At 63.4% G+C, this 56,152-nt stretch carries 54 protein-coding genes (2 of these 54 running past the window's edge); 28 read left to right on the plus strand and 26 right to left on the minus strand.

The annotated features are described in order from the left end of the window. A protein-coding gene (locus tag Amn_RS24565) for an IS3 family transposase (RefSeq protein ID WP_502874739.1) occupies positions 1–1,171 on the minus strand; the annotation gives its coding sequence in 2 pieces (ribosomal slippage) (positions 1–692 and positions 695–1,171; 1,353 coding nt in all) (it extends 184 nt beyond the left edge of the window). Between the two features lie 187 nt (positions 1,172–1,358). On the opposite strand from Amn_RS24565, the gene Amn_RS24570 reads away from it, so the two are divergent. Then, entirely contained in the window at positions 1,359–2,804 is a 1,446-nt protein-coding gene (locus Amn_RS24570) for a serine hydrolase (protein WP_067957082.1), read from the plus strand. 233 nt (positions 2,805–3,037) lie between these two features. Here Amn_RS24570 and Amn_RS24575 read toward each other — a convergent pair whose 3' ends face one another. Next, positions 3,038–3,508: a nucleoside deaminase gene (locus Amn_RS24575; protein WP_182573748.1), complete on the minus strand. Its 471-nt coding sequence runs from the start codon at positions 3,506–3,508 to the stop codon at positions 3,038–3,040. A 312-nt stretch (positions 3,509–3,820) separates the two neighbouring features. Between Amn_RS24575 and Amn_RS24580 the strand changes: the two genes are divergently transcribed. Next, positions 3,821–5,290, plus strand: coding sequence for a serine hydrolase (locus tag Amn_RS24580; RefSeq protein ID WP_286292844.1), 1,470 nt, complete (start codon positions 3,821–3,823; stop codon positions 5,288–5,290). Between the two features lie 81 nt (positions 5,291–5,371). Here Amn_RS24580 and Amn_RS24585 read toward each other — a convergent pair whose 3' ends face one another. Further along, complete coding sequence (locus tag Amn_RS24585) at positions 5,372–6,073, minus strand: DUF1013 domain-containing protein (protein ID WP_067957072.1); 702 nt, start codon at positions 6,071–6,073, stop codon at positions 5,372–5,374. 445 nt (positions 6,074–6,518) lie between these two features. Here Amn_RS24585 and Amn_RS24590 point away from each other — a divergent pair, with 445 nt between their 5' ends. Then, positions 6,519–9,389, plus strand: coding sequence for an autotransporter outer membrane beta-barrel domain-containing protein (locus tag Amn_RS24590; protein ID WP_182573747.1), 2,871 nt, complete (start codon positions 6,519–6,521; stop codon positions 9,387–9,389). Positions 9,390–9,470: 81 nt separating this feature from the next. Here Amn_RS24590 and Amn_RS24595 read toward each other — a convergent pair whose 3' ends face one another. The 7 genes from Amn_RS24595 to Amn_RS24625 form a co-directional block, all read right to left on the minus strand. Further along, positions 9,471–9,959 carry a GlcG/HbpS family heme-binding protein gene (locus tag Amn_RS24595; protein WP_067957066.1) on the minus strand — a complete coding sequence of 163 codons (489 nt, stop codon included), beginning with the start codon at positions 9,957–9,959 and terminating at the stop codon, positions 9,471–9,473. Between the two features lie 250 nt (positions 9,960–10,209). Then, positions 10,210–10,794, minus strand: a complete 585-nt coding sequence (locus Amn_RS24600) for a response regulator transcription factor (RefSeq protein WP_067957063.1) — start codon at positions 10,792–10,794, stop codon at positions 10,210–10,212. Next, complete coding sequence (locus tag Amn_RS24605; RefSeq protein WP_169808311.1) at positions 10,784–12,424, minus strand: sensor histidine kinase; 1,641 nt, start codon at positions 12,422–12,424, stop codon at positions 10,784–10,786. The genes Amn_RS24600 and Amn_RS24605 overlap by 11 nt, the downstream gene beginning before the upstream one ends. A gap of 222 nt (positions 12,425–12,646) precedes the next feature. Next, the gene (locus Amn_RS24610; protein ID WP_067957058.1) at positions 12,647–14,233 is read right to left on the minus strand and encodes a FadD3 family acyl-CoA ligase; all 1,587 of its coding nucleotides are present in this window, start codon (positions 14,231–14,233) and stop codon (positions 12,647–12,649) included. A gap of 90 nt (positions 14,234–14,323) precedes the next feature. Further along, positions 14,324–14,923 (minus strand): LysE family translocator, encoded by a 600-nt coding sequence (locus Amn_RS24615; protein WP_067957055.1) that lies wholly within the window; start codon positions 14,921–14,923, stop codon positions 14,324–14,326. A gap of 93 nt (positions 14,924–15,016) precedes the next feature. Then, positions 15,017–16,453 carry an NAD(P)/FAD-dependent oxidoreductase gene (locus tag Amn_RS24620; RefSeq protein WP_067957052.1) on the minus strand — a complete coding sequence of 479 codons (1,437 nt, stop codon included), beginning with the start codon at positions 16,451–16,453 and terminating at the stop codon, positions 15,017–15,019. A gap of 251 nt (positions 16,454–16,704) precedes the next feature. Next, a complete protein-coding gene (locus Amn_RS24625) occupies positions 16,705–17,859 on the minus strand; it encodes an acetyl-CoA C-acetyltransferase (protein ID WP_067957049.1) in 1,155 nt (384 codons plus the stop codon). A gap of 111 nt (positions 17,860–17,970) precedes the next feature. Between Amn_RS24625 and Amn_RS24630 the strand changes: the two genes are divergently transcribed. Next, the gene (locus Amn_RS24630; RefSeq protein WP_067957047.1) at positions 17,971–18,882 is read left to right on the plus strand and encodes a LysR family transcriptional regulator; all 912 of its coding nucleotides are present in this window, start codon (positions 17,971–17,973) and stop codon (positions 18,880–18,882) included. Between the two features lie 236 nt (positions 18,883–19,118). Beyond that, positions 19,119–20,069: an SMP-30/gluconolactonase/LRE family protein gene (locus tag Amn_RS24635; protein ID WP_286292859.1), complete on the plus strand. Its 951-nt coding sequence runs from the start codon at positions 19,119–19,121 to the stop codon at positions 20,067–20,069. A 375-nt stretch (positions 20,070–20,444) separates the two neighbouring features. Here the strand turns inward: Amn_RS24635 and Amn_RS24640 are convergent, their stop codons facing one another. Beyond that, positions 20,445–21,308 carry a DMT family transporter gene (locus Amn_RS24640; RefSeq protein WP_067966072.1) on the minus strand — a complete coding sequence of 288 codons (864 nt, stop codon included), beginning with the start codon at positions 21,306–21,308 and terminating at the stop codon, positions 20,445–20,447. Between the two features lie 82 nt (positions 21,309–21,390). Between Amn_RS24640 and Amn_RS24645 the strand changes: the two genes are divergently transcribed. Both Amn_RS24645 and Amn_RS24650 read left to right on the plus strand, forming a co-directional pair. Next, the gene (locus Amn_RS24645; RefSeq protein ID WP_286292861.1) at positions 21,391–22,806 is read left to right on the plus strand and encodes an aminotransferase-like domain-containing protein; all 1,416 of its coding nucleotides are present in this window, start codon (positions 21,391–21,393) and stop codon (positions 22,804–22,806) included. A 209-nt stretch (positions 22,807–23,015) separates the two neighbouring features. Continuing rightward, the gene (locus Amn_RS24650) at positions 23,016–23,195 is read left to right on the plus strand and encodes a hypothetical protein (RefSeq protein WP_067957040.1); all 180 of its coding nucleotides are present in this window, start codon (positions 23,016–23,018) and stop codon (positions 23,193–23,195) included. A gap of 635 nt (positions 23,196–23,830) precedes the next feature. On the opposite strand, the gene Amn_RS24655 is transcribed toward Amn_RS24650, so the two are convergent. Next, positions 23,831–25,963 carry an acetate--CoA ligase family protein gene (locus tag Amn_RS24655; RefSeq protein WP_286292864.1) on the minus strand — a complete coding sequence of 711 codons (2,133 nt, stop codon included), beginning with the start codon at positions 25,961–25,963 and terminating at the stop codon, positions 23,831–23,833. Between the two features lie 138 nt (positions 25,964–26,101). Here Amn_RS24655 and Amn_RS24660 point away from each other — a divergent pair, with 138 nt between their 5' ends. After that, positions 26,102–26,998, plus strand: coding sequence for an IclR family transcriptional regulator (locus tag Amn_RS24660; protein ID WP_169808310.1), 897 nt, complete (start codon positions 26,102–26,104; stop codon positions 26,996–26,998). On the opposite strand, the gene Amn_RS24665 is transcribed toward Amn_RS24660, so the two are convergent. From Amn_RS24665 to Amn_RS24690, 6 genes are all read right to left on the minus strand, one after another. Next, positions 26,961–27,986 (minus strand): ABC transporter substrate-binding protein, encoded by a 1,026-nt coding sequence (locus tag Amn_RS24665; RefSeq protein WP_157096999.1) that lies wholly within the window; start codon positions 27,984–27,986, stop codon positions 26,961–26,963. The genes Amn_RS24660 and Amn_RS24665 overlap by 38 nt on opposite strands. Before the next feature lie 159 nt (positions 27,987–28,145). Then, positions 28,146–28,943, minus strand: coding sequence for an SDR family NAD(P)-dependent oxidoreductase (locus Amn_RS24670; RefSeq protein ID WP_286292868.1), 798 nt, complete (start codon positions 28,941–28,943; stop codon positions 28,146–28,148). Between the two features lie 13 nt (positions 28,944–28,956). After that, positions 28,957–30,120, minus strand: a complete 1,164-nt coding sequence (locus Amn_RS24675) for a thiolase C-terminal domain-containing protein (protein WP_286292870.1) — start codon at positions 30,118–30,120, stop codon at positions 28,957–28,959. After that, positions 30,117–30,572: a Zn-ribbon domain-containing OB-fold protein gene (locus Amn_RS24680; protein ID WP_067957029.1), complete on the minus strand. Its 456-nt coding sequence runs from the start codon at positions 30,570–30,572 to the stop codon at positions 30,117–30,119. The genes Amn_RS24675 and Amn_RS24680 overlap by 4 nt, the downstream gene beginning before the upstream one ends. Continuing rightward, positions 30,569–32,764, minus strand: coding sequence for a hydantoinase B/oxoprolinase family protein (locus Amn_RS24685; protein WP_286292872.1), 2,196 nt, complete (start codon positions 32,762–32,764; stop codon positions 30,569–30,571). Before Amn_RS24685 ends, Amn_RS24680 begins: the two co-directional genes overlap by 4 nt. After that, the gene (locus tag Amn_RS24690) at positions 32,761–34,875 is read right to left on the minus strand and encodes a hydantoinase/oxoprolinase family protein (RefSeq protein ID WP_067957023.1); all 2,115 of its coding nucleotides are present in this window, start codon (positions 34,873–34,875) and stop codon (positions 32,761–32,763) included. The genes Amn_RS24685 and Amn_RS24690 overlap by 4 nt, the downstream gene beginning before the upstream one ends. Positions 34,876–35,218: 343 nt before the next feature. On the opposite strand from Amn_RS24690, the gene Amn_RS24695 reads away from it, so the two are divergent. From Amn_RS24695 to Amn_RS24710, 4 genes are all read left to right on the plus strand, one after another. Then, positions 35,219–36,040 carry an ABC transporter ATP-binding protein gene (locus tag Amn_RS24695; RefSeq protein ID WP_263005872.1) on the plus strand — a complete coding sequence of 274 codons (822 nt, stop codon included), beginning with the start codon at positions 35,219–35,221 and terminating at the stop codon, positions 36,038–36,040. A 31-nt stretch (positions 36,041–36,071) separates the two neighbouring features. Next, positions 36,072–36,908 carry an ABC transporter permease gene (locus Amn_RS24700; protein WP_067957017.1) on the plus strand — a complete coding sequence of 279 codons (837 nt, stop codon included), beginning with the start codon at positions 36,072–36,074 and terminating at the stop codon, positions 36,906–36,908. A gap of 139 nt (positions 36,909–37,047) precedes the next feature. Further along, on the plus strand, positions 37,048–37,752 hold the full coding sequence (locus tag Amn_RS24705) for a hypothetical protein (RefSeq protein ID WP_067957014.1): 705 nt from the start codon (positions 37,048–37,050) through the stop codon (positions 37,750–37,752). Positions 37,753–38,049: 297 nt separating this feature from the next. Further along, a complete protein-coding gene (locus tag Amn_RS24710; RefSeq protein ID WP_286292879.1) occupies positions 38,050–38,850 on the plus strand; it encodes a class I SAM-dependent methyltransferase in 801 nt (266 codons plus the stop codon). A 118-nt stretch (positions 38,851–38,968) separates the two neighbouring features. Here the strand turns inward: Amn_RS24710 and Amn_RS24715 are convergent, their stop codons facing one another. Beyond that, positions 38,969–39,979 (minus strand): NAD(P)H-quinone oxidoreductase, encoded by a 1,011-nt coding sequence (locus tag Amn_RS24715; protein WP_286292881.1) that lies wholly within the window; start codon positions 39,977–39,979, stop codon positions 38,969–38,971. Between the two features lie 130 nt (positions 39,980–40,109). On the opposite strand from Amn_RS24715, the gene Amn_RS24720 reads away from it, so the two are divergent. The 3 genes from Amn_RS24720 to Amn_RS24730 all read left to right on the plus strand — a co-directional run bounded on the left by Amn_RS24720 (position 40,110) and on the right by Amn_RS24730 (position 41,972). After that, entirely contained in the window at positions 40,110–40,304 is a 195-nt protein-coding gene (locus tag Amn_RS24720; RefSeq protein ID WP_067966066.1) for a DUF1192 domain-containing protein, read from the plus strand. A 79-nt stretch (positions 40,305–40,383) separates the two neighbouring features. Beyond that, positions 40,384–41,625: an MFS transporter gene (locus Amn_RS24725; protein WP_286292885.1), complete on the plus strand. Its 1,242-nt coding sequence runs from the start codon at positions 40,384–40,386 to the stop codon at positions 41,623–41,625. A gap of 83 nt (positions 41,626–41,708) precedes the next feature. Beyond that, positions 41,709–41,972 carry an ArsR/SmtB family transcription factor gene (locus tag Amn_RS24730; RefSeq protein ID WP_067957002.1) on the plus strand — a complete coding sequence of 88 codons (264 nt, stop codon included), beginning with the start codon at positions 41,709–41,711 and terminating at the stop codon, positions 41,970–41,972. Positions 41,973–42,265: 293 nt separating this feature from the next. Here the strand turns inward: Amn_RS24730 and Amn_RS24735 are convergent, their stop codons facing one another. Next, entirely contained in the window at positions 42,266–42,445 is a 180-nt protein-coding gene (locus Amn_RS24735) for a YdcH family protein (RefSeq protein ID WP_067956999.1), read from the minus strand. A gap of 238 nt (positions 42,446–42,683) precedes the next feature. Between Amn_RS24735 and Amn_RS24740 the strand changes: the two genes are divergently transcribed. The 3 genes from Amn_RS24740 (at position 42,684) to Amn_RS24750 (ending at position 44,548) form a co-directional block, all read left to right on the plus strand. After that, complete coding sequence (locus Amn_RS24740) at positions 42,684–42,887, plus strand: YdcH family protein (RefSeq protein WP_067956996.1); 204 nt, start codon at positions 42,684–42,686, stop codon at positions 42,885–42,887. 117 nt (positions 42,888–43,004) lie between these two features. Further along, entirely contained in the window at positions 43,005–43,469 is a 465-nt protein-coding gene (purE, locus tag Amn_RS24745) for a 5-(carboxyamino)imidazole ribonucleotide mutase (RefSeq protein ID WP_210283730.1), read from the plus strand. A 59-nt stretch (positions 43,470–43,528) separates the two neighbouring features. Beyond that, entirely contained in the window at positions 43,529–44,548 is a 1,020-nt protein-coding gene (locus tag Amn_RS24750; RefSeq protein WP_286298159.1) for a 5-(carboxyamino)imidazole ribonucleotide synthase, read from the plus strand. A 36-nt stretch (positions 44,549–44,584) separates the two neighbouring features. Here the strand turns inward: Amn_RS24750 and Amn_RS24755 are convergent, their stop codons facing one another. Beyond that, entirely contained in the window at positions 44,585–44,956 is a 372-nt protein-coding gene (locus tag Amn_RS24755; protein ID WP_286292893.1) for a hypothetical protein, read from the minus strand. A 70-nt stretch (positions 44,957–45,026) separates the two neighbouring features. Then, the gene (locus Amn_RS24760) at positions 45,027–46,043 is read right to left on the minus strand and encodes an NAD(P)-dependent oxidoreductase (protein ID WP_286298162.1); all 1,017 of its coding nucleotides are present in this window, start codon (positions 46,041–46,043) and stop codon (positions 45,027–45,029) included. On the opposite strand from Amn_RS24760, the gene Amn_RS24765 reads away from it, so the two are divergent. Beyond that, on the plus strand, positions 46,042–46,383 hold the full coding sequence (locus Amn_RS24765) for a winged helix-turn-helix transcriptional regulator (protein ID WP_067956986.1): 342 nt from the start codon (positions 46,042–46,044) through the stop codon (positions 46,381–46,383). The genes Amn_RS24760 and Amn_RS24765 overlap by 2 nt on opposite strands. A gap of 28 nt (positions 46,384–46,411) precedes the next feature. Here Amn_RS24765 and Amn_RS24770 read toward each other — a convergent pair whose 3' ends face one another. Continuing rightward, complete coding sequence (locus Amn_RS24770) at positions 46,412–46,819, minus strand: lysozyme inhibitor LprI family protein (RefSeq protein WP_286292896.1); 408 nt, start codon at positions 46,817–46,819, stop codon at positions 46,412–46,414. A 243-nt stretch (positions 46,820–47,062) separates the two neighbouring features. On the opposite strand from Amn_RS24770, the gene ykgO reads away from it, so the two are divergent. The 3 genes from ykgO to Amn_RS24785 all read left to right on the plus strand — a co-directional run bounded on the left by ykgO (position 47,063) and on the right by Amn_RS24785 (position 49,028). After that, positions 47,063–47,188, plus strand: a complete 126-nt coding sequence (gene ykgO, locus Amn_RS24775; RefSeq protein WP_018429929.1) for a type B 50S ribosomal protein L36 — start codon at positions 47,063–47,065, stop codon at positions 47,186–47,188. Positions 47,189–47,267: 79 nt separating this feature from the next. Next, positions 47,268–47,849 (plus strand): tetratricopeptide repeat protein, encoded by a 582-nt coding sequence (locus Amn_RS24780; protein WP_286292903.1) that lies wholly within the window; start codon positions 47,268–47,270, stop codon positions 47,847–47,849. 129 nt (positions 47,850–47,978) lie between these two features. Then, positions 47,979–49,028, plus strand: a complete 1,050-nt coding sequence (locus tag Amn_RS24785) for an alpha/beta fold hydrolase (protein ID WP_286292905.1) — start codon at positions 47,979–47,981, stop codon at positions 49,026–49,028. Between the two features lie 97 nt (positions 49,029–49,125). Here Amn_RS24785 and pyk read toward each other — a convergent pair whose 3' ends face one another. Both pyk and Amn_RS24795 read right to left on the minus strand, forming a co-directional pair. Beyond that, a complete protein-coding gene (gene pyk / locus Amn_RS24790; RefSeq protein ID WP_286292908.1) occupies positions 49,126–50,562 on the minus strand; it encodes a pyruvate kinase in 1,437 nt (478 codons plus the stop codon). Next, positions 50,559–51,047, minus strand: a complete 489-nt coding sequence (locus Amn_RS24795) for a DUF1036 domain-containing protein (protein WP_067956963.1) — start codon at positions 51,045–51,047, stop codon at positions 50,559–50,561. Before Amn_RS24795 ends, pyk begins: the two co-directional genes overlap by 4 nt. A 245-nt stretch (positions 51,048–51,292) precedes the next feature. On the opposite strand from Amn_RS24795, the gene Amn_RS24800 reads away from it, so the two are divergent. The 3 genes from Amn_RS24800 (at position 51,293) to Amn_RS24810 (ending at position 52,808) form a co-directional block, all read left to right on the plus strand. After that, the gene (locus Amn_RS24800; RefSeq protein ID WP_067966056.1) at positions 51,293–52,090 is read left to right on the plus strand and encodes an N-formylglutamate amidohydrolase; all 798 of its coding nucleotides are present in this window, start codon (positions 51,293–51,295) and stop codon (positions 52,088–52,090) included. Between the two features lie 11 nt (positions 52,091–52,101). Continuing rightward, the gene (locus tag Amn_RS24805) at positions 52,102–52,410 is read left to right on the plus strand and encodes a DUF1244 domain-containing protein (protein ID WP_067966058.1); all 309 of its coding nucleotides are present in this window, start codon (positions 52,102–52,104) and stop codon (positions 52,408–52,410) included. Positions 52,411–52,547: 137 nt separating this feature from the next. Beyond that, positions 52,548–52,808, plus strand: coding sequence for a DUF2312 domain-containing protein (locus Amn_RS24810; protein ID WP_067956960.1), 261 nt, complete (start codon positions 52,548–52,550; stop codon positions 52,806–52,808). A 58-nt stretch (positions 52,809–52,866) separates the two neighbouring features. On the opposite strand, the gene Amn_RS24815 is transcribed toward Amn_RS24810, so the two are convergent. Next, positions 52,867–53,445, minus strand: a complete 579-nt coding sequence (locus tag Amn_RS24815; RefSeq protein WP_067956958.1) for an NADPH-dependent FMN reductase — start codon at positions 53,443–53,445, stop codon at positions 52,867–52,869. Between the two features lie 141 nt (positions 53,446–53,586). Here Amn_RS24815 and Amn_RS24820 point away from each other — a divergent pair, with 141 nt between their 5' ends. The 3 genes from Amn_RS24820 to Amn_RS24830 form a co-directional block, all read left to right on the plus strand. After that, the gene (locus tag Amn_RS24820) at positions 53,587–54,570 is read left to right on the plus strand and encodes a LysR family transcriptional regulator (RefSeq protein ID WP_286292915.1); all 984 of its coding nucleotides are present in this window, start codon (positions 53,587–53,589) and stop codon (positions 54,568–54,570) included. Positions 54,571–54,661: 91 nt separating this feature from the next. After that, positions 54,662–56,014 carry an LLM class flavin-dependent oxidoreductase gene (locus tag Amn_RS24825; protein ID WP_067956951.1) on the plus strand — a complete coding sequence of 451 codons (1,353 nt, stop codon included), beginning with the start codon at positions 54,662–54,664 and terminating at the stop codon, positions 56,012–56,014. A gap of 10 nt (positions 56,015–56,024) precedes the next feature. Continuing rightward, a protein-coding gene (locus Amn_RS24830; protein ID WP_286292920.1) for a sugar phosphate isomerase/epimerase family protein crosses the window boundary here: on the plus strand, positions 56,025–56,152 show its beginning. It continues 697 nt past the right edge of the window; only the first 128 of its 825 coding nucleotides appear in the window; the start codon lies at positions 56,025–56,027; the stop codon falls past the right edge of the window.

Below are 56,152 nucleotides of genomic sequence, written 5' to 3' on the forward strand. Positions count from 1 at the left end.
TCCATCGGTGCGTTGTCGAGGCAATTGCCTTTGCGTGACATGCTTTGTGCAAGGCCTCTGGTTTCCAGCCTGCGCTGGAATGCCGACATCTGGTACTGCCATCCCTGATCGGAATGCAGGGTCGGCCGTTCGTCCTCATTGAGCCGGGCGAAGGCTTTTGTCAGCATATTGTCCACCAGTTTGAAGCGCGAGCGGCGCGCCGTCTCGAAGGCGACGATCTCGCCATTGTAGAGGTCCATGATGGGAGACAGGTAGAGCTTGTCGCCGGCCACGCTGAACTCCGTCACGTCGGTCACCCATTTGCAGTTGGCGCGGTCGGCGCTGAACTTGCGCTGCAACAGATCGGGAGCGGTCCGCCCAACCTCGCCCCTGTAGGAACGATACTTCTTCGGCCTGACCAGCGACTTCAAACCCATCCCGGCCATCAGGCTCTGGACGGTCTTGTGGTTGACGCCTTGACCCGACTGGCGCAGTTGCGCAGTCACCCGGCGATAGCCGTAGCGGCCCTTGTGGCTGTCGAAGATGGCCTTGATCGCCTCCTTCAGCGCCACATGGCGGTCCGGGCGCGAGGCTGCCTTTTGCCTGTAATAGAACGTGCTGCGCGGCAGCTTCGCCAGATCGAGCAGGCCCTCAAGCGGATGCAACGGCCTTAACGCCTGGACGGCTTGTGCTTTTTGGGCGCGTGTCCCTGCGTTAAGGCCTCCAGTTTTTTTAGGTAGGCGTTCTCCATCCGCAGCTGCTTCAGCTCGGCCAGCAGTTCTTCCCGGCTTTTGGCTTCGTCACTGGGTGCAACAGGCACTGCGGGGGCCGGCGGCTTCGACATGGGGCGTCCTCCGGGACGTGGGCCGAGTGCCTCTATCCCACCCGCATGATAGCGCTTCTCCCAGCCCGCCAGGCAACTGGCATTGCGGATATTGAACAACGCCGCCGTCTGGCGATACGACAGACCTTCTCGCCACATCCGCTCGAGCACTGACAGCTTGAACGTCGCGTCGTAATGATCGTATTTGCCCGACAGTCCCGCCCAGCCATGCGCCTGGTAAAAAGCCACCCACTTGCGGACAGTCGCCGCGTCAACTCCACGCTTCGACGCCGCACTCGCGTAGCTTTCATCCCCGCACAAATAGCTATCGACAACCGAGCGCTTGAAACGCGCACTGTGTTTGGACATGCAAAACCCCCGAAGGTTGTGTCCAACTTTCGGGGGTCAGTTCACTGAGGCGCGGTCTTTTTTGCTCATCGGACAAGGCATGCCCCCGCAATGCTCTTGCAATCTCATCCTGCCAGATGGGCACCAGTTCCCAAGCGACAACGCCAGTTCGAAAAGCAAGCCGATGAAATCCGCAAGAAAATCCTTTATGCGCTCACGCGCCATTGCTGCCGCCACCGCAATCCTGTCCGTCGCCACATTCTTGACCGGCCTGCTTTCCCTTGACCGCCAGATCGAAGGACCATTTGCCGTGACCAAAGCCTCGGCCAGCATGCCGTCCAGTTCCTTCCCCGCCGACAAGGAGATCGCCAAGATCCTTGCCGAGCGTATCGACATAAGGCGCGAAAGCGTCGGCATCGTCGTTGGCACGATCGGGCCGCATGGCCGCAGCATCGTTGCCCATGGCAAGTTTGGCGCCAACGATCCGCGCAAGGTCGACGGCAACACCGTCTACGAGATTGGTTCGATCACCAAGGGCTTCACCGGCCTGCTGCTCGCCGACATGGTGGCCAGTGGCGAAGTCGGGCTCGACGACCCGCTTGCCAAATACATGCCTGAAGGCGTCACCGTGCCCGAGCGCGCCGGCAAGTCGATCACCCTTGCCGACCTGGCCACCCATCACTCCAGCCTGCCGAGCCTGCCCGACGACCTGGAGCCGCCGGACACGCTCAATCCTTATGCCGCCTACACCACCGAACAGCTCTATCGCTTCCTGTCGCGCTATCAGCTGCCGCGCGACATCGGTGCCGATTTCGAATATTCCAACACCGGTTTCGGCCTGCTCGGCCATGCGCTGGCTCGCCGCGCCGGCGTCGACTACGAGACGCTGGTGACCCAGCGCATCACCAACCCGCTCGGCATGTCGAGCACGGCCATCACGCTTTCGCCCGAACTCGCCGGACGCATGGCCACCGGCCATAATGGCGACCTGCAGCCTGTTCCCAATTGGGATCTTCCGGCCATAGCCGGTGCCGGCGCGTTGCGCTCGTCGGCCAACGATCTGCTCAACCTGCTGGCCATGGCGGTGAGCACTGAAAAGTCGCCGCTCAGCGACGCTGTTGCCGCGGCGAGCGTCAAGCGCAAGCCGGTCAACGACGGCACGCAGGTCGGCCTCGCCTGGATGATCACCGAAAGCTCATCGGGCGACATCGTCTGGCATAGCGGCGGCACCGGTGGTTTCGTCAGCTTCTTCGGCTTCCATCCGGCCTCCAGAACGGGTGTCGTCGTGCTGTCCAATTCCGACGCCGACGTCAACGATATCGGCATGCACCTGCTCAACCGGGACATTCCGCTTTCCGAGCCGAAGCCGAAGCCGGTCGAGGCCGTCATCGACCCGAAGCTGCTTGACGGTTATGTCGGCCGCTATCAGCTGGCACCGAAGATGGTGTTCGACATCACCCGCGATGGCGACAAGCTGTTTGCCCAGCTGACCGACCAACCCAGGTTCCGTCTCTTCCCCGAGGGAGGACACCGCTTCTTCTACAAGGACGTCGAGGCCGCGATCACTTTCACACAAGCCGATGCCAGCCCCTCGCCAAGCCTGACCTTGCATCAGTTCGGCGAGCACATTTCAGCCCCGCGCGTGACCGACTGACCTGCCCGTGAGCAAAGAACAGGCCCCGTCGACGCGGGGCCTTTCGCTTTGGGGCGGGGAGCCGGGAACGCCTCCGGCGCGTGGGCGCCGATCCACTTGGCGCAGCGCGCCTGTCGTTTTGGCTACCCGTCACGCCAAACGGGCGGCGCGCAGTTCGTGCTGATTGCCACCAATCGCATTGGCGATGACGTGATCAGGCTGACTATTCCATCAACCCGGCTTGACGTGCTCTGTCACCAGAAATCCTTATGGTCGTTGACGATCTCGTCTTCGAGCTCAGGGAATGGACCACGTACCGCGACATGGCGCCGTCCGGCGGCAAACACCTGATGGCAGCTGAGGTCGAGCGTCAGGTTTTCCGGGTTGTCTCCGGTGAGCTCGGCCAACCGCTTTTCGCTCAGCCCATAAACCACGGTGCCGATGCCAGCCCAGTAACAGGCCCCGGCGCACATGCAGCACGGCTCCATCGAGGTCACCAAGGTGCATCGTTCGAGAAAGGCCGGTTGGTATTGCTGAGCGGCCGCGCGGGCCACATTCGCCTCTGCATGGCCAACGCCGCGATCCTGCGCGTAGGTGTTGCCGGAGGAAAGCAGCACGTCGCCCTCCGGCCCGACAAGGACCGCCCCGAACGGATGGTTGCCGCTGGCCCGGCTCTCCCCGGCGATCTTCACGGCAAGACGTAGATATTCGGTATCGCTGCTCATGGCCGCCTCCCTGGGATTCACAACCACACGCCCAAACGCTTTGCGCCCACATCTTCCCGGAGCGCTTGGCGGCTGTCCAGCCGGCAGTTGAAAGAGGAGTTCATCTGAAGGCGGCGACGTCAACGATTGGCCCGACGAGAACGAGGGAGCGGCAGCGACCGACGCGCCGTCTGCAAACGCAAGCGACGTCTTCAACGAGCCGCCAACCCGCGCCAAGCGCGGCCGCCGCAATGCTCTCGCAATCTGCCGGAACCAGACAGTGCTGTTTGATTTGCCAGTCGCGCCGAACAAGCGCCCAGAGACAGCATCGCCATGAGACGCCTCAGGATATCCTCCGCATTTTCAGGTGCACTGACTGCAGCCACCGTCATTTTCACCGTAGCGGCCGTGACCGGCGGGCTGCTCTATCTCGACCGCAAGCAAGACAGGCCCATTGTCTTGTCCGCAGTTGCCGGCGACTGGTCGGGTCAGATGCCAACCGGTGCGGAGATTCGCCGCATCCTCGCCGACCGGATCGACGTCCAAAGGCGAAGTGTCGGCATCGTCGTCGGCACCATCGGTCCGGACGGGCGCAGCATCATTGCCCATGGCGACCTCGGCGGCTTCGATCCGCGACCAGTCGACGGCGACACCGTCTTCGAGATCGGCTCGGTGACCAAGGTATTTACCGGGCTGTTGCTGGCCGATATGGCAGCGCGCGGCGAAGTCGCCCTGACCGACCCGGTGGCCAAGTACTTGCCTATGAACGTCGCCGTGCCGGAACGGGGCGGCAAGGCGATCACCCTGGTTGACCTCGCGACGCAAACCTCCGGCCTGCCGCGCATGCCCGACAACATCGAGCCGGTCGATGAGACCAATCCTTATGCCGACTACACGGTCGATGAAATGAATGCCTTCGTGTCAGGCTACAAGCTGCCACGCGACATCGGTACAGAATATGAGTACTCAAACCTGGGCTCAGCGCTGCTGGGGCAGGCTCTTGCCCACCGCGCCGGCAAGAGCTTCGAGGCCCTCGTCCACGACCGCATCAGCGGCCCGCTGGCCATGCGCAGCACGGCGATCGAATTGCCACCTCGCCTCGGCAAGCGCCTGGCCACCGGCCACAACGACATGCTGGAGATTGCGCCCAACTGGGAGATGCCCGCTTTTGCCGGCGCCGGCGCATTGCATTCAAGCGCCAACGACCTGCTCGACCTGCTGCAGGTGACGGTCAGCACGAACAAGACTCCGCTGACCATTGCCCTGGCCGGCACGCTGGCGACACGGCGGGCCATCGGCGGACAGGAGACCTCGGCGGCGCTCGGCTGGATCGTCACCAAAAGCAGCAATGGCGAGATTGCCTGGCACGATGGCGGCACCGGCGGCTACAGCGCCTTCATCGGCTTTCATCCCGGCTCGCGCAGAGGTGTCGTCGTCCTGTCCAACGCCAACACAGGCGTCAGCGACATCGGCCTTCATCTGCTCAATCGCGAGATCCCGCTGACAAGGGTCAAGCCACGGCACAGCGAGGCCGCCGTTGATCCCAGCCTGTTCGACACCTATGTCGGCCGTTACCAACTCGCCCCCGACGTGGTTCTCACCGTCCTGCGCGAGGACGACGCACTTTACGCCCAGTTCAGCGGCCAGCCGAAACTGCGGCTGTTCGCCGAAGGCGAGCACCGCTTCTTCTACAAGGAAGTCGAGGCGGCCATCACCTTCGCAGCCCCTGCATCGAACCGATCACCTGGCCTCACCCTGCACCGCTTCGGCCGCGACATGCCGGCATCCCGGCTGTCGGACTGACCTGCTGACCGCAGACATCGGAGCAACCCGGAAACGAAAAAGGCCCCGCAATGCGGGGCCTTAGTTTGTGTGAGGAAAACCTCAGAACTTGTCGTCTTCGTCCTCGTCCGGCGTCTTCGAGCGAAGGGCCGAGAGCTTGGCGAACACGGCGTTGGCGTCGAGTTCCTTGTCCTCGTCCTTGGGTGCGGCCTGCTCCGGCGTCAACCGCTCGGTCAGCGAGGCCGGCAGCAAGGTGTCGCCGACAGGGGCGGCGGCTTCGCGGCCGCGCGAGGCGCGCTGCACTTCGATGTCGAGGTCGATCTGCGAGCACAGGCCGAGCGCCACCGGATCGAGCGGCGTCAGCGTCGCCATGTTCCAGTGCTTGCGCTCGCGGATCTGCTCGATCGTCGCCTTGGTGGTGCCGACGAGGCGCGAGATCTGCGCGTCCTTGAGCTCCGGATGGTTCTTGACCAGCCAGTAGATGGCGTTCGGGCGATCCTGGCGCTTCGACAGCGGCGTGTAGCGCGGGCCCTTGCGCTTGGTCTCGGGCACGCGGACCTTGGGATCCGACAGCTTGAGGCGATGATTGATGTCGCCCTCGCCCTTGGCGATCTCGGCGCGCGTCAGCTGGCCGGTCATGATCGGGTCCATGCCCTTGATGCCCTGGGCCGATTCGCCGTCGGCGATCGCCTTCACCTCGAGCGGGTGCAGCGAGCAGAACTGCGCGATCTGGTCGAACGAAAGCGCTGTGTTGTCGACCAGCCAGACAGCGGTCGCCTTGGGCATAAGCAGCGTATTGGCCATGCGATATATCCTCTTCGCTCGCCCGCGTCCCTCACGCGGGCGGTGGTCAGACCACCAGAAAATGGGAAATTCGGCCCGTATATAGACGCATTCGCCCGCCACCGCAACGATTTTGGAACCATCCCGAAGCGGCCTTCGGAGCCGCATTCCGAATACGGGCCGCCCTCTGGCAAGGCCGCAGATGCCCCGGGCCGAAATGAATAGCCGCCAAGTGTAGAAACCGACCTTGAGCCGATTGATCTATAAGCAAAAGCTTATTACTTAGTGGAAAGGGGCAATGCGAATTTTCTGAAAGCTATTCGTCCGGTATTCAGCTCTTGCGATACGCAGGCGACGTCATCACTTGGACGGAATTGCTGGTGGCATATTTGAACACTCCACTCGAGCGGTAGCCTGCTGCTGTGGAGCACCATTTTTGAGACAGCGATTTTTTTGGGGATCTATCATGACAACTGACCACAGCATGGCCAAGCGCGGATTTTTGCGCGCTATTGCGATTGCCGGCATGGCCAGCACTGTCTTGTGCGGCCTTGCCGCCGCTTCTCATGCCCAGACCTGGGAGGGAGATCAAAGCAGCGACTGGTTCAACGGCGACAACTGGTCGGCCGGCAGCACCCCCGCCGGAACAGCCGTCATAGTCAACCAGCCGGGCGCACCCAATGCCCCAAGCATCGGAACCCCCGGGGCCAGCACGAGCACCATCTTCATCGGCGGCGTCACCGGTGCCTCGCTCGACATCGTCAATGGCGGCAGCCTGACCTCGACATCGGCGATAATCGGCAACTCATCGGTCAACGGCGCGCCGCCTGCCAGCAGCCAGACAGGCGAAGCGACGGTCACGGGCGGCTCCACTTGGACGACCGACACACTCGATGTCGGCTTCTACGGATCAGGGACACTGAACATCGCGGCTGGCGGCAGTGTTGAAGCCGCGCAGGCGTCGCTTGCCACGCAGGAGGGCAGCGTCGGCCTGGTCAACGTGACCGGAGCGAACTCGAAATGGCTCAACACCGGCAACGGTGGCACCATCGTCGGCGATGGCGGCGAGGGAACCTTCAATGTCAGCCAAGGCGCAAGTGCGAGCAGCTATGTGGCGACCTTGGGCCAGCAGGCGAGCGGCCACGGCATCGCCAACGTCTCGGGGACCGATACGCTGTGGCAGATCACCAACGCCAACCTCGTCCTCGGCCAGTCCGGCGTCGGTGAATTGCATATCTCTGGCGGCGCGAAGGTTACGGCCAACAATCGTACCTTTCTGGGCAGCGGAGCCGGCTCCTCGGGCACACTGACCATCAGCGGCACGGGCTCTGCCCTCACCTCGACAGTCGACATCAGGATCGGCGTCAAATCGGCTGGTTCGGTCAGCGTCACTGCAGGCGGCAAACTGCAAAGCGCAGCTGTGATCGTCGGGGCCGACGCATCCGGCGTGGGCGACCTCATCGTCTCCGGCTCGGGCTCCCGCGTCGAGTCGGGCACATATGTCATGCTGGGATGGAATGGCGACGGTACCGCCACGGTCAGCCACGGCGGCACGATCTCAACGGCAGCTGCCGGCATACAGATCGGCTTCGCCGGCGGTTCCACCGGCACGCTCAACATCGGCGCAGCCGAGGGCGACGCGGCCGTCGCTGCGGGCAACATCGCTGCACCGAAAATCGTTTTCGGACCAGGCAGCGGCACGCTCGTCTTCAATCATACCGACGATGCCCATGATTTTGCCGCGGCCATTTCGGGCGACGGCTCAATCAGGCATCTGAGCGGAACGAGCCGCCTGCTCGCCAACAGCTCAAGCTTCACCGGAACAACCGACGTGCTTGGCGGGACCTTATGGATCGGCGATGGCCTCGGCGGCGGGATCGACGTCTTCTCGACCGCCAGGCTTGAAGGCAGCGGCGATCTCGGCGACGTCACGATCCGCTCCGGTGCAATCGTCGCGCCCGATGGAACCTTCGATGTGGCGGGCGATTTCGCCTTTCAGGCAGGCTCGCTCTATGAAGTCGGCATTGGCGGTGCAGCCAGCCGCATCGCCGCCGGCACCGCCACCATCGATGCGACGTCTTCGGTCAATGTCGTCGCCAACGGCATGGATGCGCTGTCGGACGAGTATCTGATCCTGTCGACCTCCGGAGCGCTGACCGGCGCCTTTGGCGGCGTCACCGACGACTTTGCCTTCCTCGACAGTGCACTCGACTATAGGAACGCCAGCGAGGTCTGGCTCACCCTGCAATTCAACGGTGCCGCGTTCGGCACCGTCGCCATCACCGACAACCAGCATGCCGTGGCCGGCGCTCTCGACAACCTTTCGGCCGGCAACCCGATGGTCGGCGGCCTGCTTGGCCTTTCCTTCGGCGGCGCGCGCGACGCGCTCGACCAGCTGTCGGGCGACATCCACCCCTCGCTGATGAACGCCGGCATCATTGCCTCGACGCTGGCACAGGATGCCGTGCAGAACCGCATCCGCCAGACCTTCGACAGCCACGCGGCGGCCGGCAAGCCGTCACGTGCCTTTTGGGTCGAGGGTGTGGGCAATATCTCGGAATTATCCGGTGTGGACGACACGGAAGGCTTCAAGGTCAAGGCCGCGGCACTGTTCGGCGGCCTCGACGGCGAAGTCGCCGAAGGCATCCGCCTCGGCGCCATGGCCGGCTATTCCAGGAGCAGCATCTCTCGGGGTGGGCAGGCCTCGACCGGTACCGCCGACACCTTGCATGCCGGCATCTACGCCGGGGCTGAACTTGGTGCGCTTCGCCTGCAATTCGGTGCCATCCAGGCGTGGCACGATCTGTCGACCGAACGCCGCGTCGCCTTCGGCGGCTTCTCCGACAGTCTCGCCGCCGGCTACGACGCAACAACGACCCTCGTCCATGGCGACGTCGGCTACCGCCTTGGCCTCGGCGCGTCCTATGTCGAGCCGTTTGCCGGCATCGCTTATGTCAGGACCGGCAGCGACGGATTTGCCGAGACCGGCGGCGCCGCGGCACTGACCGGGGCAGCCGGCGATCAGGATGCGACTATCTCCACCCTCGGCATAAGGGCAAGCACCGAACTGCCGGCCGGCGCGCGATCCGTCACACTGCAGGGCATGCTCGGCTGGCGTCACACCGACAGCGACGCACCGCTGTCGCGCCTCGCGTTTGCCGGCACGGCACCGTTTTCCGTCCTCGGCGACAGCCTAGCGTCGGATGCCTTCGTCTACGATGCCGGCCTGAGCTTTGCCGTCAGGGACAATGCCCGCATCGATGTCAGCTATGCCGGTGCCGTCGGCGACGGTACCGCAGCGCACCAGTTGCGCGGCACCTTCGCCATGGGCTTCTGACCCGCGCCAGCACACGAAAAGGCCCCGCCTCCCCAGATGGGAAGCGGGGCTTCGTTATTGCCGGCAATGTGCCGGACAGGCTTACTTCAGCTTGTCGGCAGCCTTTTCGATGGCCACAACGGCGCAAGCCTCGTCGAAGTTGCCGCCCGGCGCGCCGCCGACACCGATGGCGCCGATGACAGCGTCGCCAGCCTTGATCGGCATGCCGCCGGCGAGCACCAGGAAGCCGTCAATGTCGACCAGGCCGGCAGCGCCCGGATTCTTCTGCACGTTCTCGGCCATCTTGGAGGTCGGCGTACGCGACGAGGCCGAGGTGAAGGCCTTGTCCTGGGCAGCCGAAACGGTGTGCGTGCCGGCATTGTCGGCGCGAACGAGGGCGCGCAGCACGCCGGCGCGGTCAACCACTGCGGCAGTGACGTTGTACTTGTCGGCGGCGCAGGCTGCGACCGCGTTCTGGGCGATCTCGACGGCGAGGCTCGACGAGATGTTCTTCTCGGTCAGCACCTGTGCGGAAGCAGCACCGGAGATGGCGACGGTGGCAGCGGCGGCGAGGAAAATGCTCTTGATCATGACTGGGTTCCTGTCCTGATGTTGCTCGGGAGAAAGCGTCTTGCTTGTCCGATGCCAGAACTACGCCGAACCGCCGCCGGGCAGAATCCGCGATGCCACCACCTGCCCTAGGTAGGATTACCTACTGCCTTCGGATGCCGGCACATTTTTCCGCAAGCGCTGGACCGCGCAAGGCGCAGTCACCCGCTTATGCCGACCCCGCCGTGCATCACTGATCGCGTAGACCGTTTCCCGGAGAGCCGCCGCCTCGCTAAGCGAGAAGCGCCAGCCGCACCTGCTCGGCCACAGCGCTGGTGCCGAGCTTCTCCGCGATCTTCGCCCGGTGCGCGTCGATGGTGCGGGCCGAGACCTCGAGGCTCGCGGCGATTTCCTTGCTCGCCCAGCCTCGCGCCACCATGTCGAGCACCTCGCGCTCGCGCTCTGTAAGCCTGGCCAGAAGCGCCCGGGCTTCGCGCTTCTCCAGCCCAGCGTCTAGGCTGGCAAAAGCCTGCTGCAGCGCATCGACCAGCACCTCGCCGTCGACCGGCTTGGTCAGGAAATCCTGGATGCCCGACTTGAACGCCCGCCGGCAGGCAGCCACGTCGCCATGCCCGGTGATCATGATGGTCGGCCAGTCGATGTCGCGCTCGCGCAGCTTCTGGTGCAATTGCTGGCCCGACACCAGCGGCATGCGCAGATCCACCACCAGCACGCCCGGCCGGCTCTCGTCGACATGTGCCAGGAATGTCTGCGGGTCGCCGAAGGTCTCCGCCGTAATCCCGTAGGTCGAGAGCAGGAACGCCAGCGCCTCGCGCACCGCCTCATCGTCGTCGACCAGATAGACCTTATGCATCATCTCTGCCTTCCGCGCTCGGCGACCCGTTGCCCGCCGCCGCCCGCGCTCCCCTGGCCTCCCCTGCCAGGGGCAATGTCACCGTAAAGCGCGCCCCGCGCGGCGCTGCGTTTTCCGCGGCGATGCGTCCATCCACCCGTTCCACCAGCGACGCGCACAGCGACAGTCCCAGCCCCATGCCGTCGGCCTTGGTGGTGAAGAACGGCGTGAACAGCTTCGGCAGCACCTCGTCAGGGATGCCCGGCCCGTCGTCGCTGACCACAAGCTTCGCCTCGCGCTGCTCCCGCAGGGTGGCAATCCTCACTGTCCCGCCGCGGCCAGTCGCCTCCGCCGCGTTGCGGATCAGATTGTGCAGCACCTGCTCCATCTCGATCGCGTCGACCACCGCCTCCGGGGCCGGCTGCGCGAGTTCCAGAACCAGGGCAACCCCGCGCCGCTCGAGGTCGGTGCAGGTCAGCGCCACAACCTCGGCCACGATGGCGTTCAGGTCCTGCCGCGCCCGTTCAGGCGCCTTGTTGGAGGCATAGTCGCGCATCCGCTTCAGCATCTCGCCGGCACGCTTGGCCTCGCGCACATTAACGTCGAGCGCCTGCGAAATCATCGCCATGTCAGGCCTGTCCGCCTGTGACAGCCGAAGGGCAGCCTGGCTGCGGCTCAGCAGCGCGGTCAGCGGCTGCGTCAGCTCATGCGCGATGCCCGACGCCAGTTCGCCCATGGCGTTGACGCGCGAGGCATGCGCCAGAAGCGTCTCTCGCTCCTGCAACAGCGCCCGCGCCTCGGCCGCCTGCGCCACAAGCTCGGAGCGCTTCACCGCCGCCCTCTGCCCCAGCCCGAAGCTCAGGGCAGCCGCCAGCAGCCCCGCCACCACGGCAAAACCCAGCAGCCGCCCGGGCGGCACCAGGGCTGCCAAGGGCAGCGATCGGTCGAGCGACAGCAACAGCCGCTGCCCCTCGCCGTCGATCACCTTCTCGAAATGCGGTGGCGTCAGCCACGAAACCCCGAGCCCGAATGAAGCATCGGCAGGGAGGTCGACCAGGGCAGCATCGTCGAGGCTGATCCGGAGATGCGCAAAGCCTGGTCGCTCTTCCGGCTCCACAAGCCTGGCCGCTTCGATCATCAGCACCACGGCGTGGTCGGACGGCGCCGGCGCGCGCTTGGCCAGGAGATAGCGCCCCGCGCCGGCGGCGTAGACGCTCGCTCTGCCGCGCACCTGCGCGGCAATCTCCGCGGCGAGCGGCGTCAACTCGGGCCCGCCGCCCGCGGGCACATCGACCACCTCGCGCACAAGAACGGCCGAAGTGCCTGCCGGATACGATGCTCCCGAACTGCCGGACGTCGCTGCTCCCTGACTTCCGCCCATCTCGCCACCGGCCGCCGTCTGGGCGTCGAGCGAGACAAGCGACAGCCAGGCGATGCGCGGATAGAAGCGCGAAATGCTCTCCATCACCTGCCGCACGGCGCCGCCGGACGCCGGCTCGGCCCCGCTCGACAGGGCGATCAGCGTGGTCAGATGCGCGTCGTGCTGCGCCACGCGCTGCGAGATCAGTCGGTGCAACGTTCGTGCCGCCACCTCCAGCTCGTCCGCCATGCGCGTCCGCGACGTCTCCACCGATAGAGCGACGAAGACCGCCATGGCTGTGAGCCAGAGCGTGAGGCCAAGGAGGCGGGGATTGGAGAGGGGTGAGGTCACGTCGGGTTGATGCTGGCCAGAAGTCGGCATCACCATAGTCGCGGACCAATCAGAAGGGAACGGCGTGTCTGTTCGACGCAAAGGCCAATTGATGCAGACCTATCGCGCTCAGTCCCGACGGGCGCTGGCACGGCGATCACACGAGACGAGAGAAACGAGGTCCCTTCAGGCACATTTTGTAAGCGTAGCCTCGAGCAGGTCCTTGACGACCTTGCCCTGCGGGCTGGTCGGCAATGAGGATCGGACCTCGACGCTGCGCGGGCACTTGTAGTTGGCCATGTTGGCACGCGACCAGTCGATGATGTCCTTTTCGGTGGCGCTGGTGCCCGGGCGCAGCACGACATAGGCCTTGCCGACCTCGCCGAGACGCTCGTCAGGCACGCCGATGACGGCAACGATGCCGATGGCGGGGTGCTGGCTCAGGATGCGCTCGATCTCGGCCGGATAGCAGTTGAAGCCGCCGGTGATGTACATGTCCTTGAGACGGCCCTCTATGCGCAGGTTGCCATCCGTGTCGAAGCAGCCGATATCGCCTGTGTGCAGCCACCCCTCCGGATCAATGGTCCTGGCAGTGGCTTCCGGATCGTTGAAGTAACCCTTCATGACGATGTAGCCGCGGATCACCACTTCGCCGGGCTTGCCGTCGGGCAGGAAATGGCCGTCGTCGGCCATGATACGGACTTCGACGCCGGGAGCCGCCTTGCCGGCGGTGTTGGCAATCACCTCATCCGGATCGGTCGCCAGGCACATCGTGCCATAGCCGCCGCATTCGGTCAGGCCATAGCCTGTCACCACGCCCGCTATGCCAAGTTCTGTTCGCATCCGATGGACCAGAATAGGCGGAATTGTCGTGCTTCCCGTAACGGCCAGACGCAGGCTGGAGGTGTCGAATTTTGCCAGTCCCGGATGCTGGAGCATGCCCTGGAAGATGGCGGGCGGACCGGGGATGACGCTGATCTTCTCTTCGGCGACGCGCTTGAGAATTTCGCCGGCATCATAGGTGAGATGCGGCATGAAGACGGCGCCGCGCATAAGTGCCACCATTGCCCCGGCACGATAGCCGAAGACGTGGAAAAGCGGCGGGATGACCAGGATGCGGTCATGCTCGCGGATGCCGACACGCGTCGCCCAGGCGTCGATCGCCCGCAGGCACTGCTGGTGACCGTACATGACGCCCTTGGGATAACCCGTGGTGCCCGAGGTGAACAGCATGTCGCAGAGATCATCGGGACCGACAGTGGCCTCGCGTGCGGCAAGCTCGGCATCGCTGATGCTGTCGCCCGATGCAACGAAGCTCTCCCAGTCGCGATCGCCTTTGCTGCCGTCGCCGATGACGACCACTTCGCGCAGCAGGTCGCGCGTCTCGGCACGGAGCTGGTCAGGGTAATAGGTGTTGAGGAAGTCGCCGACCGAAAACAGCACCGAGGTGCCGCTGCGCTTGACCAGCTCGGCGATTTCCGCGCCCTTGAAGCGGGTGCTGGCGGGAATGAGCACGGCGCCTGCGGTGACGAGGCCAAGGGCTGTGGCGAACCATTTCCAGGTGTTGGGCGCCCAGACCATGATGCGGTCGCCCTTCTCGACACCGGCTGCGATCATCGCCTTGGCGACGCGCTTGCGCATCGTGTCGAGCTCGACGAAGTTCAGCACGACGCCATTGTCTTCAACTGCCGTGCGTGTGCCATAGAGCTCGGCGGCGCGCGCGCAGAGGGCAGGAATGGTGGTGAACTTCCAGTCGGCGTCTTCTGAGATCATCTGATTGCCTTGGGTACGATGAAGGTCGTCGTTGGCCCCACGCGGGGCGAACGAGTCTGGTTGGAAATTGTCGTGAGGATCGATGGGCTGCTAGAGCTCGAAGGCCCGCAGAAGGGTCGTCACGAAAAGCGAAGTGGCGAAAAACACCAGCACGGCCGCCCCAAAACGGGCGAAAAGCCGAGACGAGGCAAAATGCCGGAAGCGTCGGGCGATCCCTGCACCGATCAGGGTCCAGATGGACCCGATGGTCAGGATCAGCAGCGACAGGTACGCCAGATATGGCAGCGCGGCCGGAACATCGCCTTCACGCAGGTGTGGAACGATGGTGAGTGCAAACAGCAGCGCCTTGGGATTGCAAAGCGTTACGATGAAGATGTCGAGGGCTCGTGAGCCGCGACGGCTCTGACGCGCCATATCCCAGCTCCAAAGCTTGCGCGCCGACACAAGCAGTGCAGCCGCAGCGATTATTGCGGCAAACGATGCGGCCGAATGAACGAAGCCGGTGGCGAGCGACAGGCCGAGCGACCAGCCAAGGATGGCGCAGAGGTACCCGACCAGCTCTACAGGCAAAAGCCTGAGCGCAGATTTCCAGCCGAGCAGCGCACCGTTGGTTGCAATCAGCGTGTTGGTCGGTCCTGGAACGAAAAGCAACGTTATCGTAGCGGCCGAAAATGCGAGCCAATTCTCCATCGCAAGACCTCATAGCATCGCCAGATCCTGGTCGCCTCGGCGCCCAGGACAGATGTCGGGGAAAGGGCCGGGCTGTTGCCCGGCCCTGGCTCTTTAGGCTGCGGTCTGAGCCAGCATGATCTCTGGCTGCGTCACCACATAAAGGCCGTCGATCGCCGCGTTGGCCTGCAGGAACTGCAGTCCGTTGAGAGCATCCATGAACTGCATGTTCTCGCGCTTGGTCTCGTCGCCGATCTGGCCCGTTCCGCGGCGCATGTCGACACCTTGCCTCAGCTTTTCGGCAACCTGCTTGGCAACGATTTCGCCGTAGCGGCCATCACTGACCTCGGTGTAGTCGGCGCCGCCAGACACGATGCTGACGAACGCCTTCTTCATGTCGCGGTCCGAATAGTCCTTGGAGGTCAGCCGCTGCGCTTCCCAGAAGTAGCCTGCCTGTCCTCTGTTGAGGTCATAGAAGGAGGAAACCATCATCAGGAACCTGAGATAGGCCTGCCGGTAGCTGGTCTCGAAGAAATTGACCGCCCGCGCCTCGTCGACATGGCCTTTCAGGATGCTCGCAATCGACGCGGCGGCAACAAGGCTCGAGACCATCGCAAGGTGTACGCCGCTCGAGAGCAGCGGGTCGAGAAAGCACGCGGCATCGCCGCACATGAAGTAGCCCGGCCCCGAGAAGCGCTCCGACGTGTAGGAATAATCCGTTTCCATCTTGATGTCGGTGCGCTTGGCATCCTTCAGGATGATGCGCGCCTCCTCATTGTCGGCAAGCAACCGGTCATAGACCTGTTCGGCGCTATGCCCGGCATCGCGTTCCTTGCGCAGCTGATCGCGGGTGATCACCGTACCGACGCTGACCGTGCCGTCGTTGAGCGGAATGAACCAGATCCAGCCGGCCTCCACCGAGATGATACGGGTCGAGCCGGCGGGCAGATCGTCGTAAAAGAGGTTGGTCCCGGACCAGTAGGACCAGATGGCGACGTTCTTGAAGACGTTGTGGAAATGCCGGTCCTTCGCATATTCGTTGGCGATAACGCCGCTGCGGCCGGAGCAGTCGACCAGGTACTTGAAGCTGATGTTGCCTCTCGTCTCTGAGGTTCGGTCGAGGTAGCTCGCCGAGACCGCCCGGCCATTGTCGAACTCGACCTTGCTGACCTTGACGTTCTGGTGAACGCTCGCGCCATTTTCCGCAGCGTGGTCGAGCAGCAGCTTGTCGAACTCCGAGCGCTTGACCTGGTAGGAGTGGTTCGGTGCGCCCTCGATCTCGTCGAAGCGGAACGACCACTTTTCGTTACCCCAGTTGAAGTAGCCGCCAGGCTTCTCGACGAAGCCATGCTTCTTCATCTTTTCCCCGGCGCCGATCGCGTCGAGCATCGGCATCAGCGAGGCAAGAAGCGACTCGCCGATGTGATATCTCGGGAACACGTCGCGTTCCAGAACAGTGGTCTTGATCCCTTGCCGGGCAAGGATGGTTGCGACAGTGGAACCGGCCGGTCCGCCGCCGATGACAAGTACGTCCGTGGTATTCGATATCATCAAGGTCTCCTAATTGATTGACGAGGCCAGATGTGGATGTGGGCGAGTAGGCAAGTCTCCAATCGGGACTCGGAATATGCGGGGCGCCCTCGACGACAATATTTTACGAAATCTACCTATAAATCGTCTATTTGGACGATATATTTTGCTTTACTTAAGTAGTTACAAGAAACAAAAGAAATACATCTCCGACAAAACCTGGTCGGATCACTCATGTTGTTCGTGCTGGAGTGATGTTTTATTGATTCTGCCTAGTTCATCCTCTCAATGATGGTGACGTTTGCCTGCCCTCCGCCCTCGCACATGGTCTGCAGGGCGAATTTGCCGTTGCGTCGCTCCAACTCGAACAACATCGAAGTCATGATGCGCGCCCCGGTGGCACCGAGCGGATGACCGAGCGCGATCGCGCCGCCATTGACGTTCATCTTTTCGTGCGGCACTTCGAGCTCGCGCATCCAGGCCATGGGGATGGAAGCGAAAGCCTCGTTGCATTCGAACAGGTCGAAGTCGTCGATCCGCATACCCGTCTTGGCCAGCGCATGCCGGGTGGCCGGGATAGGGGCGGTCAGCATCCAGACAGGATCGGCAGCGCGGACCGAGATGTGGTGGATTCGTGCGCGCGGTTTGAGCCGGTGGTCCTTCACGGCCTGTTCGGACGCAATCAGTATGGCAGCGGCAGCGTCGGTGTTCTGGCTGGCGACACCAGCATGGACCCGGCCGCCGGCGCGCAGTGGAGCCAGGGCAGCCATCTTGGCCAGGCTGGTATCACGGCGTGGCGCCTCGTCGACGGAAAAGCTGCCGATGGGAACGATTTCGGATTCGAAGAGTCCCCGATCGATGGCATCGATGGCGCGCCTGTGGCTTTCAAGCGCAAATCGTTCCATGTCTTCGCGGCTGCAGCTCCACCTCTGAGCGATCATGTCGGCGGCCCTGAACTGACTGACTTCCTGCTGACCGTAGCGTGCCTGCCAGCCCGGCGAGCTGCTGAAAGGGTCGTCGAAACCGAACTGCGTGCCGACCGACATGGCCGCCCCCATCGGGATGAGGTTGAGGTTCTGCACGCCGCCGGCAACGACAAGATCCTGGGTTCCGCTCATGACCGCCTGGGCGGCGAAGTGGACCGCCTGTTGCGACGACCCGCATTGCCTGTCGATCGTCACACCTGGCACATGTTCGGGAAGGCCGGCCACCAGAGCACAGGTTCGGGCGATGTCGCCGGCCTGCGGACCGATGGTTTCCGTGCAGCCGAAGATGACGTCGTCGATGCTAGCCGGATCTATGTCGCTGCGCTTGACCAGTTCCCTGATCGGATGGGCGCCAAGATCGGCTGAGTGAATGCAGGCGAGAGCACCCTTCTTGCGCCCGACGGGCGTGCGCACGGCATCGATGATGTAGGCTTCAGGCATCGGAAAAGGCTCAGCGATTTCAACTGTCCCGGAGGCTAGCGCGAGAACCGATCCTCCACTATTCCTATAATGGTCAGATGACTTCAACGGTTTCTGAATAACGAGCGGCACATGGATCTCAGACTTCTCGAGTGCTTCCTGCGTGTCGCCGAGTTCGGCAGCATGAACCGTGCGGCCGCCGACCTGAACCTGTCCCAGCCGTCGCTTTCGCGAAAAATTGCCCTTCTCGAAGGCGAAATCGGAGCCTCGCTGTTCCGCCGGGACACGACAGGGACCAAGCTGACCGAGGCCGGCTTGCTGCTCGCCGGGCGTGCGCCGCAGCTTTTGCGCGAAGCCGTTCTGATCAAGGAGGAGATCGCACAGGAAAGCTCGACGTCCGTGTCGTTGGCGTTGCCCTCATCGCTGAACCGCCTGTTGGCCATCCCCTTTCTGGAGAAGGTCGTCCGCGAGCATCCGCATTACACGTTGCGTGTCAGCGAAATCGTCTCCAACGCACTCGAGGTGTGGATGCAGCGGCGGACCCTCGACGTTGCCATCACTGCGCTGCAGCCGCGAACGCAGCGTTTCAGCCTGACGCCGCTTGTTCGCGAGCCGATGATGCTTCTCGGAACCGAAAGCGCGGAACTGGGCGTCGAAGGGATGGTGTCGGCCGACTTCGTGGTGCAGCACAAGCTGGTGCTGCCTGAGTCCGGCAATCCGATACGGCGATATCTCGAGCAGAAGCTCGGAACCGGAAATCTCTCGATCAACACTGTTGTCGAAGTCGAGTCGGTTGCCATGTGCTACGAGCTTGCGCGCGCCGGCGTCGGCTACACCATGCTGCCCTATTCGTCCATTTACGAACACAAGCGCGACGACAGGGTTTCGATGGCGGTGATCCAGGGCTTCGATGTCACCTGGGCACTCGCGGTCAACCGATATCGCGTGCATTCCGCTGCCGTCAGCCAGGTGGCCGAGGACCTGCTTGTTTTTGCCCGGGGGCGCGCGGCCGATCCCGCCTGGAAGTTCGCCACGGCGATCTGAGGACGCCCACCGAAACAGCTGCCAGGCAGTCGTGACGAAGCAAATATTCATGCGCTTCGGAACAAGGCGGAGCTGCGAAAGCACGTCAGAACATTAGTCCGAACAGACGATGCAGAGCATTTGAACGCGGCCACCCTTTATTGGGCGAGGACCTATCATCTACAAAATGGGAGAGAGAAATGTTGCGTCGTGGCGCACTTCTGGCATTTTTTGCATCGTCTCTTGCATCACAGACAATGGCAGCAGATTGGCGAATTCTTGCACAATTCGACGACGCCCCCGAAGGGCTTGTCGGCGACACCAACGGCAATTTCTATGTCAGCCTGTTCCATTCCGCGCTGGTGATGAAGGTCACGAGCGACGGCAAGGCGACCAAGATTGCCGATCTGAGAACGGTGATCGGGGATGCCAAAGGCAGCACCGTCGGCATTGACTGGGACGGAAAGGATAACCTTTACGTCGCCTTTTCCGAATATTCCAAGCGCTTCCCCTGGCCAGCCAAGGCCAATCTGGCGGTCGAGGGGTGCGGCGATGCAACGGTCACCAGGTCCGGCCTGTACCAGGTCACGATCTCGACGGGCAAGGTCGAGCCGGTGGTGACACGGGCCGACGGATATCCGTTCTGCTTCCCCGACGACCCGGTCATAGCACCGGACGGCAAGATCTACTTGTCAGATCTCAGCCTCCAGGCCATCTGGAAAATAGACCCCGAGCAGAAATCAGCTGAGTTGTGGTCGAAGGACCCACTGTTCAGTCCGGGAGACCGCTCTCTCAGCGGCTATCCGGTGGGCGTCAATGGCATAGCGCTGGCGCCGGACGGCAAGTCGCTTTACGGCGTGACAGGCGGCATCCCGCTGCTTGTCAAGGTCCCGATCCAGGATGACGGCAGTGCCGGAAAGGCTGAAATGCTCGCCTTCGGCTACGACAACATGGATGGCCTGGAAGTCGACAAGGACGGCAATTTCTACCTGACTGAGACCACGCGCAGCGAAGTCTGGAAGGTCAGTGCCGACGCCAAGAAGCGGCAGCAGCTGGGCAACCCGCTCCAGGCGCCTCTCGGGGCACCCGCAAGCATCGCCTTCGGCAATGGCGACATCTGCGTGACCAACCTGAATTTCTTCAAGCATCTGCCTGAAAGCCAGGCAAACTCCATAGCCTGCACGAAGCTGGATAAGCCGCTCTGGTAGTCAGAGCATGACAAGCGCACCCCAGCGGGGCTGGCGTCCCCTGGCTGCGCGGGCATCGCAATCGCACCTGCAGCCGTTCCGTTGATCCGCCAGGCAGCATCGACGGGCTGGACGCAGCCTTGACTAACTTGGGCCAAGCCCGTTCGCCTCGGTCCCCGCCTGCCGACAACGCGGTGCGAGTTCGCCTCGTATGCGTTGTCGGCTCTTTTCGCAGTGTTGATGGATACAACGGCGGTATCGCTGGTCGGGATGGGATTGGCCTTGATCAACCGCGCCACTGCGCGGCCACCATGGGGCCGACTGCGGTATGCCCTACGATGAACGCCCGGCAGAGTGGCCTCCTTGCAGCGGCTGGCGCACACATCCAACTCTACCTCATTTGCCGAACCTGCGCGCCCCGAAGACGCAGCAGATGACAGCGACGGTGACGACCAACATCACGGGGGTCACGGGCTCGCGGAGCAATGTGGCGGCAAGCACGAGGCCAAAGAATGGCTGCAGGAGCTGAAGCTGTCCGACCGAGGCGATGCCGCCAAGCGCAAGGCCGCGATACCAGAAGACGAAGCCGATGAGCATGCTGAACAGGGAAACGTAGGCCAGGCTTGTCCATGCCGGAATCGTCACGTTCTCAAATGTGGCAGGCCAATAGATCGCCGTGAGCATCAGCATCACCGGAAGGGATATCACCAGCGCCCAGCAGATGACCTGCCATCCACCGAGCTTGCGCGAGAGCGTCGCCCCTTCGGCGTAACCGAGCCCGCAAGCGATGATCGCGGCCAGCATGAGCGCGTCGCCGACAGGCGAGGCAGACAGCCCCTGGCTAATCGCAAACCCGGCGACCAATGCGCTTCCGAGAACCGAGAAGAGCCAGAAGATCGGCTTGGGTCGCTCATTGCCGCGGATCACGGCGAAGATCGCAGTGCAGAGCGGAAGGAGGCCGATGAACACGATCGAGTGGGCCGACGTGACATGCTGAAGGGCAAAAGCCGTCAAAAGCGGAAAACCAACCACCACGCCGAGGGCAACGACCACCAGGGAAACAAGATCGCGACGTTCCGGGCGGCGCTCCCTGAAGGCGGCTAGTAAGACAACTCCGAGAATGCCGGCAATTGCCGCACGAGCAACCGTCAGAAAAACCGGATCAAGAGACTGCACGGCAACGCGCGTGGCGGGCAGTGACCCGCTGAAGATGATCACACCTATCAATCCGTACAACCAACCGCTTGTCGACCGTTCCATGGCACCCCCTTTGTCCATGGACCTATGCAGGCAGCCGCTTGCAACCGCCAGATACGGTAAGGTACAGTTTGACATTACTGTTATGGCCACAAAGGCAATACAGATGGACACAACCCGTATCGAAATGGTGATGGAGCAGATCAGGCGTCGAATCGCCGGACGCAGCCTCTTGCCAGGCAGCAAGCTTCCGTCCGTACGGGCACACGCCAAGACGTCAGGCGTCTCGGTTTCGACAGTCGTAGAAGCCTATGACCGCCTCGTTGCCGAGGGGGTGGTGCTATCCCGTCCTGGTTCCGGTTTCTACGTGGCGACACAGACCGCCCCACTGTTGCTGTCCGAGGTTGGTCCGAAGCTCGACCGAGCTATCGATCCGTTCTGGGTGTCCCGCCAATCGCTGGAAGCCACCGACAATACCGAGAAGCCGGGCTGCGGGTGGCTGCCCCCTGACTGGCTTCCCGAGGCTGGCCTCCGGCGCGGTCTACGCGCACTTTCCAGGGCTTCGGGGATTGCCCTGGCCGAATATGGATCGCCATTGGGCTTGCCACCCCTTCGGCAATTGATCACCCGGCGAATGGCAGAGAAGGGCATTGAGGCGCCACCGGACCAGGTCATCCTGACCGAAAGCGGCACCCAGGCCATCGACCTTCTCTGTCGCTATCTCATCGACCCTGGCGATACCGTGCTTCTCGACGATCCCTGCTACTTCAACTTCCAGGCGCTGTTGAGAGCGCACCGGGTTCAGGTCGTCAGCGTTCCCTACACCCCAAATGGGCCCGATATCGAGGTGTTCGCGTCCGTGCTCGCAGAGCATCGGCCACGCCTCTACATCACGAACTCGGCGGTCCATAATCCGACGGGAGCGACGCTTTCTCCTGTTATCGCCCATCGTGTCCTGATGCTGGCCGAACAGCATGGTCTGACAATCGTCGAGGACGACATATTCGCCGACTTTGAGCACGTGCCCGGACCGCGGCTCGCCGCGTTCGACGGCTTGAACCGAGTCATCCACATCGGCAGCTTCTCGAAAACCCTCTCTGCTTCAGCCCGATGCGGGTTCATTGCCGCGAAAAAGGATTGGATAGACGGGATCGTCGACCTGAAAATTGCGACAACATTCGGCGGCGGGCGTCTCAACGCGGAGCTCGTCCTCAGCGTGCTCAGTGACGGTGGCCATCGTAAGTATCTCGCGGGACTGCGGATGCGCCTTGCTCGAGCACGCCACGAAGTCGGAGCGAAGTTGCGGGAGATAGGCATCGTGCCCTTGCTGGAACCGCAGGCCGGGATGTTTCTCTGGTGTAGAGTTCCTGGTCCTCGATCGTCGGCACAAGTGGCAAGGGCAGCACTTGTCGATGGTGTCGTCCTGGCGCCCGGGAACGCTTTCAGCCCTGCCCAGACGGCAGGAGACCTGATGAGGTTCAACGTCTCACAAATCGGCAACAGCAGGGTTTTCGAGACGATACAGCGGTCGCTATCCCAATCTTGTTCGGGGGATCGCTAGATCACGCAAGTCTCTTTCGTACTTATGTTGCTCCGCACCCCGGCTGCGATTGCTGGATGCTTGCAGGACAAGAGGACTTCGCATCGGAATGATCAGATTGGGCCGGGAGGGGACTGGAAGCTTCCATTCGAAGACCAAGCGTTAGCTGTCGTTTGAGGGCTCTGTTTGACCAACGGGAGTGCGGGTGCAAGCGCGGGAAGAAGCGATAATTGCGCCTTCTGGCGCCACGCACGCCCTCCGGCCCACTCGGCTCAGGCCAGGAGCAGTTCAGCGCTTCTGTCGGCATTGCCTGCTTTGGCGGCAACGCGGCGAGCAAGAGTGTCACCGGCAACAAGGAACTGCCCTTGCTCGACGTGGCCAGCAACAGGACGTTCCTGATCACCGACTAACGAAAACGCTCCAAGCTCTTCGGGCTCAGGCTCCTCGGCAACGCTACCTCTCGCGCTGAAGCGAAAGTAGCGCCACACGATGCGCGGATAAGACTGTGGGATGCTAGCCATCACGGCGCACATCCCTTTCAGCCATAGACTCGGCCCCGCTCGACAGCGCGATCAGCGTGGTCAGACAGGGCTGCGCCGCACGCTGCGAGATCAGGTCGGTGCAGCGTCCGCCCCGTCACCTCTCCATCGACACGACGACGAAGGCCATAAGTGCGGCGAGCCAATGCGCGAGGCCGAAGAGGCAGGGATGGAGGGGTGTCGGCATGGGCATAAGTCGGCACCACCATGGTTACGCGATAAGCAGAAGGGAACGGCGCGTCTGTCAACGAAAAGGGTTACCTTATCAAGCGATGGCGCGATGCCCTGCTTGGCGCTAATACCAGTCGGTCCGGTTGCGGCGAGTTGGGGCGCAATGCTGGCACATCAGGTAGCCGGCAGGGGCTCACTTGACCGTCGATCACCGGCGTGGGGGTCAACACGAGGCTCGCGGTCGGTCGCCCGATCGCATTTGAAGACCTCCTACCCTTGTTGGATGCGCATCCCAATTCTCCCTTCAAACGCCGCAGAATTGCGCCATCGTGCGGCTATGTCGATGAGTTGGCCGCGACGACAAGCGCATCGACAGCCACGGCCCGGTCCGGCAGCACGATAACCGGATTCAGGTCAAGCTCGGCTATCGCGGAACCGGCGGCCAGCCCCAGTTGCGCCAGCTTGAAAACCAGATCGACAAGGGCTTCCTTGTCCGAGGGTTCCGCGCCGCGGGCGCCATCGAGCAGAGGGGAGAGCCTCAGGCTGGCGATCATGTCGCTGATATCGTCCTTGTCGACAGGCAACGGTCGCGTAGCCGCATCCTTCAGGATTTCGGCATAGATGCCCCCGGCGCCGACGGTAATGGTTGGGCCAAGATCGCGATCCTGCGTCAGTCCGACGATCATCTCGACGCCGGTGCCGATCAGTTCCTGCATCAGCACACCCTCGATCCGAGCCGCCGGAAAATGGGTCTTCGCCTTTGCCACCAGGCTCTCGTAAGTGCTTGCGGCAGTCACAGCGTCACCGATGTCGAGCAGCACCAAACCCGCATCCGACTTATGGGCAATGTCGGGCGAAGCCAGCTTCATGACGACACGTCCTCCCCAGGCCGCGAACGCTTCTGCTGCCTCGGAGGACGAGGTAACCAGGCGCTCGCCAGCACGGCAGATGCCTGAGCCGTCGAGCAATGCGGCCACCTGTCCGCTGTCGAGAATTCCATCCTGCTTCAGCGCGCCTTGCTGGCTGGCCGACAATGCTGCTGCATCCCAGGAGCGGCTGCGGAATGCCGCCTTTGCGGCCTCGTAGTCAGCGTGCGCGCGCATGGCGCGGAAGCATTTGCGGAATGAGCGGAAGATCGGCACGCCTGACTTGACCAGGTCGCGATAGCCGGGACTGTCGGTCAGCACCGACCCCCACACCGCGACCACAGGCTTGGGCGAACGTGGTGCGAAAGCCAGCACGTCGGCGGCAAAGCTGTCGGACAGCAGGCCAAGGGCCGCCGTCAGCCCGACCACGATGACATCGACGCTTGCGTCGGCGGCAATGGCTTCAAGCACCTCGATACGCTGCTGCTGCGGGGCAGCGATGACAAAGCCGCCGCCATTGTCGATCGGATTGGAGACGGTGACGTAATTGGGCAGGTAGGCGTAGAGCTTTTCGATCGTCGCCTGCGACAGATCGGGAAAGCTCACGCCATAGCTGTCGGCCAGCTCGGCCATCAGCGTCGTCGAGCCTCCCGAAACCGAGTAGAGCGCACAGTTCGGGCCGGTGCCCGCCGGCAGCTTGGCGAGCAGGTTGACCGTCTCGAGCAACTCGTCCAGATCGCGGACCCGGATCACCCCATACTGCCGGAACAAGCCGTTGATGACCGCATCCGCTCCAGCGAGGTGGCCTGTATGCGACGCGGCCATGCGCGCACCACGCTCGGTCGATCCCATCTTGAGCATGACCACTGGCTTCTTCATTGCATTGGCAGCCTCAAGCGCCAGCCTGAGCTTGGCGATCGACTTGAAGCCTTCGACATAGGCTGCGATGACCGCCGTCTGCGGATCATGGGCAAAGTAGTTGATGAAGTCGGCAACCTCGAGATCGACCTCGTTGCCCACCGTCACCCAACGCCGGAAGGCAGCACCCATGGCGATGCCCTCGACGATGGGCCGGCCGTTGAAGCCGCTCTGGGTGACCAACCCGACGAGGCCGCCGCGATGATGCTCCGGCACGGGAAACTGCTCGAATGTGTTGTCGTTGGTGTTCGGCCCGATGACACGCACGCCATGTTCACGTGCGGCCTCGGCGACCTTGGCCTCAAGCGCGGCACCCTCGGCACCCACTTCTGAAAAACCGGAGCTGAAGACGATGACATCGCGCACGCCGCGACGACCGCAATCGGCGATTACCTGCGGAACGATCGCCGGCGCCACCTTGACCACGGCGAGGTCGATATGATCAGGCACCTCCGCCATCGACGTGAAGACAGGCACACCACCGGCCTCACCGCCGCGCGGATTGACGTAGCAAAACCGCACGTCATCGCCGAAGCGGCGAAACCAGCTATGCGCTTGCGGCGACGCGTCGACACGGCCGACATAGGCAATGCCACTCTTCTTGCGAAACATGCGCTGGAGATCGACCAGGCTGCGGTCGAGTTCTTCGCGGGCGTGCTGGATTGCCTTTGGGATGGTCTGCATGATGTCGGGTCTTTCGGTTTGTCGGATTTCCGGGCGATTGGCCTAGGCCAAATGGCCGAATTCAGCTTCTCGGCAAGGTGCCAAACTGGCGGCGAAACGCTCTGTGCCGGCACGCCGGCGCAAGGAGAGGAGAGCGCCATGGGAACCGCGGCCAACACGGCGAGACGGGCGGAGTTGGGATTCGAGGAGCCCAACGAATTGCTGCGGGGCGTCACCAATGACCGCTCTGGCGGCGTGGTGAAATCCAGCCTGCGTGTGCTGTCCGTGCTCGAATACTTCCAGGCCAATCCGCGGCCGGCGCGTACGACCGAGATCAGCCGTGCGCTTGCCATTCCCAATTCCAGCGCCGACGACATTCTGAAGACGCTGGTGCGCACCGGCTACCTCGCCTTCGACCCGCGTCAGAAAGTTTACCTGCCTTCCTACCGGATCGTCACTCTGGCCCGGCGCATCGAAGGTTCCTTCTTCGGCGGCACGGCAGTCTCCGACCTGATGGACGAAGTGCATCGCCACACCGGCCTGACGGTATGGCTGTGCATGCAGAACGATCGCTGGGTCCAGTGCTCGGCGATCATCGCCGGCTCTGACTTTCACGCCGGCGTCCATGTCGAAGGCTTCACCGACTACGACTGGTCGACAGCGGCCGGCATGGCGCTTTTGTCTGGCAAGCCGCAGGAGGTGGTGGTGGAGATTGCCAAGCGCATGTTTCGCACCGAACCGCCGGCAAGGCGCGTGGCCAGTGTGGCCACGTTGCTCGACAAGGTCAGATCGGTTCGCAAACAAGGCTATGCCACCTCCCGCGGCTTCTCGGCGGAAGGGGCTACCGCAGTGGCTGCACCCTTCCAGTCGAAGTTCATGCGTGTTCCGGTCGCCGTCGGGCTCGTCAGTGCCGATCCCGAGGAAAGTCCCGCCACGGCGGCCTTGGGATCCGCCCTCCGGCAGATAGCTTCCCGGCATCAACGCCTTGCGGAATTGCACCGGGCCAATGACGACCTGCCTATTTCGCCGGAATGGGAATGCCCGCGGCAGCAATGAAGCCTTGGTCGACGACACGGTCTTCCGGCATCAACTCGCTGTAGGACAGCACCTCGGGAATGAGCGCGTAGGTCTTCTGCAGGCGCGCGGCGAGATCGGCCGGCATGTACAGATTGGGATCGAAGGTCAGCGATACGCCCTTCTTCAGCGTCTCCTCGGGCAGTTGCAGTTCCTCGAGCATGATCTTCATGACCGCGGGATTGGCGTGGTAGTCGCCCTGCAGGTAGGTGCGCGTCGTGCGCACCAGTGCCCGCATCACCGCCTCGCCCACGTCGCGCCGCTCCTTGAGCAGGCGCGGACCGAAGCTCCACGAGCCAGCTGACATCTCAGTCCCCTGGACGAAGGCCAAAGACACTTTGGATTCGTCGGCCTTCTGCCAGATGGAATCGATCAGGTAGCCAAAATTGACGGCACCGTTTTCCAGGGCCACGAGAATGTCGGCAGAAGCCATGGTCTGGAATTTCACGTCCTTGAGCGACAGGCCGACCTTTTCCAGCTCTGTCTGCAGGAAGTAGGAGGCCGTCGAGCCGAGGCCGATGGCGCTGGCGACCGTCTGATCCTTGAACAGGTCGACGGTGAATTTGCGGCCGTTGAGAAAGGCATTATTGGCCCAGATGCCCTGTTTCGAGCCGGGCGACTGGACGAAAAGCGGCGCCACGACACGAATGTCGGCGCCACTGGCAATGGCGTTGAAGATGGCCGCACTCGGCTGGCCGCCGAGCACGTCAGCGCGCCCCGTGGACAGGAGCACGATGCCGTCGCTCGACTTGGCGAAGGTGTATTCGATGTCAATGTTTTCCTTGTCGAACTCCCCCATCCGGTCGGCAAGCAGCATCGGTATGTAGGCCTCGACCTTGGCGGTCATGGCGACGATCACCTTCTCACGCTGCGGTAGTGGCTTCGGCGCGTCGGAGCCTTCGGCACGGGCGCCGAAGCTTGCCCCGATCACGGCGGCGGCGAATGCCAGTTTCTTCCATAGAGATTTCATTGCTTCCTCCCTGTTGCTTCTTTTCGCCGCCGGTCCTCCACCGGTCGGCAACCTCCTGGAGCGTCGTGCGTCCGAACGGACGCAAGAGGACGCCCTGATCCATTGCCCCTGCACCTCGTGCTCTCCGGAAAGCGTTCCGGATTCGGGCCGATGCGCTTGTCAACCCGCGTCGTAGACCAGCTTCCAGCTCGACCCGGCGAGTTGCCTTATGCGCGGACCACCAAACTGGAATGCCGGGTCATCAGGCGGCTCGGCGAATGAGATGACCGCGGTATCCGGAGCCGGCGGCAGTGCTGCCCAGATCCGTCTGCCCGCCGTGTCTATGTCGACGCGATTTGGAATGTTGCGCTTGAGGCTCGCCACGCGCGGATAGAGTTCGGGATCGACTTCGGCTGCCGCGCGCAGGGCCGGCGTATCGACGCCGCCCGGCCGTACCGCCACCACCCATGGCCCGGTTCCGCCGCGGCTTTCGCGTTCGCGTGCGACGACTTCGACCCAGTGTTCGACCGCAACCTTGGACGCACAGTAGGTGGCCAGCCCTTCGAGCGCTGCCACTGCGGCTCCGGAAGAGAGCATCACCAGCCCTGCCTCATAGCCGGGACGACAAGCGTCGAGAAACGCTTCAGCAAGCACGAAGGGTGCAGCGAGATTGGCAAGAACGCCCTTCTCGTATGTCTCAGAGGAGACCTTGCCGACCACGCCGATCGCTTCGGAATAGTATGCGTTGTGAATGAATATGGCGCGCTTGCCGCGAAAGGCAGCCAGCTCCCGGATGAAATGCCCACGGACGCGATCCCATGACGCGGGGTCGGTCAGATCAAAGGTGACGCTCTCATGGTCGGGGTGCTTCCGACGCGACAGATTGATGATGCGGGCATTCTTGAACGGAACGTTGCGAGCAAGCCCGAGGCCCACACCCTGCGTCGCGCCGCTGATCCAGACAATGGTATCGTGCATCAATGCCTCCCTCTCAGTTGCGCAACACGACCGCACAGGTCGGGCCCAGATCGCTCGAGCTCACGAAGCAGCAGTCGGCTTGCTCGACCTGACCGGTGGAGGTGCCGCGCATCTGCTTCACGCCTTCGGTGATCATGTTGAAACCATGCAGATAGACCTCGGAGAGGCTGCCGCCGCCGGTGTTTACCGGCAGGCGTCCACCGAGCGCGACGCCCCCATCCTCGGTGAAGGCAGCGCCTTCACCTCGCCCACAGAAGCCGTAGCCTTCGAGGGTGAAGAACACCTCCGGCGTGAAGGCGTCGTAGAACTGCGCCACCTTGATGTCGGCAGCGCGGAAGTCGCTCTGGCGCCACAGGGACTTCGCGCAGGTCGCAGCCTGCGAGCGCATCGGATCGGCCGTGAAGTAGTTGGCAAGGATGGCGCTGCCGCCATCGAACCCCTGGGCTGCGGCGTGGACGTAGACGGGCCTGTTGCGGCAATCCCTGGCGCGATCCACTGCTGTGACGACGAAGGCGATCGCGCCGTCCGTCTCGAGGCAGCAATCGAATAGGCAAAGCGGCTCGCTGATCCAGCGCGCTGCGAAATAGTCTTCGCGGCTCATCGGCTTGGCATGCATGAAGGCCTTGGGATTGCGGTTGGCATGGCTTCGGAACGCCAATGCGACATTGGCGAGATGATCGCGGGTGGCGCCGAATTCGTGCATATAGCGGGTGTACATCACGCCGACCTCGTCGACAGGCCGGATGATGCCCCAGGGTCTCAGCCAGGTGTCACGGCTGCCCTGAATGCGCTGCTCCAGTTGCGCCCAGACACGGCTTGCACGGCCGCTCCGCTTGCGCGAGCGCCAGCCGACGACCACCTTGGCCTGGCCGGTGGCAATCGCCATGGCCGCATGGCCGACGGTACCGCAGCCGCCATGTCCGCCGGCGGGCATCTGCGAATAATAGGTCACCTCCTTCATGCCGAGATCACGCGCGATGTCGTGCTGGAAGACGTTCTCCATATTGAGCGAGCAGAGGCCGTCGACCTCCGACGGCGAGATGCCGGCGTCGTCGAGCGCCGCCTTGATCGCTATGCAGGCAAGCTGCTCCTCGCTTTGCACCATGGCCTTGCCAAAGGCGGTCTCGCCAATACCGACAATCGCAGTCCGGTCCTTGAGGGAGATCATATCGCTCATGGCTTCAGGCTCTCGGAAACGCGCGGCATCCAGCGCGGCAGGGTGATGTCGTCGGAGACGGCAGCAAAGGTGACGTCGACTGGCATGCCGATGCGGATTGCCGAAACTGGTACGCTGTTGATGGCAGCGTTGGGTGCCGCAACCAGGCTGCCGACCATGCGGATATGCGGATGGTCTTCGAATTCGACGACGATCATTGGATACGGCACCACATCCTGGAAACCAGGCAGCGTCGGACCATGCGCAACACCGTACGACCAGACAGAACCTCGACCGGACGTTTCGGCCCATTCCGTCTCGGCATGGGCGCAGGCGGCGCAGAACGGATGTGGTGGAAACTGACAATGGCCGCAGGCCTTGCAGCGCTGGACGACGAGGCGCCCTTCGCGTGCCGCGTCCCAGAAGCCCGCCGTGTCGGGATCGTCAGCATAGGGCAAAGGGATGGCTGTCATGGTCTTGTCTCTGTCGGAATGCGGGGAACCGGCAATTCAATCGCCTCGAGCACCGGATCGCCTGAAAGCGCGACCTGGACGTCGACCTGTCGGGCGCAACCGGGACAATAGAAATGGCGGATGCGGAAGCGTTCGCTGCCGGGATAACGGTCGGTGATGGCGGATCGCTCGCCGGCGACGGCTTCATGGACGGCAAGGGATGCGTAGATGTCCGCGCCAGCGTCGCAGATACCATGGCCGCAGACGGCGCATACGACCTGCTCGCCACCGGAGACTGCGACGGCCCGGAAATGGCTGGACAGGCGACGTCCGCTGACCGGACCTTCAATCGTGCGCGGATCGCGACCGCCGAGCCGAACCTTGAGCCGTGCTTTTCGCGCGGCCTCCGACGCGTCACGGTCGATCTCTACCTGGTCGCCGTCGAGACGCAGGACCACGCCAAAGTCGCGCAACGCATTGCCCACACTGACGAGACCATCGAGCACATCCATGGCAACCGCAGCCGGATCACGTTCGAGCGGATCGCCAAAGCCGCCGCCCCCTTGCGAGGACGTGACCAATATCTGATCCGGATAGAGCCTGGTTGCAGCATCCGGCAGCCGAAAATCAGTGGCATCCGCAAGCTCCGCCCAGCCGCTTGAAACGGCCACCGGCCCGTCACAACTCATGATGGCGAAGCCGCTGGGCAAACCGGGTTCACCGCCTGCTGCGCCCATTGTCGCCGGATGCTGCAAGCCTTGCGCCATGGACAAGAGTGCGATCGATCGGTCGGTCTGGTGCGGGCGATAGGCATGCATTGCGCCGACGCCACCGCGTCGCATGCCGGGTCCGCCGGAATCGGCCAACTCGCGGCGCGTCAGATAGAGCACGGGATAGTATGCTTCGTTGGTTTCGAGGTTCGACGGCGTCGCGCCCGGCGATGTCGCCGTACCCGACGTGTCGCTCCCGTCGGCATGGACGGTGGCGCCGCCGCCGCCGCTCAGCTCATCCAGAAACAGCGTGGTGAACGGGGTGCCGTCGCGCCGGTGTCCCGAAATCGACATGCCGCCGGCGCCCGAAGACTGCGACGAGGCCATGGCCATGTGCGCATGCGCCGCCGAACCGTCCAGCAGGCGCGCGAGGCAACCGCTGACGCAGTTGCGGATCGCTTGTGCCGAGGTGCCTGTGCTCATCGCGACGCCGGCCGGCCACTCGGCATCGACGATCGAGCCCTTTCGGGTGCATATGTCGATGGTGCGCCATATGGCGCCGGGCATCCAGGGCAGGCCCTGGCAGATGTGGACGAGCACCGCCGCCATGGTGAAGTTGGCCAGCGTCGGATAGGTGGAGTTGACCGCGCCAGGAGCCTGGTCGTCGCTGGCGGTGAAGTCGAAGCTGAGCTTGTCGCCTGCCTTGGTCATGGCGAGGCGGACCGCGTAGACTTGGTTCGGCAAATAGTCGGCGCCGCAACGCTGCTCATGCTGAATGAACGAGTTCTCGCGCCAAATGCCATCTGGCAGCTCAATGAGGCGGCGCCGGAAGGCTGCCTCCGTCGAAGCAAGCAGCCTGTCCATCGCGTGCACGAGACCATCGGTGCCATAGGCGGCGCAGAGTTCCAGCACCTGACGTTCGGATGCGCGGTTCGCCGCGATCTGGCCGAGCAAATCGAGCGCGTTGAGCTCGGGTGTTCGGGTGCGGGCAAGGTAGTCGCGCTCGATGTCGCGGCGGACGCTGCCTGCCTCGACGATCTTGACCGGCGGGATCGGGATCGCTTCGTCGAAGATCGAGCGGGCTGCATAGTTGAAGCCGCCACTGACCGGGCCGCCGACATCCGGTTCGTGCACCGTCGACCCCGCCCAGGCAATCAGCCTGTCGCCGTGAAAGATCGGTGCCACCAGCGTCACATCGGGCTGATGCAGCGTCCCGAGATAGGGATCGTTGGTAAGAAACTGGTCACCGCGACCAATACCCGGGTTTTCGCCATAGCGATCGAGGATGTCGCGAACGATAAGGTTGAGCGATGTCGACTGCACCAGAATGAACTTGCTGCACGAGATCACGGTGCCGTCGGCCGTCATGATCGCGGTGTTGAAATCACTCGCCTCGGAGGCGATCTGCGAACCCGAGACACGGACCAGCGTCTCGCCTGCATCCGCGTTGATGGCTTCAAGTCGGTGGCGGATGATTTCGAGCTCGATCGGACCGATTGTCATGCGAATTCCCCGATGCTGGGCGAAGGCGAGCGCTTGTGCACCGCAGGCACGGTCATGGTTAGGTTGCCGTCCACGTCGGTCGTCACCGTCTGGCCGGGATAGATGACTGCCGTTGTCTGGTCGGATTCGATGAAGGCAGGTCCCGATATCACGACACCCACGCCAAGCTCGGCCCACAGGAAGACCGGCGTCTCCTGCTCACGCCCCCCGAACCAGGCCCGCCGTTGCCGGCTGGGCCGGAGCGCGCCGCGCATCCCCGTCGGGGCGCTGTCGGGCATGACGATCGGCATACGCGCTTCAACGACGACGGCCGCAAGTTCGATCGTGCTTTTTGCATGGGCCGAACCCCGACCAACGATCTGCTCGTAGCGGGACCGGAACGCGGCCTCGGCAGCGGCAATCTCGGCTCTACCAAGCCGTGACGACGGCACTTCGATGTCGATCCGGTGCAGCTGGCGAGAAAATTTCAGACCGATCTTGCGCCGTATCTCAACGGCACCTGCCAGGCTCGCCTCCGCCAGCCCCTCGAATTCGCCTCGGGCGCGCTGCTCAAGCCGACCGAAGGCGTCGATCTCGCCATCACGGAAGTCCTGCAGCGGCCGGGCGGGCAGCTCGATTTCATAGGAGGTCCGCATGTCGCTGGAGGCTGCCCCCCAGGCGGAGAACTCCGGCGCCAGCCGCGGTATGACGATTGCCTTCACACCGATCTCGGCGGCATAGCGCCCGACATGCTGAGGTGCTGCCCCGCCATAGGCATAAAGCACGAAGTTGCGAGGATCATGGCCGCGTTGCACGCTGGCGCGGCGGACGAGATCGGCCATCTGTGCATTGGCGACGCGCAAGATCCCCTCGGCCGCCTCTTCGATTTCAAGGCCGAGCTTGCCGGCAAGCGGCGCAAGCGCCGACCGCGCAGCGTCGCGATCCAGGATGAGCGCGCCGCCGAGGTGATCGAGATGGCCCAGAACGACAGCGGCATCCGTCACTGTAGGCTGCGTGCCGCCGCGGCCGTAGCAGGCCGGGCCGGGCATCGAACCGGCGCTTTGCGGTCCGACCCGCAACACGCCGAGTTCGGGATCGGCATAGGCAATGCTGCCTCCACCCGTTCCGATAGAGGCCAGGTCTATGACGGGAACGGCCAGGCTATGCCGGTCGATGCGTGGTCGGGAAGCGGTCGGCAGGGCACCACCGACGACGAGGCCGACATCGAAGCTCGTGCCGCCGACGTCGGTGGCAAGCACGTCGGCATGCCCAAGCCGCGCGCCGATCTGGCGGGCGGCCATGATGCCGCCGACGGGTCCGGATTGAAGCAGATGTATCGGGGCGTCGTGCAGCGAACTCGCGCGACGCGCGCCGCCACCCATGGTCACGATCAGGAACAGGCCCGAAAATCCCTCATCGCGCAACGCCTCGTCGAGCGAGGTCAGGTAGTCGCCGACAAGAGGTGCGACATAGGCATTCATGGCAACGGTCGCGGTGCGCTCATATTCGCCGATACGTGGCGCGAGCTCGCTCGACAACGTCACATGCAGGCCAGGTGCCTCCTCGGCAACGAGTTCGGCGAGACGGCGCTCGTGACTGCCATTGACCGGCGACCACATCAGCGCGATGCCGATCGCCTCGGCACCGCGCGCGACCAGTTGGCGGATCGACTGCCGGGCCTGCTCTTCATCCAGCGGCACGATGATGTTGCCATCGACGTCGATGCGTTCGCGTACACCGATGATGCGGCGGCGGGGAACGAGCAGATCCGGCTTGCGCCATTTGAGCGCATTGATGCTGTCCTCGTCGGGCAGGCCGTGCACCTTGTTGGAACGCGCCATCGGCAGTGTCGCCTCAAAGCCTGAGGTCACAAGCAGGCCAACCTTGGCGCCGGCGTTGGTGAGCAGGGCATTGAGGCCGACGGTGGTGCCGTGCGACAGGATGTCGGTCACCTCGAGGATTTCGCGCAGGCTCTTGCCAAGCGAGCGGGAGGCGACAGCAAGCGAGGCGATCACACCTTCCATCAGGCGGCCGTGCGTCGTCAGTGCCTTGCCGACCCCGATCCTGCCGTCGCCGGTAAGAATGACCGTATCGGTAAAGGTGCCGCCAGTGTCGATGCCGACGATCTGCATATGCAAACTCGCAAATCACTCTTCAGGACGCAGTCCACCGTCCGTCGAACGCATGGCGCTCGCCGTTGGTGGCCTGCCGTGAACGCCGGAAATCCGGCACGGAATTGAAACAATCCTGCGGGGAACGAAAGCCGCCGCCGCTCTCCAAGGCGGCAACGATTTCCGCCACTTGAGACACGTCGATTAGGCGTCGAACGGAACAAGCTGTCAAACGCAACCGGCACTTTTCCGGCTATCCGGAAAATCTGCGGAAGCGATTGTTTTGATTTCGCCTATCGGCCTAGCCTCCCGTCCGCGGATGCCCTTGGCGCTCGCTGGATTGCACTTCCTCACGGAGCGACAGATGAACTCATTGCGCAGAACCGACATATCAGCTGCCATGCCATTGGTCGCCGAGGCCCCTGCCAAGATAGAAGTGCGAGGGGTGCGCAAGCGTTATGACGCCAACGGCAATGTCGAAGCGCTTGCCGGTGTCGATCTCAAGGTGAGGAGTGGCGAATTCGTCTGCCTCGTCGGTCCGTCGGGTTGCGGCAAGTCGACGGTACTCAGGATGATTGCCGGCCTGCACAGGCCGAGCGAGGGCGAGGTCCTCGTCCATGCCAGTGGCACGCGCGCGGTTCCCACCGCCATGGTGTTCCAGAGTTACAATGTGTTTCCGTGGAAGACGATCCAGGCCAATGTCCGCTTCGGTCTGGAGATGACAGGCATGTCTGGCGCCGAGGCCGACAGGCGCGCGACGGCCTGGCTCGGCAAGATGGGCCTCGCCGACTTCGCCAATGCATATCCGCCGGCTCTTTCCGGCGGCATGTTGCAACGTGTCGCCATCGCTCGCGCCATGGCGGTCGAGCCTGAAATCCTTCTGATGGATGAACCTTTCGCCGCGCTCGACGCCCAGCACCGTCGCATCCTGCAGGACGAGTTGCTGACGCTCTGGCAAGAAGACAGACGCACAGTCGTCTTCGTCACCCACAGCCTTGAAGAAGCGTTGCTGCTCGGCGACCGGGTCGTGGTGATGTCGGCGCGGCCAGGTCGCATCATCGCCGAATTCGAGGTGCCTTTCGCCCGACCACGCGCGCCGGAAATCCGCGGAGAGCCCATGTTCGCCAAGCTCGAGCAGGAAATCTGGAACCTGCTGCGAGAGCAGGTCGGCAAGCACGCTGCCTGAAACAGACATCGACGCGGAGGAGGCGACGAGCATGGAAAAGACCATCGCTATCAGACCGGGCGAAGCCGAGCGCGACCCACGTGGTTATGCGCTGCGGGCGCGAAGGCAGGAAAAGGTGCTGGCGATGGCGACGCCCGTCGTGTTCTTCATCCTGTGGGAGATCTGCGCCCGCGCCGGCCTTCTCGATTCGCGCTTTTTTCCCGCCCCGAGCGCGATCTTCCTGTCAGCGGTCGAAATGCTGCGCACAGGAATGCTGCAGCAGGATGTGATCGCGAGTGCTCTGCGTGTGCTCGCCGGCTTCGCCATCGGCGTCACATCAGGCCTTGGCGCCGCCCTGTTGCTCGGCCTGTCGCGCCTGACACGCGCCGCGCTGGAGCCGTTCCTTACCGCGCTCTACACGGTGCCAAAGCTCGCCCTGCTGCCGTTGCTGCTGTTGATCTTCGGACTTGGCGAACTGCCGAGCGTGCTGCTTGTCGGCATGACCGTGTTCTTCCTGGTCTGGATCCAGTGCATGGAGGCAGTGCTTGCCATCCCCGAGAACTATCACGAGGCCGCCCGCTCCTTCGGCGCCAAGGGCTGGAATATGTTCAGGCACGTCACCTGGCCGGCACTTTTGCCACAGCTGTTCATTTCCATGCGCATCGCCATCGGCACGGCGGTGCTGGTCATCGTCGGCGTCGAGTTCGTCCAGGCAAGCCAGGGCATAGGCTATCGCATCTGGCATTCGTGGTCGCTGTTTCAGGCCAACCGGATGTATGTCGGTATCTGCACCGTAGCCCTCATGGGTTTCCTGTTCAGCTCGCTGGTCCGCTGGCTCGGACGGTTGATGCTGCCCTGGACGGCGTCCTCGACCAAAGGATCCCGCTAGATCCAACGCAGCATCCGAACTGCCCCGAAATGCGATAGCGCGCTTCGGGGCCGTTCGGCGAGATGGGCATCATTCTTCGTCTGCCCTTGTAGTGCCACCCGGCAGGGCGTGGCAGCTAGCTGACCTTTGGGAGGCCCGAATGAATTCCAAGATCTATATCCACGAATATATCGACATCATCGGCGCCAACCGGGCTAACTACTTCAAACACATGACGACCGACTGGGGTCGGCACAGTGCCGAACGCCTTCAAAAATGCTTCGGCGTCTGGGGGACGCTCGGCAGCACGGGCCGTTGGCCACAAGTGGTGAACCTGTGGGAGTACGAAGACTGGGACAGCCTGGCTGCCAGTTTCGCGCATGAGACCGGCACGGACACGATGCAGGACAAGTCGCTTGAGATGTGGTGGCTCACGGCTCAAAATTACCGCAGTGGGGGCCTCGACCGATTGTTGATCGCAGCCCCTTACTCACCCGACATAGAGCAACTTTGTGCCGACGGCAGTGTGGTCGGCGCCAAGGTATTCCTGCACGAGACAGTCAATATCAAGCCAGGCCTGGCGCAGGATTATTTGCGGCTGGTGTCGGAGCATTGGCTTGGCCAGGCAATGGAATTGGGGCTGCAGCTTGTCGGCGCCTTTCGCACCGCCATGCGCAATGATTCCGAGGTCGTGCTTATCTGGGCCATGCGGGAATGGAGCGACTGGGCTCGCGTCGGCATGGCCGAAGACGGCGAGCCTTTCCGCACATGGCGCGCCAGGACCAAAGACATTGCGATCGACTGGGTCGGCCACCTGATGTGTTCGGCACCCGCCTCTCCATTCAAGACTGGAGTCCAGCCCTAGCAGGCGGGACGCCCGGCATTCCAGCGCCACTGCGCGCTTGCCGCGTCGGCGGGATTGATTGCGAGCACTCCTAGTCTACCAAATGCTGTTGGCTTTGAACCATCGCAATGGCTGCTTTCCACACCGACCTAGTGGTGTGCCAAGGCTGTCAGCCGATGACTGGAAATTGCAGCGTCTGCCTGAACGGCGAGAATGGGCGCAGGTCATTCACGAGCTAGCCTGTGTGGATCAGTCGACAGTCTTTCTTCCCATCTCTTTCGCGGCGGCTTACCATGCCTTTTGGCATAGGAGGCTTCGATGACATCAAGCTTCAACGTGCAGGATGCGGCCGGCTATGAGCAGTTGATGGGCCGCTGGAGCCAGAAACTCGCAATCCCCTTCATCGACTTTGCCGGCCTCGCCGATGGCGAGAAAGTGCTCGACGTCGGCTGCGGTACCGGCAGCCTGACCTTCGTGCTGGCCAAGGCGGCAAATCTCGGGGAAATCGCGGCCATCGACTTCTCGCCGGTCTTTGTCGCAGCGGCTCAGGCGCGCAATACGGACCCGCGCATAAAGATCAGCCAGGCCGATGCCTGCGCCCTGCCCTTCCCGGACAAAAGCTTCGACCGAACGCTCGCGCTTTTGGTGCTGCATTTCGTGCCCGAGGCGCCCAAAGCGATCGCGGAAATGGCCAGGGTAACGCGGCCAGGCGGGGTGGTCGCAGCCACGGTGTGGGATCATTGTGGTGGCATGCCCGGCATGCGCATGGTCGTCGATTCGCTGGCAGCGCTGGGCGAAGCTGGCCGGCAACTGCGCGCCCGCTATTGTTTCCAGCCGATGATGCAGCCGGGCGAGATGAAAGCCGCCTTCGTCGCACAAGGACTGTCACGCGTCGAGGAATCCCAGCTTTTGCTGCGTATGGATTATGCAGATTTCAACGATCTCTGGGTGCCCATCGGCTCAGGAGAAGGTCCGATCGGCAAATTTGTCGCCACGCTCGACCAGGCGGACAAGGCGCGCGCCGAGGCTGCCGCGCGCGATGCCTACGAGGCCGGCCGGCCCAACGGCCCGCGCTCCTTTGCCAACATCGCCTGGGCCGTGCGCGGCATCGTTGCCTGAGGCCCCGCCCATGCCTGGCGATGAGCTTCTGGTCCGGGCGCGGTAAAGGGCTTCCTTGGAAGCGCCGGGGAGAAGATCCCCACCCCGGCCCTCCCACAAAGGCGAGGCAGAAGGTCCCTCAGCCCACATCCAGCACGATCTTGCCAATGTGTTCGCCCTCTTCCATGCGCTCATGCGCCCGCCAGGCTTCGCGCAGCGGGAAGATCATGTCCATGACAGGCGCCACGCGGCGGACGGCCAGCAGCGGCCACACCTGGGCTTCGAGTGCTGCGGCGATGCTGGCCTTGAACTCGGTCGTGCGCGGCCTGAGCGTCGAGCCGGTATGGGTCAGCCTTTTGACCATCAGCTTGGAGAAATCGGCGCTCGCCACCGCCCCGCCTTGCGTCGCGATCTGGACGATGCGGCCGTCGACGGCGGCAGCATTGTAGTTGCGGCCGACATAGTCGCCACCAACCATGTCGAGGATGACGTCAGCACCCTTGCCGCCGGTGGCGTCCTTCACCGCCTCGACGAAGTCTTCGTTGCGGTAGTTGATGGCGCGATCGGCCCCGAGCTTGAGGCAGGCAGCACATTTGTCGTCGGAGCCGGCTGTGACGATGACATAAGCGCCAAAGGAAGAGGCGAGCTGGATCGCCGTGGTGCCGATGCCCGACGAGCCGCCATGGATCAAAAGCGTCTCACCCGCCTTCAGCGCACCTCGCTCGAACACGTTGTGCCAGACGGTGAAGAAGGTTTCGGGCACGGCCGCTGCTTCGGTGAAGGTGAAGCCCGTAGGCATGGGAAGCGCGTTGGTTTCGTGCACCCTGGCATATTCGGCATAACCGCCGCCCGGCGTCAGCGCGCAGACTGCATCGCCGATGCGCCAGCGCTTGGCACCCTCGCCAAGTGCTGCCACCTCGCCCGACACTTCGAGCCCGGGCAGGTCGGAGGCGCCCGGCGGCGCGGGATAAGCGCCCTTGCGCTGCAACACGTCGGGCCGGTTGACGCCGGCCGCATGCACACGGATCAGGATCTCGCCCTCGCCAAGTTCCGGCAAGTCGCGCTTCTCGGCCTTGAGCACGCGCGGCCCGCCCGGCTGCGAAATCGCCACCGCGAGCATCTTGGCTGGAAGTTTGGCAACATTGGCCATGTCTTTTCGGTCTCCGCTGGTCCGGTATGCCCCGGACTTTAGATGCCCCGGACTTTACATGTGTTTGACCGCACTATGTATTCTGATTGGCAAATCAGGCAAACGCCTGTCCGAGATGGAGGAGAGCGAGATGGCGCTGTTCGACGACGAGCCGATCAAGAAGAAACCGGTCCACGAGATCGGCCAGGATCTGTCGCTGCTTTCGGTCGGTGAGCTCAACGAGCGCATCGCGGCCCTGCGCGCCGAGATCCGCCGGCTCGAGGCCGAGCTCACCGTCAAGGGCTCGACCAAGTCGGCCGCCGAGGCGCTGTTCAAGCGCGGCTGAAACGCGCGCCGCCACCGATATGCCCCAAACGGGTTATCATCAGGTGCCAGTGCCTAATTGATTCGTGGTGGGACACCAGATGCTCGCAACCTACCGGCCGATCCTGTCGTTGCTCCGCGGCACAGCCTTCCTGCTCGCAGCATCGGGCCTGCATGGCCTGCTTTTGCCCCTGCGCGGCCAGGAAGAAGGTTTTTCCACCACCGCACTTGGCCTGATGGGCACCGCCTGGGCCGGTGGTTTTGTTGCCGGCTGCTATTTTGCCCCGCGTGTCGTCCGCCGCGCCGGCCATGTCCGCGCCTTCGGCACCTTCGCCGCATCGGCCGCCATCATCGCGCTGCTGACCGGCCTGATCGTCAACGAATATGTCTGGATCGCGCTGCGCGCCTTTACCGGCTTCGCCATGGCCGGCGCCTTCATGGTCATCGAAAGCTGGCTCAACGAGCGCGCCACCAACGAGAACCGCGGCACCGTCTTCGGCCTCTACATGATGGTCACCTACGCCTCGATCATGGCTGGCCAGATGATGGTCGCCGGCGGTGACGTCACCAGCGCCTCGCTGTTCATGGTGACAGGCATCCTGTTTTGCCTGTCGCTGATCCCGACTGCGGTTTCGAGTGCCGCCCACCCCAAGCCGCTGCAGGACGTCTCGCTCGACATCAAGGGCCTCTACGCAAACTCCCCGGTCGCCTCGGTGGCCTGCTTCCTCATCGGCGTCGCCAATGGCGACTGGGGCACGCTTGGCGCGGTCTATGGCGCGCGCGTCGGCATCTCGACGCCCGAAATCGCGCTGATGATGAGCCTCGTGGTCGTCGCCGGTGCCGCACTGCAGATCCCGATCGGCAAGGTCTCCGATCGCACCGACCGCCGCTATGTGCTGATCGGCGCCTCGCTCGCTTCGGCGGTCGCCGCCGTGCTGATCTTCCTGGTGGCGCCGCGCTCAGGCGCCTTCGTCATCGCCATGACCGCCTGCTACGGCGCCTTCGCCTACACGCTTTATTCGCTGGCGGTGGCACATGCCAACGACCACGCCAAGCCTGAGGATTTCGTCAAGGTTTCGGGCGGGCTGCTGCTGCTCTACGGCTTCGGCACCATGGTCGGGCCGCTGCTTGGCGCCGGCCTGATGGATTACATGCGGCCGGAAGCGCTTTTCCTCGCGACAGCTGCCGCGCATTTCATGCTCGCCGGCTACACCGCGCTGCGCATCAAGCGGCGTGCGCCGGTGCCGATCGAGGATCGCGAGGCCTTCAAGACTCAGCCGGCCGACCGCAGCGCGACGCCGGAATCGCTGCGCCTCGACCCCAGGCACGAGGACGCCGCCTGACAGCAAGGTGGTGCGACGAGACGCCAGTACGGCGATTGCGACCGGTAGTTGAGATTTCGACGATGTTGCGGCACAAATGAGCCATGACAACTGACGCGCCCTTCCTCGCCATATCGGATGCCAACCGGCGCCATCTGCTGGAAGAATTGCGGCGTGGCCCCAAGACCGTCAGCGAACTTGCCGCCGGCCTGCCGGTTTCACGCCCGGCGGTGTCACAACACCTCAAGGTCTTGCTCGACGCCGGCCTTGTCAGCGCCCGCGCCGAAGGCACGCGCCGGGTCTATGCGGTCAGCGTTGCCGGCTTCCGCAAGCTCAACATCTGGCTGGACCAGTTCTGGGACGCCTGAAGCTTTGTCCGGTGCCGCCTCGGAGGCGGTCATGCCCAGGAAGATGGATGCGCCATTCCTATGCCGGGCAATAACGCGACGTGCCAATGATGTGGCTGATCACGGCAATGGCCTGGCGGCAGCGCCGGCTCAACCACCGATACGCACGAGCATCCCGCTGCGGATGCGCTGTTCCGGTCATGCGATGATTTGGCTGATAAAGATCACCCTGATCCGGCGGCGATGTTGCTTCGCCGCCGGCTGTCGGGCCCTTGCCGAAAATCAGGGCCTTGCTGGAGACCTCGTGCCTGAGCCTAGTGCTGCGTCGGGTCACCTTTCAGCTTTTCAATCTCGTCCTTGAGAGCCAGCTTGCGACGCTTCAGCGCTACGATTTGCAGGTCGTCCATGGATGGATGATTCATTGCTTCGCCGAGCTGGCGCTCGACGTCACCATGTTTGCGCTGGAGTTCTTCAAGATGGGAAGCAAGAGACATGATTGGTTCTCCCTTTCATGGTTTCCTCGATGCTCCGGGCACAGCCCTGCCCACCGCAGACAGTGCTCTGTGACGGAACCATGACAGTCTGCCATCCCCCGTCGGCGATGTCGAATAAAGTGTGGTAGCATTTCCTGACAGCGTGAAATGTGATAAGGGCTTCGCGCCGGTGACAAGGAGTCGCCGACCCCGCCTTAGGAGCGCCCCGGGTGCGCCAGTGAGTTTGCAGACGGTAGACATGTCGGAACAGGAACAAGCCGAGATTCGTCTCGAGTTTGCACGCTTGAAGCAGGACCATGCGGATTTTGATGCCGCAATCAACGCGATGATCGCGATGGGCTGCGATACGTTGCAGATCCAGCGGATGAAGAAGAAGAAGCTGGTCCTCAAGGACAAGATCAGCCAGATCGAAGACCGCATCATCCCCGACATCATCGCCTGAGAAACCGCCATTTTCGGACGGCCTTTGGTTGCGATGGCAGCGCATTTCGGTTAAGCGCAGGCTTATCAAGCAGGGGTGCCGCGCGTGAGCAAAGACAGGGTCGACGTCGCCATCATCATGGGGAGCCAGTCTGACTGGGCGACCATGCGCCATGCCGCCGAATTGCTCGAAGTGCTTGGCATCGCCTTTGAGGCACGCATCGTCTCGGCCCACCGCACACCCGACCGTCTTTACGACTTCGCCAAGGGCGCCAAGGCAGCAGGCTTCCGCGTCATCATCGCTGGCGCCGGCGGTGCGGCCCATCTTCCCGGCATGACTGCAGCCATGACCTCTCTGCCGGTGTTCGGCGTGCCGGTCGAATCGAAGGCCTTGTCGGGCCAGGATTCGCTGCTTTCCATCGTCCAGATGCCGGCCGGCATCCCCGTCGGCACGCTTGCCATCGGCAAGGCCGGTGCCGCCAACGCGGCACTGCTTGCCGCGGCCGTGCTTGCCCTGTCCGACGACGCGCTCGCCGCAAGGCTCGACGAATGGCGCGCTGCCCAGACCGCACGGGTCGCCGAACAGCCGACGGACGACGCGTGAGCGCGCCCCTTCCCCTCGGCGCCACCATCGGCATCATCGGCGGCGGCCAGCTCGGCCGCATGCTGGCCATGGCAGCGGCTCGCCTCGGCTACCGGACGATCGTTCTGGAGCCCCAGGCCGACTGCCCGGCAGCCCAGGTCGTCAATCGCCAGATCGTCGCCGCCTATGACGACCCCGCCGCTCTCGACGAACTGGCGCGCGCAAGTGCTGTCGTCACCTATGAATTCGAAAACGTGCCGGTTGTCGCTGCCGAACGGCTGGGCCGCACGATCGCCGTCCACCCGCCAGCACGCGCCCTCGAGGTTGCCCAGGACCGGCTCGTCGAAAAGACATTCCTGAACGGGATCGGGATATCCACAGCCGGCTTCCGGCCTGTGGACAACGATGCCGAGCTGGCGGAGGCGCTGAAGGCCTTCGACGGCAGCGGCGTGCTGAAGACCTGCCGCATGGGTTATGACGGCAAGGGCCAGATGGTCTTCCGCAACGTGACGACAGGCGGCTTCGACGGCGCCTGCGCCTCGCTCGGCAATGTGCCGCTGGTGCTCGAATCCTTCGTCGCCTTCGAACGCGAAATCTCGATCATCGCGGCGCGCGGCACCGATGGCAGCATCGCCGTCTTCGACCCGGCCGAGAACGTGCACCGCAACGGCATTCTGGCGACCTCGACGCTGCCGGCCACGATCGGCAGCGAAACTGCCATGGCAGCACGCGACGCGGCACGCAAGATTCTCACGGCACTCGATTATGTCGGCGTCATCGGCGTCGAGTTCTTTGTCCTTGCCGACGGCTCGCTGCTGGTCAACGAGATGGCGCCGCGGGTGCACAATTCAGGCCATTGGACCGAGGCGGCCTGCGTGGTCTCGCAGTTCGAGCAGCACATCCGCGCCGTCGCCGGCCTGCCGCTCGGCGACGCCAACCGCCACTCCGACTGCGTCATGGAAAACCTGATCGGCGACGATATCGACAAGGTCCCGGCGCTGCTCGGCGAGCCGGATGTCGCCGTGCATCTCTACGGCAAGGCCGAGGCCCGCCCCGGCCGCAAGATGGGCCATTTCACCCGGCTGTTGCCGCGCCGCTGACGGGCGCCAACGGCAAGGGTCAATTGCAGCGTGGAATCAGACGACTGACGTCACCAACGAGCCAAAGAAGCCGATGATGCGCGTTATGCGCTTCTGGTCGGCATCGATAAAGGCGATGTCGAGGCCCTCGGGCGGCGATGTCCCGTCCGGCATCACGAATTTCCAGGCGAAGCGCGCCACGCCATGATGAATGTCCACGTTGCTGGTGCGCAGAATCCGGGCTCCGGGGTGCCTGGCCTGTATTCCCTCGATATGCGCGAGCAGTTCCTCCGCACCCTCGGCATGGACTGTAGGATCCGTGTAGGTTGCACCGTCGCTCCAGAGCGGCAGCAGCAACGCCCGCCGCTGCTCGGCGCTCTCGCTGGACCAGGCGGCGCAATAGGTGTCGACGAGAAGCGTGAAAGACATTCTTCTCTCATATGACCTGTCAGGCGGAAGCTGGACGGCGACGCGGCCAGCTTCCTCGTTGCAGCCGCCCTTATGCGGCCTTGCCCATGAACTGCGACAGCGCCGCGAAATCTCCATGCAACTGGCCGGCTGCAATCGCCCGCTGGAAGAGAAAGCCGTAACCGTCAACCACGGCGCGGTCGATGCCACGCGCATCCATGAGTTCCAGGAGGTGCTGGAACGCACTGTGATGGATGGAAATCGACGAAAGGGTCTCCTCGTCGCTGGCAAAACGGCCGGCATCGGTACGCTTGATGAGATCAGTGACGAGCCCCGCGACAACGGGCGCTGTCGCCGTCCACTGCCGGCCCAGTTCGCCCAGATCGATGTCTTCGGCCTGGCTCACGGCGATGGCGTTGAGCGCTCCGAACAATGCACCCCACATCAGGGCCAGCAAAGCGCTATCAAGCGCATTGGCACGTCCAGGGTCTTGTCCGACATGCTGGACATTACCGCCCAACGCGCGAAAGACGGCCTCGTTGTCCCGAAAGGCCTGTCCCTGCCCCGAGACCAGGATGGTGCCCGCATCGGTGCCGATGAAGTCAGGCGTTGCCATGATCGCACCATCGAGATAGCTGGCGCCGTGCCTGCCACACCACTCGGCGGCATCGCGCGCACCCTGTGGCGTTCCCGACGTCAGGTCGACGATCAGCTTGCCGCGGACGGCGGAAGCGACTGCATCGTCGCGCAGGATGCCTGCAGTCGCCTTGTAGTCGCTGACATTCACGATGATGACTTCAGCTGAAGTCACGGCCTCAAGTGCTGAAGATGCGACGGTTGCACCGAGCAAGGCGAGCGGTTCGGCCTTGTCTTTTGTACGATTCCAGACCGTCATGCGATGATCTGATGCAAGCAGGGCGCGGGCAAGTGCCGAGCCCATGCGTCCGGTTCCCAAAACGGCGATTGAACGCTTCATTCCAACTCTCCATATCAACTGGCGGCGCCACGACGCGACGTCTGTCGCGACGTCGTGGAGGTATGGTGAGATGGGCGGCACACAATACGAACCCGGGCGTAAGTGGTCACCTGGCGGTAAGGAGAGCAGCATGGACAAGACGGCGGACAATGGCTTTGTAGCGGCTGTCAGGATGACCGAAGGCAAATGGAAGATAGACATTCTTTGCCAGCTCGGAACGGCATCACGCCGATTCGGCCGGTTGAGGCAGTCGATTCCCGGGATCAGCGAAAAGATGCTGGCGCAGCAATTGCGCGAACTGGAGGCCGATGGGCTCGTCGACCGGAAGGTCTATTCGGAATTGCCGGCAAAGGTTGTCTACTCGCTCACCGAACGCGGCGCAGCCCTCAACGCGGCAGCAGAATCACTATGCCGCTGGGGCGCGCAGTTCGGCCTTCCCTGCGATATCAAGAACAAAGCAGAATACGCCTGAGACGAGACCTCTGCCGCGGACTGCCGGCCTACTGGCCCGGTACTGGACAGCTCAGGTCGCCTTCCTCGCATTTGAGGTAGCTGTCGAGTTGCGTCACACGCGCGTCGGTCAGTCCCTGCAGGCAGCCGGAATGGATCATCGGCTGGACCGATCCGCCTTCGACGCCGGAGGAGGCGAACTTGCATTCAGCATCGCGGAAGGCGATCCAGGCGCGCTGCGAATCCTGCAACAGCTTGCGCGCGCCGGCGTTGTCGGACAGGCGCTTCATGATGTCACCATAGGCGACATTCAGCTTGGCGTCAGAGGCCGCGTAGTCTTGGGCCGCACAGATGTTCATGCCCATCTGGGTCTGGTCGTTGGGGTCGCACTCCTCGGCCGACGCCACCGATGCCACCATCACGCTGGCCATTGAGATCAAGAGAATCGAAGGCCGCATCTGCCTCTCCGTTGTCTGACGAGCGGGAGGATTCCAGCGAGGCTGTCCACTGGCAAGGCCCCGTCCCGGCACGGCCACGACCATTGCCGGCAAAAAAGCCAATCAATCCGCCATGCTGTGCCCTGTCGCGGTTGACTGGCCAAGACTCCTCGTCTAAGAGCCACTCACACAAATTGGGCGCGCACTTTGGGCGTGCTTTTGGTTTCGGCCCGGAAGATGGGCCCCATCTGACGGGTTAGTGACATGAAGATCAAGAATTCGCTCAAGGCGCTCAAGGGCCGCCACCGTGACTGCCAGCTGGTTCGTCGCAAGGGCCGCATCTACATCATCAACAAGACTGCGCCGCGCTACAAGGCCCGCCAGGGCTGATGCTCGCCCGGCCGCCTGCGGCCGGCGCATCACGGCAATTTCAGTTTGACGTTCCCATGCGGGGGTCTAGAATTTCCGCATGCGGAGCGTTTTTGCCTTTCTTGTCCTGACCATCGCGGCAACGCCGCTGCCGCTCCAGGCGTTTGCCCAGACGAGCGGCGATACCGTTGTCGCCAAGGCCGACACCGAGCTCGATTCGCTGTTTTCCGACCTCAAGCGTGAGCGCAACGAAAAGGCCGCCGAACGCCTCGCCAACCGGATCTGGGAAGCCTGGTACAGGTCTGGCAGCGCTTCCGTCGACCTCATGATGCTGTGGGCGCAGCAGGCGCTGGAAGCCAAGAAGTTCGACGTTGCCCTCGATTTCCTCGACCAGGTCGTGACCCTGCAGCCCCAATATGCCGAAGGCTGGAACCGCCGCGCCACCGTGCATTTCATGATGGGCAACTTCCGCAAGTCGATGACCGACATCGAACGCACGCTGGAGCTCGAGCCGCGCCATTTCGGCGCCCTCTCCGGCATGGCCCAGATCATGGGTGCCACCAACCACAACGAGCTGGCACTGCAGGCCTGGCAGCGCGTTCTGGTGATCTACCCGATGCTGCGAAATGCCCAAAACGAGGTTTCGCGGCTGGAGGAAGAGCTTGCGGGCGAAGGGATTTGAGAGGGGGAGTAAGGCAATAGGGCAGTAAGGGAGCAGGTGAGGGTCGCCGATTGATGCCCCATTCCCCCTGCTCCCTTACTGCCCTATTCTCCTACTCCCCTACTTCGCTACTCCCCTCCAACGAGCCGCATGAACATCCTCACCTTTGTCCTGGTCCTGCTCGTTGCGATCGTGCTTGCGCTTGCCGGCTTTACCGGCGTGGCCTCATGGCTGATCGAGCGCCGCAATCCGCCGGTGGGCAGCTTTATCAACATAGCGGGCGCCAACATCCATTACGTCCATGTACCGGCGCCTGTTGGCGCGGAGCTGCCGCCGCTGGTCTTCATCCACGGCGCATCCGCCAACCTGAAGGACCAGATGCTGCCGCTCAGGCCACAATTCGAAGGCCGCGCCGAGATGCTGTTTTTCGACCGGCCCGGCCATGGCTGGTCCGAACGCGGGCCCGGCAGCAACGAGACGCAGGAAGGGCAGGCCGCGACCATCGCTACCCTGATGGACAGGCTCGGTGTCAAGGACGCCATCATTATCGGCCATTCGTTCGGCGGCTCGATCGCGGCGACCTTCGCCCTGGAGCGCCCTGAGAAGACGCGCGGGCTGCTGTTCCTGTCGGCGGCAACACATCCTTGGCCGGGCGGCGACACCTCCTGGTACTACAGCCTGAGCGCCAGGCCGGTGGTCGGGCGGCTGTTCGCCGCGATGGTTGCCAATCCGGCCGGGCTGATGCGCATCGATGCGGCCACGAACTGCGTCTTCTCGCCCAACGAGGCGCCCGATTTCTATGTCGACGAAGCCTCCATCAAGCTGGTGCTGCGGCCGCAGCCGTTTCGCGCCAATGCGATTGATGTCGAGGGCTTGTACCGGCACGCGCTGAAGACGGCGCCTCGCTATCCCGAAATCAAGGCGCCGACTGTGGTGCTGTCGGGCGACGCAGACACAGTCGTCTACGAGGAGATCCATTCGATCGGCCTTGCCCGCGACATTCCTGATGCCGAGCTGGTCTGGGTCAGGAACCTCGGCCACAAACCCGACTGGGTGGCACCTGATCTGGTCGCGGCAGCGGTTGAAAGGCTCGCCGGCCAACCACGTGACCTGCAGGCGATGGCGCGGCAGGTCGAGGCCCGCATTGCCGGCGACGCGTTCGGGACGGACATGTGCGTGAACGAGAAGGCGCCAAATTAAGGGAGTAGGGGAATAGGGGAGTAAGGGAACATCGAGAACGAGGAGGACGGCTTGAGCCGCCTATTCCCCTGCTTTCTTACTCCCCTATTCCCACAAATTACCTGCTGCCTTTGCCTTCCGGCCCGACATAGGCGATGCGCAGCATGTTGGTCGAGCCAGGGGTACGGAGCGGCACGCCGGCAGTGATGATGAGGCGATCGCCGCCAGCGGCAAAGCCTTCGTTGAAGGCGACGTTGCAGGCGCGGTCGACCATGTCGTCGAGATCCACCGCATCCGGCGAGACGACGCAATGCGTGCCCCAGAGCAGCGACAGGCGGCGCGCGGTGGCGAGGATCGGCGACAGCGCGATGACAGGCACCTGCGGCCGTTCACGCGCCGCGCGCAGCCCGGTGGTGCCCGAGGCGGTGTAGGTGACGATTGCCGACAATTTCAGCGTCTCGGCAATTTCGCGCGCCGCAAGTGAGATGGCGTCGGCGCCGGTCGCTTCCGGCTGCGAACGCTGGGCGTTGATGATGCCGGGATAGGTCGGATCCTTTTCGACCTGCTGGGCGATCCGGTCCATGGTCGCGACCGACTCGACCGGGTACTGGCCGGCAGCCGACTCGGCCGACAACATGACGGCGTCGGCGCCTTCGAACACCGCCGTTGCGACGTCGGAAACTTCAGCACGGGTCGGCACCGGGGCCGTGATCATCGATTCCAGCATCTGGGTGGCGACGACCACAGGCTTGCCGGCACGGCGAGCCGCGCGGGTGATCTGTTTCTGGATGCCGGGCACGGATTCGATCGGCATCTCGACGCCGAGATCGCCACGGGCGACCATCAAGGCATCGGACAGCTCGATGATTTCGGCCAGACGGGCAACCGCCTGCGGCTTCTCGATCTTGGAGAGCAGGAGCGCGCGCCCTTGGGCAATCTTGCGCGCCTCGGCGAGGTCCTCGGGACGCTGGATGAAGGACAGCGCGACCCAGTCGACGCCGGTTTCGAGCACCGCGTCGAGGTCCTTGCGGTCCTTTTCAGTCAACGCGCCGACCGGCAGGTCGGTGTCGGGCAGGCTGACGCCCTTCTTGTCGGAAATCTTGGTGCCGGCAACGACCGTGCAGACGATCGACTTGCCGTCGGTCTTGGTTGCCCTGAGCTCCAGCTTGCCGTCATCGATGAGCAGACGGTGGCCGGTCTGGACCGACTTGAGGATTTCAGGATGCGGCAGGTGGACACGGCTCGACGTGCCGAGGTCGGGGTTGTCGTCGAGGGTAAAGGTCTGGCCGACTGATAGCTCTTCCTTGCCATTGGCGAACTTGCCGACGCGGAGCTTGGGTCCCTGCAGGTCGGCGAGGATGCCGATGGGCCGGCCAACCGCCTCTTCGACCGAACGGATACGGCCAACAAGCGTGCGCATCGAATCGTGGTCGGTATGGCTCATATTGATGCGGAAGACATCGGCGCCCGCATCGAAGAGCTTGCGGATCATGACCTCGTCGGAAGAGGCCGGACCGAGTGTGGCGAGTATCTTGACCTTGCGGCTACGTCTCATTGACCGTTCGTTCCCGAGGCGGCCGCATTGCCGCCCGTTGCGGGCTCGTCGGTGAGCTGGACCATCCAGTTCGCCTGCTCGCCCGTGTCGTATTCCTGGAAGCCGGCACGCTGGAAACCGCGCGCTACGCAGTCGGTGACCCCGGCAACCTTGAACTCTTTTTCAGCCACGCACATGTTGATGGGGCCGTCCCAGCGTCCGCCCCGCTCGGCATCTTCTGCATAGAGATAATAAAACCTCGATGACAGCGGGCCTTCGATCAGCGTCTTGCAGGTCTGCCCTTCGATGTGCCACCAGCCTTCGGTGATCCACCCCGCCTTGGCGCGATAGCCGATGCCGACGCCGACGAGGCTCTGCGTCGCGTTGCAGACCCTGAAATCGGCACGCGCAGGCGTCGCGGCAACGGAGGCAAACAGGGGAACCGCCAGGAAAAGGAAAAGCAATGCGAAGGCTGAGCGTACGCGCGGCCCCCCGGCAAGTTCCATCCCCAAGCCCCTCTTCGACGTATTTTTCATGTTCTGGTGCCCTTTTCGGCAATGTGCAAGCGCATGTCAACGCATGGCACGGCGCTTATCCAATCGATTTAGATGCGCTCGGCCGCCGTGATTTGCCGCCCCATCTGGCATATTCGAAAAAAGGTTGGCAAAACAACGGCGTTAGCACATATCCCCACAGCTGCAACGGCGTCAAAACCTACACCGAAGCCGTGCCGAAGGACAATTTGCCTCCGATGACGCGAAACACTCTCTTTGCCCCGTTCGAAATCATCGACGGCGACCGCGCCCAGGGGCTGGTGCTTTTGTGCGACCATGCCCGGCGCGACCTGCCGCAGGAATATGGTGATCTCGGCCTGCCGCCCGAGGAGTTCGAGCGCCACATCGCCTATGACATCGGCGCCGAACAGGTAACCCGCAAGCTGGCGGCGATGATCGGCGCGCCGGCGGTGATGGCCAATTTTTCGCGCCTTCTGATCGACCCCAATCGCGGCGAGGACGACCCGACCCTGATCCGCCAACTCTATGACGGCTCGGTCATCCCGGGCAATTATCCAATGTCCGGGGAAGAGCGCGAGCGCCGGCTCGACACTTTCTACCGACCCTATCATGACGCTGTCGGCGCCATGATCGCCTCGGTGCACCGGGAGACCGGTACGGCACCCTTCATCCTGTCGGTGCATTCCTTCACGCCTGTCATGCAGGGCCGTATCCGGCCATGGCATGCCGGCGTGCTGTGGGACATGGACCATCGTGCCGCCTGGCCGCTGATCGAGATGCTGGCCGAGGACATCGGCTTGGTCGTCGGCGACAACGAGCCCTATGATGGGGCGCTACGCGGCGACACCATGTACAAGCACTGCATCGTCAACGGCTTTGCCCATGCGCTGATCGAAATCAGGCAGGACCTGATCGGCGACGACGCCGGAGCCGGAGCCTGGGCAAATCGGCTGGCGCCGATCGTTGACGCGATCAACCGCCGTGCCGACATACACGAAGTCAGACAATTCGGCTCGCGCACCGGGCCGCTGTGAAGGAGGTTACCATGGCCGAACTCAGTGAGGCGCAGCAGCGCGAATTCGAGGCGGCTGCCTTTCGCCGCCTGCTCGAACATTTGCGCGAGCGCTCCGACGTGCAGAACATCGACATGATGAATCTCGCCGGTTTCTGCCGCAATTGCCTGTCCAACTGGTATCGCGACGCAGCCGCCGGCGCCGGCGTCGAGTTGTCCAAGGAGGCATCGCGCGAGATCGTCTACGGCATGCCTTATGCCGAGTGGCAGGCCAAGTATCAGCGCGACGCCAGCGATGCGCAAAAGACCGCATTCGAGGCCAGTCGACCCAAGGATCACTAGGCGATATTACGTCGCGTCGTGTCAGCTGCGCCGCCACGTCCCCTTGACCCTCATGCCGTCATCAGGCATCGAACCGGGCCGAAATGCCCCATGGCGCGCCGAGTCGCGCTGTTCCAATCACAATTGCGGAGTGCCCCATGGCCGACGAAATCACCGATACCAGCCAGACCGTTGCCGCCGGCCAGTTGCGCGCCTTTATCGAGCGCATCGAGCGGCTTGAAGAAGAAAAGAAGACCATCTCCGACGACATCAAGGACGTCTACGCCGAGGCCAAGGGCACCGGCTTCGACACCAAGGCGCTGCGCACCCTGATCCGCCTGCGCAAGCAGGACCAGGCCGAGCGCGACGAGGCGGAAGCAATCCTCGACCTCTACAAAGCCGCTCTCGGCATGAGCTGAGGCCAATATGGCTGCGGCGCATCCAAGCGACCCCGCCGCAGCCATCGTGGCAAGCAATCTACGCCACGTTCCGGGACTGCAGCGGCGCAGCCATAGTGGCTTTCCCCACGCCAAACGCGTCCGCGAAGTTCAAGACCTGATTGACCATCAGCGCGATCTGGTCTCCACAATCACAGTCCGGCAGAGACGAATTGGCAATGACGCCCAACGGCGTCGGCCAACCGCGCAGGGCGTGCACGATCGAGCGCAGATGCTGCAGCGTTGAGCCGCCAGCCTGCCAGCCGGCGGCTGCGGCGATCAGCCCAACGGGCCGCCCTTCGAGATACGGCCTGATATCGCCGCGCAACTCCTCGACGTAATCCAGCGCATTCTTGACCATGCCCGACACCGAGCCGTGATAGCCCGGTGATGCAACGACGACGCCGTCCGCGCGGCGCAGGGCTTCGACGAACGCCAGCTCGGCCGCGCCGGGCGTGACAGTGCCATAGATCGGAAACACCAGCCCTTCGCCGCTGAAGGCCAGCGTATCGGCACCTGCCGCCTGCGCCGCTGCCAGCGCCCGGTGCAGCAGCTGCTCCGAAGACGAGCCGTTGCGTGTCGTTCCGCCGATCCCGACGATTAGGGGTCTCGCAGCCATTCTGTCCTCCCGAGGCATCTCTGTTTCGGCCTTCAGGAGACAGACAACGGCATTTAGCGGCAAATGACCTTTTCGGACGAGGCGATCTGGTTTCGGCATCGGCACAATCGGTACGACCAAACATTTGCGCGTGGTGCCCAGATGACCGGCAGTGCGGACGAGCCAAAGGCTCAGACCCCGAACGACAGCCTCAGCTTCGGCCGGCTCGGCATACGCCGGGCCCAGCTCCTGAAGAACCTGCAGCACTTCGTCGTCGCCGCCGAACTCGGCAGCTTCCACAAGGCGGCCGATAGGCTGGCGATCGTGCAGTCGGCGCTGTCGCGGCGCATCGGCGATCTGGAGGCGCAGCTCGGCGGCAGGCTGTTCGAACGCGAGCCAACCGGCGTGCGGCTGACCTTGGCCGGCGCAGCGCTGCTGGAAGACGCATCGCGCATCCTGCGCGAGGTCGACCTCGCCATCCGCCGCTTCGACCTCATCGACAGCGGCCAGGTGTCGCTGCTGCGCGTCGGCTTCAATGGTGCTGCGATGATGTTTGCGCCGGTCCCCGACGGTCTGCAGGCGTTCCGCAGCACCAATCCGACGGTCGAACTCCGACTGACGCCAATGCTGTCCGAGCAGGCATTCCAAGCGCTGGCGGCGGGAACAATCGACCTCGGCCTGGCCTATGATCTCGGCTACCCGCACAGCCTGAAGTCGCGACAGCTTGTGCTGGACGACCTGGCGCTCGCTTTGCCCGAGCATCATCCGCTCGCCTCACGGCCAAAGCTTGTGGTCGAAGACCTCGAGGGTGCCGACTTCATCGGCATGGACCTCGCCCAGTCTGGCCTGATGGCGGAGAAGGTCGCGCTGGCCCTGCACTCACGCGGCGTCGCCATCCGCGTGTTGATGGAGACCGGCAGCACCGAGGCAACGCTGAGCCTGGTCGCCGCGGGGCTCGGCATCGCCTTCGTCAACCGCTCGCAGGCAGGGCGGCATCCGCCGAATGTCATCATTCGTGACGTCGCCGGATTTTCGGTGCCGCTGCCGCTGAAGCTGTTCTGGCGCGAGGAGATCGAGACGCCGGTGCTGCTGCGTTTTGCCGAGACACTGGCGGCGCAGTTCGGGACCGCGGCAGGTGTGGCCTGATTTCGAGATCGCCTCGTCGAAAACGGTCATTTGATCCAGTCTCTCGCCTCCGGGAAGTTGTGCCACAAACGCAAGTGGAGAACACCGCCGCATGACCCGGGAAATCAGGCTCAACGCGCTCGACCAGTGCAATCCGAGCTTCCTCGCCTTCGGCCTGTGGAGCCATCCGCGCGACAAGGCCCTCGACTTCACCAGCATCGACTATTGGGCCGACTATGCCCGCCTGCTGGAACGAGGCTTGTTCGACGCGCTGTTCCTGGCCGACGCGCTTGGCGTGCCCGACACCTACAAGCAGAGTTTCGCATCGGCTTTCCGCAGCGGCGCGCTGGCGCCGAGCCTCGATCCCGCGGTGATCGTACCGGCCATGGCGCTGGTGACCAAAAACCTCGGCTTCGCCATCACCGGCAGCGCCTCCTACGAGACGCCCTATCTGTTTGCCCGGCGCATGACGACCCTGGACCACATGACACGCGGACGCATCGGCTGGAACATCGTCACCTCCTTCCTGCGCAGCGGCGCACTCGCCATGGGCCGCGACGAACTGGCCGAGCACGACGCGCGCTACGACGCCGCCGACGAATTCATGGAAGTGATGTACGGGCTGTGGGAAGGCTCGTGGGCCGACGATGCGCTGAAGCGCGACAAGGCGAGCAGCATCTATGCCGATCCGGCATTGATCTCCGAGCTCGATCACGACGGCCCGCATCACAGAATCCGGGCGGTGAGTGCTGCCGAACCCTCGCCGCAGCGCACGCCGATGCTGTTCCAGGCGGGTGGCTCGCCGCGCGGCCGCCACTTTGCAGCAACCCATGCCGAGGGCATCTTCATCAACGGGCCGAAGCTGGACCTTGTGGCGCCGCAGGTGACCGACATGCGCAAGCGCGCCGCTGCGCTCGGCCGCGATCCCAGGAGTCTGAAATTCTTCGCCGGCGCCACCATCATCGTCGACGAAACCGAAGCGCTCGCCCGCGCCCGCTATGAGGACTACAAGCGCCACACCAGCGTCGAAGGCATGCTGAGCCAGTTGTCGGCAGCACTCGGCATCGACCTGTCTAAATATCCGTTGGACGAGCCGATTCGCTACGAAAAGACGGACGCGGCGCATTCGCAGCTGGAGATCCTGACGCGCAAGGGCAGTTGGACGGTGCGCCAGGCAGCCGAAAGCATGGTGGTCAGTGGCCGCAATCTTTTGGTGGTCGGCACCCCCGGACAAGTCGTCGACGAACTCGCCAGATGGGTCGAGCACGCCGATGTCGACGGCTTCAACATCGCCCGCATCCTGGCGCACGAGACGATGGAAAACTTCATCGGCATGGTGGTTCCCGAACTGCAGCGGCGCGGCATGTTCAAGACCGAATACGCAAAAGGCACCCTGCGCGAAAAGGTGACGGGCGCGGGTCCGCGCACGGCCCACGATCATCCAGCTTCAACGCATCGCAGATAGGATATTGGCCATGAGACGATTTTCGATGTCGTATCTGACGGCCCCAGTCGTCTCGCCGCTCGAGTCGATCCGCATCGCGTCTGACGTTGGCTACGATCATCTGGGGTTGCGCATCCATCCGACAGCGGCGGCCGACGC

Origin of the sequence: Aminobacter sp. Y103A (assembly GCF_030294925.1) — a bacterium.
Taxonomy (GTDB): domain Bacteria; phylum Pseudomonadota; class Alphaproteobacteria; order Rhizobiales; family Rhizobiaceae; genus Aminobacter; species Aminobacter ciceronei.

Bases quoted from the DNA above. Each gene is read 5' to 3' on its own strand.
- Amn_RS24570 (WP_067957082.1), top strand. From the start codon at position 1,359: ATGCGCTCACGCGCCATTGCTGCCGCCACCGCAATCCTGTCCGTCGCC.
- Amn_RS24575 (WP_182573748.1), bottom strand. From the start codon at position 3,508: ATGAGCAGCGATACCGAATATCTACGTCTTGCCGTGAAGATCGCCGGG.
- Amn_RS24580 (WP_286292844.1), top strand. From the start codon at position 3,821: ATGAGACGCCTCAGGATATCCTCCGCATTTTCAGGTGCACTGACTGCA.
- Amn_RS24585 (WP_067957072.1), bottom strand. From the start codon at position 6,073: ATGGCCAATACGCTGCTTATGCCCAAGGCGACCGCTGTCTGGCTGGTC.
- Amn_RS24590 (WP_182573747.1), top strand. From the start codon at position 6,519: ATGACAACTGACCACAGCATGGCCAAGCGCGGATTTTTGCGCGCTATT.
- Amn_RS24595 (WP_067957066.1), bottom strand. From the start codon at position 9,959: ATGATCAAGAGCATTTTCCTCGCCGCCGCTGCCACCGTCGCCATCTCC.
- Amn_RS24600 (WP_067957063.1), bottom strand. From the start codon at position 10,794: ATGATGCATAAGGTCTATCTGGTCGACGACGATGAGGCGGTGCGCGAG.
- Amn_RS24605 (WP_169808311.1), bottom strand. From the start codon at position 12,424: ATGGCGGTCTTCGTCGCTCTATCGGTGGAGACGTCGCGGACGCGCATG.
- Amn_RS24610 (WP_067957058.1), bottom strand. From the start codon at position 14,233: ATGATCTCAGAAGACGCCGACTGGAAGTTCACCACCATTCCTGCCCTC.
- Amn_RS24615 (WP_067957055.1), bottom strand. From the start codon at position 14,923: ATGGAGAATTGGCTCGCATTTTCGGCCGCTACGATAACGTTGCTTTTC.
- Amn_RS24620 (WP_067957052.1), bottom strand. From the start codon at position 16,453: ATGATATCGAATACCACGGACGTACTTGTCATCGGCGGCGGACCGGCC.
- Amn_RS24625 (WP_067957049.1), bottom strand. From the start codon at position 17,859: ATGCCTGAAGCCTACATCATCGATGCCGTGCGCACGCCCGTCGGGCGC.
- Amn_RS24630 (WP_067957047.1), top strand. From the start codon at position 17,971: ATGGATCTCAGACTTCTCGAGTGCTTCCTGCGTGTCGCCGAGTTCGGC.
- Amn_RS24635 (WP_286292859.1), top strand. From the start codon at position 19,119: ATGGCAGCAGATTGGCGAATTCTTGCACAATTCGACGACGCCCCCGAA.
- Amn_RS24640 (WP_067966072.1), bottom strand. From the start codon at position 21,308: ATGGAACGGTCGACAAGCGGTTGGTTGTACGGATTGATAGGTGTGATC.
- Amn_RS24645 (WP_286292861.1), top strand. From the start codon at position 21,391: ATGGCCACAAAGGCAATACAGATGGACACAACCCGTATCGAAATGGTG.
- Amn_RS24655 (WP_286292864.1), bottom strand. From the start codon at position 25,963: ATGCAGACCATCCCAAAGGCAATCCAGCACGCCCGCGAAGAACTCGAC.
- Amn_RS24660 (WP_169808310.1), top strand. From the start codon at position 26,102: ATGGGAACCGCGGCCAACACGGCGAGACGGGCGGAGTTGGGATTCGAG.
- Amn_RS24665 (WP_157096999.1), bottom strand. From the start codon at position 27,986: ATGAAATCTCTATGGAAGAAACTGGCATTCGCCGCCGCCGTGATCGGG.
- Amn_RS24670 (WP_286292868.1), bottom strand. From the start codon at position 28,943: ATGCACGATACCATTGTCTGGATCAGCGGCGCGACGCAGGGTGTGGGC.
- Amn_RS24675 (WP_286292870.1), bottom strand. From the start codon at position 30,120: ATGAGCGATATGATCTCCCTCAAGGACCGGACTGCGATTGTCGGTATT.
- Amn_RS24680 (WP_067957029.1), bottom strand. From the start codon at position 30,572: ATGACAGCCATCCCTTTGCCCTATGCTGACGATCCCGACACGGCGGGC.
- Amn_RS24685 (WP_286292872.1), bottom strand. From the start codon at position 32,764: ATGACAATCGGTCCGATCGAGCTCGAAATCATCCGCCACCGACTTGAA.
- Amn_RS24690 (WP_067957023.1), bottom strand. From the start codon at position 34,875: ATGCAGATCGTCGGCATCGACACTGGCGGCACCTTTACCGATACGGTC.
- Amn_RS24695 (WP_263005872.1), top strand. From the start codon at position 35,219: ATGAACTCATTGCGCAGAACCGACATATCAGCTGCCATGCCATTGGTC.
- Amn_RS24700 (WP_067957017.1), top strand. From the start codon at position 36,072: ATGGAAAAGACCATCGCTATCAGACCGGGCGAAGCCGAGCGCGACCCA.
- Amn_RS24705 (WP_067957014.1), top strand. From the start codon at position 37,048: ATGAATTCCAAGATCTATATCCACGAATATATCGACATCATCGGCGCC.
- Amn_RS24710 (WP_286292879.1), top strand. From the start codon at position 38,050: ATGACATCAAGCTTCAACGTGCAGGATGCGGCCGGCTATGAGCAGTTG.
- Amn_RS24715 (WP_286292881.1), bottom strand. From the start codon at position 39,979: ATGGCCAATGTTGCCAAACTTCCAGCCAAGATGCTCGCGGTGGCGATT.
- Amn_RS24720 (WP_067966066.1), top strand. From the start codon at position 40,110: ATGGCGCTGTTCGACGACGAGCCGATCAAGAAGAAACCGGTCCACGAG.
- Amn_RS24725 (WP_286292885.1), top strand. From the start codon at position 40,384: ATGCTCGCAACCTACCGGCCGATCCTGTCGTTGCTCCGCGGCACAGCC.
- Amn_RS24730 (WP_067957002.1), top strand. From the start codon at position 41,709: ATGACAACTGACGCGCCCTTCCTCGCCATATCGGATGCCAACCGGCGC.
- Amn_RS24735 (WP_067956999.1), bottom strand. From the start codon at position 42,445: ATGTCTCTTGCTTCCCATCTTGAAGAACTCCAGCGCAAACATGGTGAC.
- Amn_RS24740 (WP_067956996.1), top strand. From the start codon at position 42,684: ATGTCGGAACAGGAACAAGCCGAGATTCGTCTCGAGTTTGCACGCTTG.
- purE (WP_210283730.1), top strand. From the start codon at position 43,005: ATGGGGAGCCAGTCTGACTGGGCGACCATGCGCCATGCCGCCGAATTG.
- Amn_RS24750 (WP_286298159.1), top strand. From the start codon at position 43,529: ATGCTGGCCATGGCAGCGGCTCGCCTCGGCTACCGGACGATCGTTCTG.
- Amn_RS24755 (WP_286292893.1), bottom strand. From the start codon at position 44,956: ATGTCTTTCACGCTTCTCGTCGACACCTATTGCGCCGCCTGGTCCAGC.
- Amn_RS24765 (WP_067956986.1), top strand. From the start codon at position 46,042: ATGGACAAGACGGCGGACAATGGCTTTGTAGCGGCTGTCAGGATGACC.
- Amn_RS24760 (WP_286298162.1), bottom strand. From the start codon at position 46,043: ATGCTGCTCTCCTTACCGCCAGGTGACCACTTACGCCCGGGTTCGTAT.
- Amn_RS24770 (WP_286292896.1), bottom strand. From the start codon at position 46,819: ATGCGGCCTTCGATTCTCTTGATCTCAATGGCCAGCGTGATGGTGGCA.
- ykgO (WP_018429929.1), top strand. From the start codon at position 47,063: ATGAAGATCAAGAATTCGCTCAAGGCGCTCAAGGGCCGCCACCGTGAC.
- Amn_RS24780 (WP_286292903.1), top strand. From the start codon at position 47,268: ATGCGGAGCGTTTTTGCCTTTCTTGTCCTGACCATCGCGGCAACGCCG.
- Amn_RS24785 (WP_286292905.1), top strand. From the start codon at position 47,979: ATGAACATCCTCACCTTTGTCCTGGTCCTGCTCGTTGCGATCGTGCTT.
- pyk (WP_286292908.1), bottom strand. From the start codon at position 50,562: ATGAGACGTAGCCGCAAGGTCAAGATACTCGCCACACTCGGTCCGGCC.
- Amn_RS24795 (WP_067956963.1), bottom strand. From the start codon at position 51,047: ATGGAACTTGCCGGGGGGCCGCGCGTACGCTCAGCCTTCGCATTGCTT.
- Amn_RS24800 (WP_067966056.1), top strand. From the start codon at position 51,293: ATGACGCGAAACACTCTCTTTGCCCCGTTCGAAATCATCGACGGCGAC.
- Amn_RS24805 (WP_067966058.1), top strand. From the start codon at position 52,102: ATGGCCGAACTCAGTGAGGCGCAGCAGCGCGAATTCGAGGCGGCTGCC.
- Amn_RS24810 (WP_067956960.1), top strand. From the start codon at position 52,548: ATGGCCGACGAAATCACCGATACCAGCCAGACCGTTGCCGCCGGCCAG.
- Amn_RS24815 (WP_067956958.1), bottom strand. From the start codon at position 53,445: ATGGCTGCGAGACCCCTAATCGTCGGGATCGGCGGAACGACACGCAAC.
- Amn_RS24820 (WP_286292915.1), top strand. From the start codon at position 53,587: ATGACCGGCAGTGCGGACGAGCCAAAGGCTCAGACCCCGAACGACAGC.
- Amn_RS24825 (WP_067956951.1), top strand. From the start codon at position 54,662: ATGACCCGGGAAATCAGGCTCAACGCGCTCGACCAGTGCAATCCGAGC.